Raw genomic sequence first — 48,913 nt, 5'->3', positions numbered from 1 at the left:
GGCCAGACCGATCTGGTCGATGAAGGTGATCGGACCACCCGACCACGGCGCGAAGCCCCAGCCGAGGATGGCGCCGAGGTCGCCTTCACGCGGATCGTCGATCACGCCTTCTGCCCAGCAGCGCGCCACTTCGACGGCCTGACGGTACAGCAGACGGGTCTTGATCTCTTCGATGGTGTCGAAAGCTTCGGCGGTCTCGTTGAAGCCTTCGGTCTTGGTGACCGGAGCCAGCTCCGACAGACCCGGCCAGATGACCTTCGGCTTCTGGTCGTAGTCGTAGAAGCCCTTGCCGTTCTTACGGCCATAGCGGCCGCCTTCGACCATCTTGGCAACGATGTCTTCGCCAGCCGACGGGACATAGGCATCGCCCAGATCCTCGCGGGTCTGTTTGGCGATCTTGTACGACAGGTCCAGAGCGACGTCGTCGTGCATTTCCAGCGGGCCACGCGGCATGCCGGTGGCGCGGCCGATGTTGTCGATGGCGACCGGCGAGAAGCCTTCTTCCAGCAGCGCCATGCCTTCCATCAGATAGGTGGAGAAGCAACGCGAGGTGTAGAAGCCGCGGCTGTCGTTGACCACGATCGGGGTCTTCTTGATCTTCAGGACATAGTCCAGAGCCTTGGCCAGAGCCTCGTCCGAGGTCTTTTCGGCCATGATGATCTCGACCAGCATCATCTTGTCGACAGGCGAGAAGAAGTGGATGCCGATGAAGTCTTCAGGGCGATCCGAAGCCTCGGCCAGACCGGTGATCGGCAGGGTCGAGGTGTTCGAGCCGAAGATCGCGCCCTTCTCGAGCTGGGCTTCGGCGTTCTTGGTGACGGTGGCCTTGATCTCGCGGTTTTCGAACACGGCCTCGATCACCAGATCCGAACCCTTGATCAGGTTGTAGTCGGTGGTCGGGGTGATCAGGGCGAGGATGCCGTCAGCCTTCTCCTGGGTCATGTGACCGCGCGAGACGCGCTTCTGGATCAGGTCAACAGCGTACTGTTTGCCCTTCTCGGCGGCTTCCTGATTGGTGTCGATCAGGATGGTCTCGATACCGGCCATGGCTTGGACATAGGCAATGCCTGCGCCCATCATGCCTGCGCCAATGACGGTGACCTTCTTCGGATCCGACTTCGGAATGCCAGCCGGACGAACCGCGCCCTTGTCCAGTTCCTGCTTGGACAGGAACAGCGAGCGGATCATGGCCTGAGCCTGCGGGGTCATCAGGGTCTTGATGAAGTAGCGGGTCTCGATACGCAGACCGGCATCCATCGGCACCTGAACGCCCTCATAAACGGCCTTCATCATGTTCAGAACGGCAGGGTAGTTGCCATAGGACTGCTTGCGCAGGATGGCGTTGCCCATGATGAACACCTGGCCGCCGGCGGGGTGGTAAGGACCGCCGCCCGGGATCTTGAACTTGGGTTCATCCCACGGCTGGACGGCCTTGCCGCCGTTCTTGATCCAGGCCTTGGCCGCTTCGACCGACTGGCCGATTTCGACGACTTCATGCACGACGCCAGCCGATTTGGCATCGTTCGGACGCCACGACTTGCCTTCGGCCATCTGCATCAGAGCGGTCTGCACGCCGATCAGACGGGTCAGACGCTGGGTGCCGCCGCCGCCCGGGAACAGGCCGACCTTGATTTCCGGCAGACCCAGCTGGATCTTCGGATTGTTCTCGACCACGCGATAGTGGCAGGCGAGGGNNGAACTCGAGGCCGCCGCCAAGGGCGAGGCCGTTGATGGCTGCCGCCACCGGCTTGCCGCAGGTTTCCAGCGCACGGAAGGCACCGTTCAGTGCCCAGCCAGCGTCGAAGGCCGATTGCAAGTCACCTGCGCCCGACAGCATGCCCGACGCCATGTCGCCGAGGTCAGCACCGGCGCAGAAGCCCGAGGTCTTGCCCGAGGTCAGGACCACGCCCTTGATGGCGTCGTCGGTTTTGATCTTCTCGACCAGTTCCGGGATCTCTTTGATCACAGCGCCGGTCAGGGTGTTCATCGAACGGTTGGGTACGTCGAAGGCAACAACGGCAATACCGTCGGCATCGATTTCGATCTTGAAGTTTTCCATAGTCATTCGCTCCTAGATCAGACGCGTTCGATCACAGTGGCGGTGCCCATGCCGCCGCCGATGCACAGGGTGGCCAGAGCCGTCGACTTGTCCGAGCGTTCCAGCTCGTCCAGCACGGTGCCGAGGATCATGGCACCGGTGGCACCCAGCGGGTGGCCCATGGCGATAGCGCCGCCGCAGACGTTGATCTTGTCGTGCGGGATGTCCAGCGCCTGCATGTAGCGCAGAACCACAGCGGCAAAGGCTTCGTTCAGTTCGTACAAGTCGATGTCAGCCACCGACATGCCCAGCTTGCCCAGCAGCTTGCGGGTCACCGGTTCCGGACCGGTCAGCATGATCGACGGTTCCGAACCGATCGAAGCGCCGCCGAGGATCTTGGCGCGCGGCTTGAGGCCCAGTTGCTCGCCCAGTTCCTTCGAACCGATCAGCACGCCAGCGGCACCGTCCACGATGCCCGACGAGTTGCCTGGAGTGTGGACGTGGTTCACGCCAGCCACTTCGGGGTAGCGCTGGTTGATGACGGCATCAAAGCCCATGCCGCCCATCATGGTGAAGGACGGGTTCAGACCGCCCAGGGTCTGCATGTCGGTGTTCGGACGGATGGTCTCGTCGCGGTCAAGGCGCACCAGACCCAGTTGGTCCTTCACGGCCACAACCGACTTGGCAAAGCGCTTCTCTTCCCACGAACGGGCGGCGCGCTTGTGCGATTCGACCGAATAGGCGTCCACGTCATCGCGGCTGATGCCGTATTTCGAGGCGATCATGTCTGCCGACACGCCCTGCGGCACGAAGTACGACGGGAAGGCGGCCGACGGATCGGTCGGCCATGCACCGCCATCCGAGCCCATGGGCACGCGGCTCATGGCTTCGACGCCGCCGCCGATGGCCAGACCGGCTTCGCCCGACTTCACCTTGGCAGCCGCCACGTTCACGGCCTCGAGGCCCGAGGCGCAGAAGCGGTTCAGCTGTACGCCAGCGGTCTCTTGCGAATAGCCAGCGGCCAGAACCGCCGTGCGGGCGATCACCGAGCCCTGCTCACCCACGGGCGAAACCACGCCCAGGATGACATCGTCTACCTTGGAGGTGTCGAGGTTGTTACGGTCGCGCAGGGCTTCCAGAACTTGCGAAGCCAGGCTCAGAGCCGTGATTTCGTGAAGGCTGCCGTCTTTCTTGCCCTTGCCGCGGGGGGTCCGCACGGCGTCGTAGATATAGGCCTCGGCCATCGTGGTGCGTCTCTCTTTTGTTTTCGTGTTCCCAGCCGTCTCGGAGAACAGATGGGGATACGGTTTTGATTCTGCGACCCGCGCTGCGGCGCGAAGCCGCGGGCGCAGGTGCGAGAAGCTACGCCTAGAAAACCGACGTTTACGTCAACGTCAAGTAACAAGGCGCGTGAGAGACATAAGATGGCGCGATTATAATGACAATAGTGTCAATACAATCGCGCCGTGGTTTTATGGACTAGGGTTGTCGGATTAGCGAGCCAGACGGATCAGCTTGCCATCGTCCTCGTCGGTGATGACCCAGACGGCACCATCGGCACCGACCTTCACATTGCGGATACGGGTGTTCAGGCCCGACAACAGGCGCTCTTCGCCGACCACGCGGTCATTCTCGATGACCACGCGCACCAGATGTTGGCCGGCCAGACCGGCGATCAGGGCATTGCCTTCCCACTCGGGGAACATGCTGCCCTGATAGAAGGTCATGCCGCCCGGTGCGATGACCGGATCCCAATAATAGACCGGCTGGACGGTACCCTCGGCAGTGGGGCTCATGTCAGGGATCGCGTCGCCGTTGTACTCGATGCCGTAACCCGCGATCGGCCAGCCATAGTTGTTGCCCGGCTTGATCAGGTTCAACTCGTCGCCGCCGCGCGTGCCGTGCTCGATGGTCCACACCGCGCCGGTGCCCGGTTGGATCGCGATGCCCTGCGGGTTGCGGTGGCCATAGGTGAAGTTCTGCGGCAGGGCGTCCTGACGACCGACGAAGGGGTTGTCCTCCGGTACCGAGCCATCGGCATTGATGCGGATCACCTTGCCGTGGTGCGTGGCCAGGTTCTGGGCTTCGGGGCGCTTGGGCTTGTCCGAACGCTCGCCCACGGTGATGTAGAGCTTGCCGTCCGGACCAAATGCCAGCGCCGAGCCATAGTGTTTGTCGCCATCATAGGTCTGGGCGACCTGGAAGATGACCTGCACATTCTCCAGACGGGTGTTATCGTCCGACAGGCGGCCACGTGCCACCGCCGTGCCGTTGCCGCCCTCGCGCGGTTGGGCAAACGACACATAGACCAGACGGTCCTGTGCAAACGTCGGGCTGAGCGTCACGTCGAGCAGACCGCCCTGACCCTTGGCGTCCACGGCGGGCACGCCTGTGATCGGCGCGCCGACCTGACCTTCCTTGGTGACCAGACGCAGGCGGCCCGGCTTTTCGGTCACCAACCAATTGCCATCGGGCAACAGGGCCAAACCCCACGGATGCTCCAGACCCGAGGCGATCACGCTGTGGGTCAGCTGGCCTTGGGTAGCCACGCCCGGCGCGCGGGTCTGGCCTTCATGGGCTGGCTTTTGGTCGGGGTTGTTCGGGGCGCGGGTCTCGACCGGCGCGCCGGATGCCACGGGAGCGGCTGATTGTCCGGTGGCTCCGCAGGCGGCCAGCAGTGTCATGGCCGACACTGCGCTCAGGGCGAGCAGTTTACGGGCGACAAGCTTCATGAATGTGCTCCAAGGCATAGGGAAATGTTCGGAACCCAACTTACGGCACGGCTCTGGGATTACGACAGTATTTTATGTCGCGGCGTTAAACTGCAAATTTTCCATGCATAACCGCTTGAACCGAAAGGCAGGCGGCGATATAGGCACCGCTCTCGCGTTGGCCGATTGTCTTCGACCGGCGTGAAGCCTTCGCGGCTCGGATGCCTCGCGCATCCAAGGTGTGGAATGGTTGGGTAGCTCAGATGGTTAGAGCGGTGGATTCATAACCCACAGGTCGGCGGTTCGATCCCGCCTCCAACCACCACCTTCTTTTACGAAAAGCATCGCTGCCAAATTTGTGATCCTGCGGGCTTCGGCTCGCGATTGTATGCTGCACGGCACAAACGCTAGGCTCTCCCGCAGTGGCGCGTGTGGAGAGTGGCGTGGTTGATCTTCCGTCTTGGATTCAGGCTTGGGGCAGCGTGGCGGGCGTGGCCGCGGCCGCTGCGGGTGTTTAGGCCGCCTTCGCGGTCGTCAAACACTCCCATCGATTGGAACGGGCTCGAGAGGATGCGGCTCTGGCGGCACGTCGCGAAGTGGTTCACTTGCTGCTCGGGCGTTGTAAATCGGCTTTGAAGCGCGCCAAAGGAAAGTCGAGCGCCCGCAGCAAGACGCCCTTCAATCTCGATAATGTCTCGGCCACGGAAGGCGAAATGGATGAATGTATCCATGCGCTCAGCACGGTGGACCTGATGGACCTGCCTGATGCCGATGCGGTCAAACGGCTGATGGGGGCGCGTTATTGGATGAATGTCGCACGCCGTCGCGTGACGCGCGTACGCTCCAAGCTGGAAGGGGGCGAGCTCCCCAAGGGGGACGAATTTGACATGCCGCTCCGAATGCTCAGCGATTATTGCCAGTTCGACAAAGAGCCCGACGTCTCCGCCCTGTTCGAGCGATAGAAACGATCAGACGCCGATCACGCCCAGATGTTCGAGCAGGATCTTCAGGCCGAGCGTGATCAAGGCGATGCCGCCGACCAGTTCGACGATCTTGCCGAGGCGCGAGCCGGCGAACTTGCCAACCAGCAGGCCCAGTGTGGCAAGGCTGAAGGTGGTAAAGCCTATGCAGGCGGCGATCAGCCAGATGTTGGCGTCCAGCAATGCCAGACCCACGCCCACGGCACCGGCATCGATGGAGGTGCCGACGGCGGTGGCGATCACGGCCAATAGGCCCGCCTTGCCGCTCTTGCGGGCGGCTTCCGCAGNNTTCAGACCGACGGTCCCCAGAAGGCCGAAGGCGATCCAGTGGTCTACCTGTTCGACAAAACCCGCCGCCGCGACGCCGAGGCCAAAGCCGATCAGCGGGGTCAAAGCCTCGATCACACCAAAGATCAGACCGGTCTTGAGGGCTTGCGACAGGGTGGGGCGATTTTGCGCGCCGCGCCCGATGGCGGCAGCAAACGCGTCCGCAGACATGCTGACGGAAAGAACGGCAATCGCGACTGGGGTCATGACAATTACGGGGCCGGACGCGTGACAGCACACTCCGGGTGCAGGCCGGCTCGGCCCCCGAAGACGTGCTGGTCTCGCTAGGCGGTAAAACCGCTGATCGCGCCATGCCCAAGGGCAAGTGTGTTGACGCGAACCCGACTGTGGATGCCGGAAGCTACTCCCCAACGGGCGTTCAACTAGACCTGTTCACGCAGGGGATCAAGACGGGGCGACCTCCCTCTAGGGCGACAGAAGGTCTCGCACATGTTATAGGGGCTTCAACTCTCCCCCTTTTGTCACAGGATTATTCCGCCGTGAGCATCACGCTGGACCTCTCGCGCAGTGTCGCTTCAAAGGCCCCCGTCAACCTGTCCGGTCTGACGCGCGAGGGCCTGCGTCAGGCGCTGATCGACGGCGGCATCTGCCCGCCGGAAAAAGCCAAGATGCGCGCCACCCAGGTGTGGCGCTGGATCCACCACTATGGTGTGACCGACTTCGCCCTCATGAGCGATGTGGCCAAGGACACGCGCGCCAAGCTGGCCGAGACCTTTGTGCTGGATCGCCCCGAGATCATCGAGCGCCAGATTTCCAAGGACGGCACCCGTAAATGGCTGATCCGCATGGGACCGGGCATTGAGGTCGAGACGGTCTACATCCCCGATGTGGGTCGCGCCGGTGCACTGTGCGTGTCATCGCAGGTCGGCTGTACGCTGAACTGCACCTTCTGCCACACCGGCACGCAAAAGCTGGTGCGCAACCTGACGGCTGCCGAGATTGTGGCGCAGGTTCAGGTGGCCCGTGACGATCTGGAAGAATGGCCGTCGCCCAAGGAAGACCGCCGCCTGTCCAACATCGTCTTCATGGGCATGGGCGAGCCGCTCTATAACCTCGACAACGTTTCGGACGCGATCGACATCATTTCGGATGGCGAAGGCATCGCCATCTCGCGCCGCCGCATCACGGTTTCGACCTCGGGCGTCGTGCCCAAGATTCCGGAGCTGGGCGAGCGCACGGGTACCATGCTGGCCATCAGCCTGCACGCCACCAATGATCCGCTGCGCGACCAACTGGTGCCGCTGAACAAGAAATACCCGCTTGAACAGCTGATGGCGGCCATTCGCGCTTATCCGGGTCTGGGTAACTCCAAGCGCGTGACGTTCGAATACGTGATGCTGAAGGGCGTCAACGACAGCCCTGACGAGGCGCGCGCCCTGTGCAAACTGATTTCGGGCATTCCGGCCAAGATCAACCTGATCCCGTTCAACCCGTGGCCGGGCACCGACTATCAGTGCTCGGACTGGAAGGCGATCGAGACCTTTGCGGCCATTCTGAACCGTGCCGGATACGCTTCGCCGATCCGTACCCCGCGTGGTCGCGATATCCTTGCCGCGTGCGGCCAGCTGAAGTCGGAATCCGAGAAGAAGCGCGCCTCGGAACTGCGCAAGGAACAGCAGGAAGCCGACGCGGCCTGATTGCGGCCCAAGACTGGCACCGAGACCATCATTTGCCCCGCTATGGTGCCCGCCAAGGCCTGTAGCGGGGCTTTTGCGTTTAGGTGCGCCGATCGCGACCCGATGCAGGTAAGGATCGGTTTCAACTTTTGACGGGCAGGCCGACATAACGGCCCTTGCTCTTGGACTTAAGTACAGGCAAGCAATCGGTCAGGTTTCATCCGTCTCGCGGCTGGGGATCAACGCACCACATCATGGATACGTCGAACGTCGCAGGGGTTCTGTCGAGCCCGGAAGTGCAGGCCTTTGCCAGCGGCTTTCCCGTGATGATGCTGCACCTGCTGGTGACCTTCGCCCTGCTGGGCATGGCCGCGACTGTCTATGCTTTGCTGACGCCGTGGCGCGAAATCCGTCTTATCCGTCAAGGCAATGCCGCAGCGGCCATCGGCTTTGCCGCAGTGCTGATCAGTCTGGCCATTCCGCTGGCGGTTTCGCTGTCGGTTTCCTCTTCTATCCGCGACATCACCATCTGGGGCGTGGCGACGGTGGTGCTGCAACTGCTGGTCTTCCGCGTGGTTGATCTTCTGCTTAGCGGCCTGCCGCAGCGCATTGAACGCGGCGAAGTTTCGGCGGCGGTGGTGCTGGCCGGAGCCAAGCTGGCCAGTGCCCTGATCGTCGCTGCGGCCCTGACGGGCTGAGGCCGCGATGCGGCTGCCCCTTCCGGACTGGGTGATCTACGCCGCAGTGGTGGGCGTGCTGGTTGTGGCCTCGCTCAATCGGGGTGAGCGGGCCGATGCCCCTCAGCTGGCCGAAGACGATGATATCGGCGGGGAGCTACTGGGCCCAGTCACGCCGTTCGACCCCACGGTGGTCGTGGATGCGCCCGAGGGCGATGTTCAGCCCCAGATGGGCACAGCCTTTTCTGTGGCCAGCGACGGGCGATGGATTACCGCGCGCCACGTGGTCGAGGGGTGTCGTCAGCCTGCCTTGGTGATCGATAAGAACCGCGCCCTGGCTGCCGATGTGCGTCTGGCCGCGCGCGCGGACGTAGCCCTTTTGCTGACCGATGGCGGCCCGCCGGCCTTGCCGGTGGCCAAGGACGAGGCCCTGTATAAGGGACAGCGCGCCTATCACCCGGGCTATCCGCAGGGCAAGCCGGGGGCGGTGGCGTCGCGTCTGATCGGTCGCGAGACGCTCCGCCTCAAAGGGCGCGGATCCTATGAGGAGCCGGTGCTGGCGTGGGCTGAGTCAGGCCGCACCAAGGGGCTTCAAGGCACGCTGTCGGGCCTGTCAGGGGCACCGGTGCTGGATCGTCAGGGGCGTGTGCTGGGTGTGACCATCGCCGAGGCTCCGCGTCGGGGCCGTATCTACACCACGGCACCGGACAGTTTCATCGCCGCCGTGGGTACAGAGCTTGGCAATGAAGGCGAGATCTTGGGGCAGGCCGTGACCACCCGCAACTATGGGGCCGTGTCCGACCAGTTGCGCCGCGAGCTACGTGTTGCTCAGGTGGTGTGTCTGGCCGTCTAATAGAAAAGGGCGCAAGACCGATCGGTCCCGCGCCCTTTATCCTTAGCGCAGGGTGTCGCTGTCGAAGTTGATGGCCGAAGCGTCAATCACTTCGACATTGGGGTATTTCGCCCTCAGATCATCGATGAACAGCGAGGCATCGCCCGCCACCACGACATTGGCACGGTCAGCAGGCAGCTTGTCGGCAAAGGCGGCGCGCACCTGTTCCGGCGTCACGGCCTTGACGCGGTCGGCATAGCGGGCCAGCTCTTCGAGCGGCAGGTCATAGGCAGCCAGCTCGGCGACCAGTGCCCCAAGCCCGCCGACGCTTTCCAGTGAACGGCCAAAACCGCCGATCATGATGGCGCGGCGCGGACCCAGTTCGGTTTCCGCAGGCGCGGTCGCTGCCATCTTGCCTATCTCGGCCAGCAGCAGTTCAACCACTTCGTCGGCGGTTTCGTTCTTGGTCTGGGTCGAGGCCGAGAACAGGCCGCTCTGGGCCATGGCCCCCACGCCCGAGCGCGCCCCGTAGGACAGGCCGCGATTGATGCGGATTTCCTGATTGAGGCGCGAGGTATAGCTACCGCCCAGCAGAGTGTTGCCCAGCGTCAGAGGGACATAGGCCTCATCGGTGCGGGAAATGCTGCGCGAGGAGACGGTCACGGCGGCCTGACCGGCACCGGGCAGGTTGACCACGACCACGCGCGGGGCTGCCGTTTGGGCAGACACGGACGGCGCGGCGGCAGAGGGCGGTGTGGTGGCACGCCAGTCGCCAAATGCCTTCTGTGCCAGTTCGCGGGCCTGTTCAGGGGAAATGTCGCCCGAGAAGGTCAGGATGGCCTGATCGGGGCGGATATAGGTCGCGTGGAAGTCGGACAGGTCCTTGGCGCTCAGCGCGGTGACGCTGCGCTCGGTGGTCAGGCGACCATAGGCGGTGTCACCGAAGTTTATCCGCGTGGTGGCCATGGACGACAGTGCACCCGGTTGGCTGAGCGCAACGCGCAGGCTGTCCAGCGTTTGCAGGCGTTGGCGTTCCAGCTCCTCGGCGGCAAAGGCAGGCTGGCGCACAATCTGGCTCAACAGCGCCATGGTCTGATCGAAGACGTTGGCCGGGCTGCTGGCGTAGACGTTAAACTGGTCACGTCCTGCACCGGCACCGATATTGGCCCCCAGTTGCTCGATCTGGGTCGCGATCTGCGGCGCGCTGAGGCTGGTAGTGCCTTGGGTCAGCATGTCAGCCGTCATCGACGCCACACCGGCCTTGCCCTGCGGATCATAGGCCGAACCCGCTTTGAACGTCAGGCGGGCCGACACCAGCGGCAACTGGCTGTTCCGGGCGACCAGAACGCGCAAGCCGTTATCCAGTCGGAAGTCGGCAATGTGTGGCGTTGCGGGGCTGACTTCCGGTCCCGGTTGCGGGATCGGGGTGCGCTCGGCTTCCGGCTTGGTCACCGAAGGCGTGCCCATGGGTGCCAGATCGGCCACCTTGACGGGGCCTTCCATATTCACCTTTTGCGGCGTGGTTGGATTGGCCTCGTCCGAGGCCTTGTAGCGGATGGTGATCTGGCTTTGCGGGGTCAGATACTGGCGTGCCACGCGCTGGATATCGGCGATGGTTACCTTCTGGATTTCGGCGACCTCGTTGTCGGCACTGGCGGCGCTGCCGGTGCGGATCAGCGACCAACCCAGCACATTGGCGCGGCCTTGCGCGCCCTCGCGTTCGGACAGCGCCAAGGCGATGAGCTCGTTCTTGGCTTCGGCCAGTTCGGCCTCGGTCACAGGCTCGTCACGCAGGCGGGCAATCTCGCGCTCAAGCAGAGCCTTGCCTTCATCCAGAGTGCGGCCCGATGCCATCATGGCATAGGCCGTCAGGGTGCCCGCCTCCTTGTTCATTTCGGGCGACGACGAGGCATTGTTGGCCGCTTGTGCCTCATACACCAGAGCGCGGTGCAAGCGGCTGCTCTCGCCGGTCGACAAAATGCCGTCCAGCACCGACAGGGCGGCGGCATCGGGATGGTTCGCAGGCACGGTGTGCCAGCCGATCACCACCGTTTCCAGCGGCACATTCGGGGCATAGAAGGTGTGGTCTTCCGGCGCGGTGACCGCTGGTTCGGTCACCGGACGCAAGGGAATGGCCGTCTCCGGATTCTTCAGCGGGCCAAAATACTGGTCCACCCAGCGATCCAGCTGGGCCTGATCGAAATTACCGTCCACGATCAGGAAGGCATTGTCCGGACGATAGTAGGTGCGGTGGAAACGCAGCACGTCTTCCAGCGAGGAGGCTTCCAGCTCTTCGATCGAGCCGATCACGCCACGGCGATAGGGATGTTCCTTGTAGAAGGTGGCCGGAACAAACAGGCTGAACAGGCGACCATAGGGGTTGGCCAGCACGCCCTGACGGTATTCCTCCTTCACCACATCGCGCTCTGAGACGAAATTGGCCTCGTCGACCACCAGCGTGCCCATACGGTCCGCCTCTGCAAACAGGATGCGCTCCAGATGGTTGGCGGGCACCACCTCGTGATAGGCGGTCACATCGTCGGAGGTGAAGGCGTTGTTATAGCCGCCCACGTCTTCGGTCAGACGGTCAAACGTTTCGTTGGGCACATTCTCGGTGGCTTTGAACATCAGGTGTTCAAATAGGTGGGCAAAGCCCGAACGGCCCGAGGGGTCGTCCTTGCCGCCGACGCGATACCAGACCTGCACCGCCACATTGGCCGTGCCGCTATCCTGACGGCTATAGACCTCCATGCCGTTGGCCAGCACGCGTCGCTGATAGCCCAGTGGGGGGACCGTCACGCCCTGAGCGGGGGGGGTGGCTGCGGTCATGGCTGGCGGCGGAGCCGCCAGCGCGGGNNGCAGCGGAAATCAGGGCCAGAGCCGAAACGGCGCTGCAGAAAAGGTGACGGGTTCTCATGAACCTCTCCTTGGGGAGAACAAGCAATGGGGGAGACCTTAGAGGTTTCCCGCAACCCGTGGCACCTTACTCCTTTGTAATATTTCGCCTCACGCGTGTGGGGTGTCGTTAAATACGCGCACCACAATCCGGCCGTCCGTATCCAGCCAGGCCCGCTTCATGCCCTGGCTGTTAAAGGGATCGGCGATGCGGCCCTCGCGATCCAGCGCGATCAGACCGCCGTCTCCGCCCATCTGGCCGATAAGGCCGATAGTGGCCTGAGCGGCGTCGTCCAGAGAGTGGCCAGCGGCCACGCTCAGCGCTGTGCGAGCGGCCGCCGCGATGCGGATGAAATACTCGCCCTGACCGGTGCAGGAGACGGCGGCGTGTCCGTCGGCCCATGTGCCCGCAGCAGGGATGGGGGTATCGCCGACGCGTCCCGGCATCTTGCCGAATACACCGGCCGTCGAGGTGGCGGCGGCGAGACGGCCCCGGGTATCCAGTACGCACGCGCCGACGGTGCCGTGGCTGAGCGTGCCGGGCGGGTGGTTGTCCTCACCCTTGCCGGCGCGGGTGAACCAGCTGTCAGGGTCATCGACACGTTCAAGCTCTTGCTGGGCGGCAAAGCGCGCAGCCCCCTGACCGGCCAGCATGACGTGCGGCGTGTGGTCCATCACGGCACGCGCCGCACGGATCGGGTTCTTGAAGCCCTGAAGGGCGGCCACGGCACCGGCCTTCTGGGTGGCACCGTCCATCAGGCTGGCATCCAGTTCGTATTCGCCGTCCAGATTGGGCGAGGCTCCGCGACCGGCGACATAAAGGCCGCTGTCTTCCAGCATCACCACGGTCTCGACCGCCACATCCAGTGCCGAGGCTCCGGCCTCAAGCCGTGCCTGCATCGCCTCGACGACCTGACGCATGTGTACGACCTCCTGGTCATAGTTGCGCTCGCGGCGGGCACCTGCGCCACCGTGCAGGATCAAGGCGGGACGGACCATGGAAACTCCTAAAACCGTGTTCGCCCTCTAGGCAGAGAGCCGTCACGTGCATTAGCGTTGCTAAAGTGTCGGCTCAGGACCGACGGGGGATAGGAAAGAGAAGTATCGATGCGCGCAGTTTTGTCCAAGGCCCCGGGTGGACCGGAAACCCTTTCCATCGAAGAAGTGATGGACCCCACGCCCGGCAAGGGCGAGGTGGTGATCGAGGCGAAGGCTATCGGCATCAACTTCCCTGACTCCCTGATTATCGAGGACAAATACCAGTTCAAGCCCGAGCGCCCCTTCTCGCCGGGGGGCGAGGTCGCCGGAATCGTCGATGCCGTGGGCGAGGGGGTGAAGGGCGTGCGCCGTGGGGATCGCGTCATCGCCGTGCCGGGCTGGGGTGGCCTGTCCGAGCGTCTGGCTGTGCGCGCCGACCAGTTGATCCCCATTCCTGACGGGATGGATTTCGAGACGGCTGCCGCCTTCGTCATGACCTATGGCACCAGTTATTATGCGCTGAAGGACCGAGCCAATCTGCAACCGGGCGAGACCCTGCTGGTGCTGGGTGCCGCAGGCGGCGTGGGGGCCGCAGCGGTCGAGCTGGGCAAGGCCATGGGCGCGCGCGTGGTCGCTGCGGCCTCGACCAATGACAAGGTCGAGTTTGCGCTGGAGCTGGGAGCGGACAACGGCCTGATCTATCCGTCCGGCCCCATGGACAAGGCGGCCCAGAAAGAACTGGCCGGAGAGTTCAAACTGGCCACGGGCCGCGACGGGGCCGATGTGGTCTATGACGCGGTAGGCGGCGACTATGCCGAGCCGGCGCTGCGGGCCATGGACTGGAACGGGCGCTATCTGGTTGTAGGCTTTCCGGCCGGTATTCCGTCCCTGCCACTGAACCTGACGCTGTTGAAGTCGGTGTCGGTGGTGGGTGTGTTCTGGGGCGCGGCCGTGGCACGCGATCCTAAGGGCCACGCCGCCAATATGGCCGACCTGATGCAACTGTATAAAGACAGCAAAATCCGTCCGCGCATCAGCAAGACCTTCCCGCTGGAAAAGGCGGCAGACGCTATCCGTGCCTTGGGCGAGCGTCAGGCCATGGGCAAGATCGTGGTGGTGACCGAGGATTAATCCCCGGTCTCGTCCTCGCGCATGCGGGTCAGGGTTTCCTTGGCCTTCTGGTGGTGCTTGTCCTTGATGTTGGCTCCGAAGGTGGCCAGCACAGCGGCAATCACTGCCGCATCGTCGCTAAAGCCCACCACGGCCAAGACATCGGGAACGGCATCCACCGGCATGACGAAATAGGCCAGCGCGCCTAGCAGAACGGCCTTGGCGCGAAAGGGCGTCTCAGGGTCCTGGGTTGCATACCAAGCGGCCAGCGCCTGATTGGCGAACGGAATGCGCGAGGCGACCCGACGCATTTTAGGCCAGAAGTCGCGTTTCACACGCATTTCATTCGTTTTATGCACCACGGGAACGAGCGCCTTTTGCGGATTGATGGCATCTTCCGGCGATACCGGTTTGGTTTTGACGGACATGACCGCTAAATCCCTCCCGCAAGCTCTGGGTTCAGATTTTTATATAGGAACGGTTTCCATGAAACTCGATGGTTCGATTGCAGCAGTTGTCACCGGCGGGGCTTCGGGCCTTGGTGAAGGCACTGCGCGTGCGTTGGCCGCCAAGGGCGTAAAGGTCGCTCTGTTCGACCTGAACGAGGAAAAGGGCGAGGCTATCGCCAAGGAAATCGGCGGCATTTTTTGCAAGGTGGACGTGACCTCGGACGAGAGGGTTGACGCAGGTTTTGAAAAGGCCCGCGCCGCGCACGGCCAAGAGCGTCTGACCGTCAACTGCGCCGGTATCGCCACCGGCCAGAAGACCGTGTCGCGCAAGAAAGACACCGGCGAGATCTGCGCCCACGACATGGCACAGTTCGAGCGCACCGTGACGATCAACCTGTTCGGCACCTTCCGCGTCCTGTCCAAGTCCGCAGCAGGCATGGTGACGCTGGACCCGATGGAAGACGGCGAGCGCGGCCTGATCATCAACACCGCCTCGGTCGCGGCTCAGGATGGCCAGATCGGTCAGGCTGCCTATTCGGCTTCCAAGGGCGGCGTCTACGCCATGACCCTGCCGGTCGCGCGTGACCTGATGAACGAAGGCGTGCGCGTCAACACCATCCTGCCGGGCATTATGTGGACCCCGATGATGGCCGGCATGGACCAGAAGGTTCAGGATGCACTGGCCGCCATGATCCCGTTCCCGAAACGCCTTGGCACTCCGCAGGACTATGCCAATCTGGCCCTGCATCTGGCCGAGAACGTCTACATCAACGGTGAATGCATCCGTCTGGACGGTGCCATCCGTCTGGCTCCGCGTTAATCGGCAAAGAAAATTCCGCGATCTCAAAAAAACGGTTGCGGAGTGAAGGGGAGGGGGCTAAACGCCTCCTCCTCGACGCCGGACGGCACAGCCGTCCTGACGGATGCGGGCGTAGCTCAGGGGTAGAGCATCACCTTGCCAAGGTGAGGGTCGGGCGTTCGAATCGCCTCGCCCGCTCCAGTCGAGACACCCACGAAACGGGGTCTGGCCACAGGTCAGGCCCCGTTCGCGTATCTGCCCCCCCTAATCCAGCCCTTGGCCTCAAGCCATGCCCTGTGACGCTCGCTTGTCGGGTGGTGCTCGTTTTTGCGACGCTTCTTCCGCGTCGGGAGCAAATGTCGCTCAAGCTTTGTGATAACGACGATTCTGTTTCGTCAAACTCTCATCAAGTCGTTGCAGCCCCCAATTAGTCAGCGCCCTGAACACCGGAACGCCAAACGGCCTTCCGCATGGGGATGCTGCAAACATGAAACTGCAACTGCTCGTAGGCGTGGCTGTCACGCCGCTGGTCTTGGGTATGGCTGTGCTGCCGCAGGTGGCTGTGGCCGACAGCACGGTGCTGGCCGCGGCGGCGGTTCCGGCAGGCGACGGCGTTTATGGCCGTGTGGTCGATGCCAGCGGCTCGCCGCTTCCCGGTGTGGAAATCACTGCCCAGGGCCGCCGCGCGGTTTCCAACACCCAGGGCGAGTTCCACATGACCGGCCTGTCTGGCCGCGTCGAACTGAACGCCCGCTACATCGGCCTGCCCTCGGCCAGCCAGACGGTCGATATCGTGGCGGGTCAAATGACCTCTGTGGTGCTGACGCTGGGTGGCGATAGCACCACCACGGTCGCCGACGTCGTGGTCAACGGTGTGATTACCGAAGGTGTGGCCCGCGCCCTAAACCAACAGCGCAACGCCGATGGTACCGTCAACGTGCTGTCTGCGGATGCCATTGGCCGCTATCCCGATCCGAACGTGGCTGAAAGCCTGCAACGCGTGGCCGGTATCGCCATCCAGCGCGATCAGGGCGAAGGCCGCTACATCAACGTGCGGGGCGCACCGGCATCCTTCACCGCCGTGTCGGTGGATGGCGTCACGGTGCCTTCGGTCGATCCGGGCACGCGCGCGGTCGATCTGGACACCCTGCCGTCGGACATCGTGTCGAACGTCGAGGTCTCCAAGACCCTGCTGCCGTCGCAAGACGCCGACAGCATCGCCGGTGCCGTCAACATCAAGACCCGCTCGCCGTTTGACCAGCGCCGACTGGCCCTGAGCGGCTATGGCGGTGCCAGCTATAACGACTATGGCGGCGAGGACATCCGCGGTGGCTTCACGGCCTCTAACGTGTTTGGTGAAGGCCAGAACTGGGGCGCGCTGCTGTCCTACAGCTATTCCCAGACCAACCGTCGCCCCGACAACGTCGAAAGCGGCTGGACCAAGATGGAAACCCTTGAAGGCGATGAAATCTTCGCCCTCGAGGAAAGCCTGTTCAAGGACTATGACACCGAGCGCACCCGTCAGGCGGTGACCGGCGGTCTGGAGTTCCGTCCCAACGACGCCACCCGCGCCTGGGTTCGCGGCTCGTTCGCCAAGTTCGAGGACGACGAATACCGTAACCAGCTGCTGCTGACCTATGACGAAGGCGATATGGTTGCGGGCTCGAACAGCCGCAAAGCCACTTTCGACAACGTTACGGTCGAGCGCCAACTGCGTCACCGCACGCAGGTGAACGAAATCACCACCCTGACCACGGGTGCCGAGCATATCTTCGGCAATGGCGCAGTGCTGGACGGCAGCCTGTCGTGGGCTTCGACCGAACAGACCTATCCGAACCGCAACGAGCTGCTGTTCCGCTCCGAGGCCGACCCGACCGTCACCTATGACTTCAGCGGCGACCATTACGAGCCGACCTATTCGATCTTCACCTCGCAAGAGCATCTGGACCGCAGCCAGTATGAATTCCGCGAGACGGTGTTTCGTTCGAACACGACCAAGCAGGAAGAGTTTGCGGCTCAACTGAATTTTGAGCTGCCCAGCACGATCGCCAATCAGGAAGTGACGTGGAAGTTCGGTGGCAAGTTCCGCAGCCGCGATATCGCCGCTGACGAAGAACGCTTCCGTACCCGCGACAAAGCCCATGCGCCGACCCAATCCTATGGCGATCTGCTGACGGACAGGGAATCCGTCAACTACGACTACCTGCTGGGGCACAAGTTCAATAACGGTCTGGTCGATGAGTATCTGGCTGGCGCGCGCGGCGTGGCCGAACGCCGCATGCCGGACTCCATTCTCGCCGACTACGAGGCTCAGGAAGACATCCTGTCAGCCTATGCCCAGGCCCGTATGGACATCGGTGCCACCACCATCATCGCGGGTCTGCGCGTCGAGAACACCAAGTTTGACGGCACTGCCAACACCTTCCGTCTGGACATCGACGATGAAGGCGAAGAGAGCGAAATCTTCGGCACGGCCTCTGTCAGCCGCGACGATACCGAGCTCTTCCCGAACCTGACTATCCGCCACGCCTTCTCGGACAATCTGATCGGTCGCGCGGCCCTGACGCGTTCGATCAACCGCCCCGAGTTCTCCGAACTGGTCCCGCGCCGCGAGGAAGAAACCGAAGGCTCCAAGGCCAAGTTCAGTATCGGCAATCCGGAGCTTGAAGCCACGCTGTCCAATAATCTGGACTTCGGTCTGGAATACTATTTCAGCGACTTTGGCGTCCTGTCGGCCAACGCCTTCTACAAGGACCTGGAAAACTACCGCTACACTCTCGTTTACGAGGCTCCGGCGACGGTCAATGGCGTGCTCTATCCGGACGCCGAGTTCGAAACCCCCATCAACGCGCCTGAAGGCCATCTGGCCGGCTTCGAGATCAACTGGCAGCAGAAGTTCAGCTTCCTGCCGGGCTGGGCCTCGCACTTCGGTATCTTCGCCAACTACACCTATACCGATGCCGAGATCACGACGGCACAGGCCTATGAGGGCCGTAACAAGTTCCAGCTGCCGGGCCAGTCGGAAAACAACTACAACGTGGCCCTCTTCTACGAGCATGCCGGTCTGTCGGCGCGCCTGAGCTACACCAAGCGCAGCGACTATCTGGAAGAGATCAATGCCGAAGACGCCGACTTCGACCTGTTTGTCGAAGGCCGCGAACAACTGGACTTCACCGCCAGCTATGACTTCGGCAACGGCATCGAGGTCTTTGGCGAGGCCAAGAACCTGACGGACTCGGCGGGCACCAAATACTACGGCGTCCGCGAGCGTACCTACGAGTACGAAAAGTTCGGCTACAACGTCTTTATGGGCGTGCGCTTTAAATACTGATCTCCCCGATCCCCTTGACCCTTTGCGGGCCGGAGCCATCGCTCCGGCCCTTTTTTCTCGCCCCGGCGCGGATGCAAAGGGCTGAATCTGCCACCACAGTGCCACACCGACGCTTTGCATTAGTCAAATCGTGTCGCCATATGGACTGTACCGGTTGACCCAAAGTCAGGGTCTGCCTAAGCCCCCTTTCGAAAGCGCCTGATTGTGTGTGGCGCACTAATGCTCAGAGGATCTCATGGCCGAAGCCGCAGCGCCCTACGACGTCGTCATCATCGGGGCTGGCCCCGGTGGCTATAATGCCGCGATCCGTGCAGGCCAGCTGGGCCTCAAGGCGGCCATCGTCGAAAAACTGCCGACGCTGGGCGGCACCTGCCTGAACGTCGGCTGTATGCCGACCAAGGCCCTGCTGCACTCGTCGGAACTGTTCGAGGCCGCCAACACCGAGTTTGCCAACATCGGCATCGAAGTGAAGCCCAAGCTGAACCTCGGCCAGATGCACAAGTCTAAGGACGACAGCGTCGAAGCCCTGACCAAGGGCATCGAGTTCCTGATGAAAAAGAACAAGGTCACCGTGGTTCGCGGCACCGGCAAGATCCTCGCCAAGGGTCAGGTCGAGGTCGAGGGCGCTGACGGTGCCAAACAGGTTCTGGAAACCAAGAACATCGTCATCGCCACCGGCTCCGAGCCGACCCCGCTGCCGGGCGTCGACTTCGAAGAAGGCAAGGTGATCGACTCGACCGGTGCTTTGTTCCTGCCGAAGGTTCCCAAGCACATGATCGTCATCGGTGCGGGCGTGATCGGTCTGGAACTGGGCTCGGTCTGGCGTCGTCTGGGTGCCGAAGTCACCGTCGTGGAATACCTCGACAAGGTGGGCGCAGGCATGGACGGCGAAGTTGCCACCGCCTTCCAGCGCGGCCTGAACAAGCAAGGCCTGAAGTTCAAGATGTCGACCAAGGTCACCGGCGCCAAGTCCACCAAGGACGGCGTTGAACTGACCGTCGAGCCCGCCGCTGGCGGTGCTGCCGAAACCATCAAGGGTGATGTGGTTCTGGTGGCCATCGGCCGTCGCCCGTACACCAAGGGCCTCGGCCTCGAGAACGTCGGCGTCACGCCGGACCAGCGCGGCTTCATCGCCAATGACCACTTCAAGGTTGCCGATGGCATCTGGGTCATCGGTGACGTGACCCACGGCCCGATGCTGGCCCACAAGGCCGAAGAAGACGCGGTCGCCGCCATCGAACTGATGGTCGGCAAGGCTGGTCACGTTGACTATGCGCTGGTGCCGTCGGTCATCTACACCGCACCGGAAGTGGCTTGGGTCGGCAAGACCGAAGAGGCTCTGAAGGCCGAAGGCGTCGAGTACAAGAAGGGCAAATTCCCGTTCGCTGCCAACAGCCGCGCCAAGATCAACCACGAGACCGAAGGCTTCGTGAAGGTCCTCGCCGATGCCAAGACCGACAAGGTTCTGGGTGTTCACATCTTCGGCCCGCAAGCCGGCGAGATGATCGGTGAAGCCTGCATGACCATGGCCTTCGGTGGCGCGTCGGAAGACATCGCCCGCACCTGCCACCCGCACCCGACCCGTTCGGAAGCCGTTCGCCAAGCCGCCATGGGCGTCGAAGGCTGGACGATGCAAGCTTGATTTTAGGTGCCCCTACCGCCCTTCGGGCGACTTTAGGGGCGTTGACTGTCTAGCCTTGAGAAGGGCGCGTTTCGTAAGGGGCGCGCCCTTTTCTTTATGATCGTTGGTTCAAATAAGAACGGCGCGTTCCTTGCGGGACGCGCCGTTTTTCCTGGGACTGAGGGTGTTGTCAGGCCGCGATGACGGTGCGGTTGCGGCCCGAGTTTTTGGCCTGATACAGGGCCGTGTCGGCAGTCTCGATCAACTGGTTATAGTCGGGATGGTTGTCATAGGCGGCCAATCCCAGAGATGCCGTGACACGCAGATTGCCACCGGCGGGCAGGCGCATGTCGCGGCTAGCCAGTTGCTGGCGGATACGCTCGGCCACGACCTCGGCGTCGTGAATGGCCGTCTCGACCAGCACAATCAGGAACTCCTCGCCGCCATAGCGGAAAACAAAGTCGCTGAGGCGCACGTTGTCGGCAATGACTTCGGCCACCTGTTTCAGGACCAGATCGCCCGCCGCGTGGCCGTGGGTGTCGTTGATCGACTTGAAGTGGTCCACGTCCAGCATCATGAGGCTCAGCGGCGTCCCGATGCTGTTGGCCAGCGTGATTTCGCGGCTCAGGATCGTTGGCAGGAAGCGACGGTTCAGGGCGCGGGTCAGGGGATCGCGACCGTTCTCCAGACCGGCTACGCTCTGGAACAGGTCGGTGATCAGGAATTTCACCTCTTGAACCGCCGACTGCAACTCGGCCAGAGGCACGTTCATCGCCTCGGTTTGCTTGGCGTTGTGCGCGGCCGATACGCGCGGGAGAATGTCGGTGTCGACCCGCGAGATCAGTGCCTCGATGGCGGTCAAACTGGCATTGCCGTCGAAGATCAAGCCTGCGCGGTGGGTGAGCCAAAGTCCGAACGGCGAGGAGGACAAGGTGCTGGGATTGGCCGTACCGCCCTGGAACATCAGGAAAAGTACGCCCTGCAGCCATTCAAACAGCGCGGCGATCTGACCGTCGCGTTCATGGGCAATGTCCTGCCCCAAGGCGAACAGACGGTAGGATTCATCCACTTGGGCGCGGCGCACCGAACCTTGCATGTACGCCTCGCTCATGACGGCGATGGCTTCGTCGATCAGGAAATCCATGCGCATGATGGCATGGGCCACATGGGCGCGGTCCAGTGCGCTGTCCAGCACCAGTTCGCCCAGACGCGCCTTCAGAACCGAAGCGCCGTGCATGACCAGGCGCAGCGGCACCTTGATGCGCGCATGCACCTCGCCAATCTTGCGCTGCTGCTGGCGGAAGGCTTCGTCACCGTCCTCGCCCTGACGGAACAGGTCGATGACCCAACGGACGAGAGAGGCCTTCAGCCGTTCTTCGACCATGCTGGAGCTCAAAAAGGCCAGAGCCTCTTCTTCGGTTAGCAACACTTCATAGAAGCGGTCTGCTAGATCCGTCGCGTGGCGTTCGGATATTTCGCTCAGCAGTTGCTCTACGGGGTTCGACAGAGCGGGAACGACGCAGGACATAGAAAACTCGATACAGGTTCGCCAAACGGGCGAGAAATGGTAGGCGCGGCCTTATAGCAAGGCTTTCAGCCGCGGCCTGCACCAATCGGCATCAAAAATGTAAAAAGCTTTGTTCGCGTCAGACGTGCGTCATTCCGGCAGCGGAATGAACTCCAGCGTGTCGTCGACGGGCAGGGTCATGCGGCCTGCCTTCCAGTCCGCCTTGGCCTGATCCATGCGCTCCTGTGAGGAAGAGACGAAATTCCACCAGATCAGGCGCTCTCCCACCGGCTCGCCGCCCAGCGACATGACGGTAGATGGCTCCAGCGCCGTGATGACGGGATCGGCATGGGCCGAAAACACCACCATCTGGCCGGTATGATAGCGCTGATGGTCGATCTCGACCGAACCGGCCGCCACATAGATGGAACGCTCGGCATAGCCACCGGCCTGACCCGGCCCCGGCGGCGGGGTAAACCGACCGCCTGTCGGCAGTTCATAATGCAAATAGTAGAGCGGGCTTTCCACCGGCGTTCCGGCACGCTCTCCGAACGCCTCACCGGCAACCAGACGTGTGAACACGCCATTGGACTGATCTGACGGCTGGGCCTCTTCGCCCAGATGGGTAAAGGAGGGCGCGATCTCTTCCTTCTCGACCGGCAGGGCCACCCAGGCCTGCATGCCGTGCATTGGCCCGCCCTGCGACTTTTTCAGAGGATCGGTGCGCTCGGAGTGAACAATGCCCGAGCCAGCCGTCATCCAGTTCACCTCGCCCGGACGGATCGGCTGGGTATAGCCGAGGCTGTCGCGGTGCATGATCTCGCCCTCGAACAGATAGGTCAGGGTCGAAAGGCCAATGTGGGGGTGCGGGCGCACATTGATGGCGTCGCTGCCTGCGGCGAACTCTGCGGGGCCCATCTGGTCCAGAAAGATAAACGGACCCACCATGCGCTTTTGGGCGTGGGGCAGGATGCGCGACACTTCAAACCCGCCAAGATCACGGCGGCGGCCTTCGATAATCCGTTCAATCATGGGGGGCTCCGGCTTTCGAATGAGGGAATATAGGTACGAAAAACGCCGCCCGTATCAGGGGCGGCGCCATCATACCCGACTTCTGACCCGAAGGTTAGGACACGTGCGGCGTCACAATGTTCAGCGGCAGGGTGGTCACATTCTTCACGCCGCGCGTGACGATATGGCTGGCGCAGTCGGACACGATGCCCAGCGTCAGTAGTTTGTCGCGCAGGAAGACGTCGAAGGCATGCATGTCGGATGTGACAATTCGCAGCACATAGTCTTCACGGCCCGTGATGGTGGCGCACTGCACCACTTCCGGCCATTGCGCGACGGCGGCTTCGAAGATGTCGAGGTTTTCGCGCGAGGGCAGCGACAGCTTCACAATCGCGTAAACCTCGAAGTCCAGACCCAGAAGACCGGCATCGAGCAGTGTTACGCGCTTGCGTATCAGGCCGCTATCCTCCAGTCTCTTGATCCGGCGCCAGCAGGGCGAGGCCGAAAGGCCCACGCGATCAGCGACTTCGGCGACCGACAGTCCAGCGTCCTGTTGCAGGATGTCGAGGATGCGGGCGTCGATAGGATCAAGTTCGTCGGCCAAAGGCGTTCTCCAAAATGCGTTTCGACGCAATAAAATACCCTGTTTGATACTTTTGCAAGGGTATATTTGGGAAAGCCAACAGCGTAATGCCATGCTATGCCTCGTGCCACGAGGAAACGCGTACGGATTAACCGGACGGGACGCATGATGAAGAATACGCCCCCCCTTTCACTTCGAGTGCCGGAGCCTACGGGCCGGCCCGGTGACAAACCTGATTTTTCGCATCTGCAGCTGGACGCCGCGGGCGTGGTCGAACGACCCGCCGTCAGCACGGCACCTGCCGAAATGCGCGATATGGCCTATCGCCTTATTCGCGTGCTGGATGACGACGGCGTCGCCCAAGGACCGTGGGATCCCAAGCTGGATGCAGACACCCTGCGCCGGGGCCTGAAGGCCATGATCCTGACGCGCGCCTTCGACGACCGGATGCACCGCGCCCACCGTCAGGGCAAAACCAGCTTCTATATGAAGTGTACCGGCGAGGAAGCGATCGCGGTGGCGCAGGGTATGGTCCTGAGCCGCGAGGACATGGGCTTTCCGACCTATCGCCAGCAAGGCCTTCTGATCACGCGCGGCTATCCGCTGGCGTCGATGATGAACCAGATCTATTCGAACGCTGCCGACCCGATCAAAGGCCGCCAGCTGCCGATCATGTATTCGGCCAAGGACTATGGTTTCTTCACCATCTCCGGCAACCTTGGCACCCAGTATGTGCAGGCTGTCGGCTGGGCGATGGCCAGTGCCTATAAGGGCGACAACAAGATCGCTGCCGCGTGGATCGGTGACGGCTCGACCGCCGAGAGCGACTTCCACTCGGCTCTGACTTTCGCTGCCGTCTATCGCGCGCCAGTCATCCTGAACATCGTCAACAACCAGTGGGCCATTTCGTCCTTCCAGGGAATTGCCGGCGGTATGGAGACGACCTTTGCCTCGAAGGGTATCGGCTATGGTCTGCCGACCCTGAGGGTTGACGGTAACGACTTCCTCGCGGTTTGGGCGGCTACGGCGTGGGCCGAAGAGCGCGCCCGTACCAATCAGGGCGCGACCCTGATCGAGATCTTCACCTATCGCGGCGCCCCGCACTCGACCTCGGATGACCCCAGCCGTTACCGCCCGGGCGACGAGCACGAGAAGTGGCCACTGGGCGATCCGATCGAGCGCTTGAAGCAGCACCTGATCAAGATCGGTGAATGGTCGGATGAGCAGCAGACCGCCGCCGAGGCCGAAGCCGTCGATCAGGTGCGTGCCGCCGCCAAGGAATCCGAGGCCATCGGCACGCTGGGCCAGTCGCGCCCGAGCGTGAAGGAAATGTTCGAAGAAGTGTTTGCCGAGCCGGACTGGCGTCTGGTCGAGCAGCGCCGCGAAGTGGGAGTCTGATCACATGGCCGAAATCAACGACAAGATTGAAGCCGATATGGTCGACCAAAAGGACGCGCCCGCGTCCGTGGCCCCTGCGTCTGGCGTTGCGCCCATGAATATGATCCAGGCCCTGAACTCGGCGCTGGACGTGAAAATGGCGGAAGACGCCAACGTCCTGTCCTATGGCGAAGACGCAGGCTATTTTGGCGGCGTGTTCCGCGTGACGGACCACCTGCAGAAGAAACACGGCCTGACCCGCAGCTTCGATGCCCCGATCTCGGAAACCGGCATCGTCGGTACGGCCATCGGCATGGCCACCTTCGGTCTGCGTCCGGTCGTGGAAATCCAGTTCGCGGATTACATCTATCCGGCGTACGACCAGATCGTCTCGGAAGCGGCCAAGATGCGTTACCGCTCCGGTGGCCAGTTCACTTGCCCGATGGTGATCCGCTCGCCCTACGGCGGCGGTATCTTCGGCGGCCAGACCCACTCGCAATCGCCGGAAAGCCTGTTCACCCACATTTCGGGGCTGAAGGTCGTCATTCCGTCGAACCCCTATGACGCCAAGGGCTTGCTGATCTCGGCCATCGAGGACGAGGATCCGGTGATCTTCTTCGAGCCCAAGCGCCTGTACAACGGCCCGTTCGACGGTTGGCACGAGAAGCCCGTATCGCCGTGGAAGGCGCAGGAGCTGGCTCAGGTTCCGGCTGAAAAATACAATGTGCCGATCGGCAAGGCCCGCGTGATGCGCGAAGGCAATGACGTGACCATTCTGGCCTATGGCACCATGGTCTGGGTCGCTCTGGCCGGTGCTGAAAATGCCGGTATCGATGCCGAGGTGATCGACCTGCGCACCCTCGTGCCGCTGGATATCGAAACCATCGAGGCCAGCGTCAAGAAGACCGGCCGCTGCGTCATCGTACATGAAGCGCCGAAAACTTCGGGCTTTGGCGGTGAGCTGAGCGCACTGGTTCAAGAGCGTTGCTTCTATCACCTTGAAGCCCCTGTCGCCCGCGTTACGGGTTGGGATACGCCTTATCCGCACGCCTTCGAGTGGGAGTATTTCCCGGGGCCCCAACGGGTCGCTGACGCGCTTAAAAGCGTCATGATGGGAGGCCGCTAAGATGGGTCGTTTCGTATTCAAACTGCCGGACGTCGGTGAAGGCACTGCCGAGGCCGAACTGGTGCAATGGCACGTGGCTGTCGGTGATGTTGTCACCGAGGACCAGATCGTCGCCGAGGTCATGACCGATAAGGCGACCGTGGAAATCACCTCGCCGGTCGATGGCAAGGTCACCAAGCTGCACGGCGAAGCGGGCGAAATGCTGCCGGTTCGTGGCGCACTGGTCGAGTTCGAGGTCGCTGGCGAAGGCAATACCGAAGCCGAGGAAGCTGCGCCTACGGCTCCGGTGGCCGAAGCCGCTCCGGTCGCCGTTGAGGCACCAAAAGTCGAAGTCGCCTCCGAAGCTCCCGCTGCCGCCGTCGCGGCCGCAGGGAACTATGTTTTCAAGCTGCCGGACGTTGGTGAAGGCACGGCCGAGGCCGAACTGGTTGGCTGGCACGTCAAGGTTGGCGATATGGTCGAGGAAGACCAGATCGTTGCCGAGGTCATGACCGACAAGGCCACGGTTGAACTGACCTCGCCGGTTGCTGGCAAGGTGGTGCAACTGCACGGCGAGGCAGGCCAAGCCCTGCCGGTCGGTGGTCCGCTGGTCAGCTTCGACGTTGAAGGCAAGGGCAATGTTTCGGCGGCTTCGGCTGCCGCGCCTGTCGCTGCGGCGGCTCCCGCTCCGGCCAAGGTCGAGGCTCCGAAGGCGGCTCTGGCTCCTAAGGCTGCACCGAAAGCCGATGCCAAGCCGGTTCCGACCGTGACGGGCCGCAAGCCGGGTGAGCGTCCTCTAGCCTCTCCGGCAGTGCGCCAGCGTGCGCGTGATCTGGGTATCGATCTGGTCTTCGTGCCGGGCTCGGGCCCTGCTGGCCGCATCGAACATGGCGACCTCGATGCCTTCGTGGCTCGCGGTGGCGTGGTTGCCCCTGTCGCCGGTGGCGCGGTCGCTTCGCCCTATGCCAGGGCCGAAGGCACGACCGAGGTCAAGATCATCGGCCTGCGCCGCAAGATCGCGGAAAAAATGGCCGAGAGCGTGCGTCGTATCCCCCACATCACCTATGTGGAAGAGATCGACATGACGGCTCTGGAAGAGCTGCGTGGTCATCTGAACGCCCAGAACAAGGGCACCGACAAGCCCAAGCTCAACGTCCTGCCCTTCATTGCCCGCGCTATCATCGTGGCCCTGAAGGACCAGCCCAACATCAATGCCACCTATGACGACGAGGCGGGTATCCTGACCCAGCACGCCGCCGTGCATCTGGGCATTGCCGCCCAGACGCCGAACGGCCTGATGGTGCCGGTGGTCCGCCACGCCGAGGCGCGCGATGCCTATGACACCGCCCTTGAAATCGCCCGCGTGTCGGGTGCGGCCAAGGACGGTTCGGCCAAGCGCGAGGAACTGTCGGGTTCGACCATCACCATCACCTCGCTGGGTACGCTGGGCGGTGTGGTGCACACCCCGATCATCAACCATCCGGAAGTGGCCATCATCGGCCCGAACAAGATCGCCGAGCGCGTGGTGGTCAAAGACGGCCAGATGGTCGTGCGCAAGATGATGAACCTGTCCTCCAGCTTCGATCACCGCATCGTCGACGGCCACGACGCGGCTGTCTTCGTTCAGAAGATCAAGAACCTGCTGGAAAATCCGGCAACCCTCTGGATGTAAGCCGATGCAGAACCTGAAAACCAAAGTCCTGATCATTGGCGCGGGCACGGGCGGCTATGTGGCCGGTATCCGTTGCGGGCAGCTGGGTCTGGAAACCGTGCTGGTGGATGCGTCCGCTGGTCTGGGCGGTACCTGCCTGAACGTGGGCTGCATCCCGTCCAAGGCCATCATCCATGCGGCGGGCAAGTATGAGACTGTTGCCAAGGCGGCATCCGATGCAGGCACGCTCGGGATCACCGCGTCTGCGCCTGCCATCGACCTGAAGAAGACGGTCGAGTGGAAGGACGGCATCGTCAAGAAGCTGAACGGCGGCGTTTCGGCCCTGCTGAAGAAGGCCAAGGTCAAGGTCATCAAGGGCTGGGCCACCTTCTCGGATGCCAAGACCTGCATCGTGGCGACCGAGGATGGCGACATCCGCATCACCGCCGAGCACGTCATTCTGGCGACGGGTTCAGAGCCTGTTGAACTGCCGTTCCTGCCGTTCGGTGGCGACGTCATCTCCTCGACCGAGGCTCTGAGCCTGCCGGAAGTGCCCAAGAAGCTGGTCGTCGTCGGCGGCGGCTATATCGGTCTGGAACTCGGTATCGCCTTCCGCAAGCTGGGCGCAGAAGTCGCCATCGTGGAAATGGCTGACCGCATCCTGCCGCTGTACGATAAGGCCCTGACCGATCCGGTTGCCAAATGGCTGGAGCGTCACGGCGTCGAGCTTTACCTCGGCGCGCGCGCCGGTGGTTTCGGAGACGGCAAGCTGAACGTTACGGACAAGGACGGCAATCCGCTGCAACTGGCCGCCGACAAGGTGCTGGTGACTGTGGGGCGCCGCGCCCGCACCAAGGGCTGGGGTCTGGAAAACATGGGCGTGGCCATGGACGGCCCGTTCGTGAAGATCGATGACCGCTGCGCGACCTCGATGAAGAACGTCTGGGCCATCGGTGACCTGACGGGCGAACCGATGCTGGCGCACAAGGGCTCGGCTCAGGGCGAGGTCGTGGCAGAGATCATTGCGGGCCACAACAAGCGCTTTGATCCGACCACCATCGCCGCCGTCTGCTTTACCGAGCCGGAAATCGTTTCGGCTGGCTTGGGCGTCTCTGACGTCGAAGGCCGTGACGATGTCATTCAGGCCGTCTTCCCGTTCGCTGCCATCGGCCGCGCTCTGGCCATCGAGGCAGGCGAGGACGGCGGCTTCGTGCGCGTGATCGCCGACAAGAATGATCACCGCCTGCTGGGTATTCAGGCCGTCGGCCAGCACGTCAGCGAACTGTCCAACAGCTTTGCCCAGATGCTGGAAATGGGCGCTGTGCTGGAAGACGTCGCCGGCACCATCCACGTCCACCCCACGCTCGGCGAAGCCTTCCACGAGGCGTCCCTTCGCGCTCTGGGTCACGCCATTCACATCTAAGAGTGAGAGAGGGCCTTACGGCCCTCTCGCCCCTATGCTCGCCTCGCGGAGGCTCGCGACTTGAGGGGCAGGGCCGCCGTTGGCGGCGAAGTGCTCGGTCGATGTAGGGGCTAACAAAAAGCCGCCGGGGTTTCCCTCGGCGGCTTTTCTGTAGTTGGGCTTTAGCGGGCCTTAGACGTTGTGTTCGACACCGTCGCGGGCGCGTTTCAGGTCCGGTGCCAAAGCCTCGTCGGTCAGCATGGCGATGGCTTCTTCGATCGTGACGATCGTTTGGGCCTGCGAGCCGAGACGGCGGATGGCGACCTTGCCTTCTTCGGCTTCCTTGCGGCCGACGACGGCAATAACCGGCACCTTGTTCACCGAGTGCTCGCGGATCTTGTAGTTGATCTTCTCGTTGCGCAGGTCGATCTCGGTACGCAGGCCAGCAGCCTTGAACTTGGCGAGAACTTCCTCGGCATAGCCGTCGGCGTCAGAGGTGATGGTGGTCACCACGGCCTGCGTCGGGGCCAGCCACAGCGGGAAGGCACCGGCGTAGTTCTCGATCATGATGCCGATGAAGCGCTCGAACGAGCCGAGGATCGCACGGTGCAGCATGACCGGACGGTGCTTTTGGCCGTCTTCGGCGATGTAGGTCGCATCCAGACGCTCCGGCAGGACATAGTCCAGCTGGATGGTGCCGCAGGTCCATTCACGGCCGATGGCGTCCTTGACGATGAAGTCCAGCTTCGGCGCATAGAAGGCACCGTCGCCTTCGGTCACGACCGGCTCGGTGCCAGCGGCGCGGGCGGCTTCGGCCATCTGGGCCTCAGCCTTGTCCCAAAACTCGTCGGTGCCTGCGCGCAGTTCCGGACGGGTGCCGAGCGAGATGTACTTCGTTTCCATGCCGAGGTCGGCGTGGACCGAGCGGGCCAGCTTGATGAAGTTGGCCGTCTCTTCGACGATCTGGTCTTCACGGCAGAAGATGTGGGCGTCGTCCTGCGTGAAGCCGCGCACGCGCATCAGGCCGTGCAGCGAACCCGACGGCTCATAGCGGTGGCAGGCGCCGAACTCGGCCATACGCAGCGGCAGTTCGCGGTACGAACGCTGGCCCTGATCGAAGATCTGCACGTGGCCCGGGCAGTTCATCGGCTTCAGCGATAGGGTTTCGCCCTCGACCGTCTCGCAGACGAACATGTTGGCGCGGTATTTGTCCCAGTGGCCCGAGGCTTCCCAGAATTTGCGATCCAGAACCTGCGGGGTCTTGACCTCGACATAGCCTGCGGCGTCCAGACGGCGGCGCATATAGGCTTCCAGCACGCGCCACAGCACCCAGCCCTTCGGGTGCCAGAAGACCATGCCGCGGCCCTCTTCCTGCATGTGGAAGAGTTCCATCGACTTGCCCAACTTGCGGTGGTCGCGCTTCTCGGCTTCCTCGATGCGCTGCAGATAGGCGTCGAGGTCTTCCTTGGTCGCCCATGCGGTGCCGTAGATGCGCTGCAGCTGGGCCTTGTTGCTATCACCGCGCCAATAGGCACCGGCCAGCTTGGTCAGCTTGAACGCCTTGCCGACGAACTTCACGGTCGGGAAGTGCGGCCCACGGCACAGGTCCAGCCATTCACCCTGACGGTAGATGGTGATGGTCTCGGTTTCCGGCAGGTCGCGGATCAGCTCGGCCTTATAGGCTTCGCCAATGCTCTCGAAATATTTGATGGCTTCGTCGCGGTCCCAGACCTCGCGTTCCAGCTTGGCACCGCGATCGATGATCTCGGCCATCTTCTTCTCGATCTTCGGGAAGTCGTCGGTCGAGAAGGGCTCGTCGCGGGCGAAGTCGTAATAGAAGCCGTCCTCGATGGCCGGACCGATGGTGACCTGGGTGCCCGGGAACAACTCTTGAACCGCTTGGGCCAGCACGTGGGCACAGTCGTGGCGGATGGTGAACAGGGCCTCGGGATCGTCGCGCATCAACAGGCGGAAGTCGCCGTCGCCCTCGATCACGCGGTGCAGGTCGCGCTGCTCGCCGTTCCACACGACAAGAGCGGCCTTTTTGGCCAGAGACGGAGAAATGGCAGCAGCGACGTCAAAGCCCGTCGAGCCAGCGGGATATTGGCGGACGGCGCCGTCGGGAAAGGTCAGGTTGATCATCTGTCAGACTTTTTTGGCAGGTCGGGCTTCTTGGGCGGAACAGGGTCGTAGCCCGACCCTCCGAAGGGATGGCATTTACAGAGACGGCGGACAGTCAGCCAGCCCCCACGGATCGGTCCATGCTCAATCATGGCGTCGCGTCCATAGTCCGAACAGGTCGGCAGGAAGCGGCATTGCTGGCCGATCAGGGGAGACAGCGTGACCTTATAGCCCCTGTGGGCCATTCGCACGCCGCGTTCATAGAGAGACATGTGTCCCTTCGCCGGGGGCTGATGAGGATGGGTTGCGGCCTTATCCCCTTTACGGGCAGGGGTTTCAACCGCGCATGTCCTCACGCCGCACCGGCGATGTTAGTTCGTGTGTCTGTGTGGTGTTTCAGCGCCGCGCGCACGGCTTCCAGCAAGGCTTCGATGGCCACCATCGACGACGCATGGCGGGCCGGATAGTCGGCCACCTGTTTGAGGATGCGCAGGCCTTCAAAACGACCTTCCGGGCCATCGCCGCCGGATTTCAGCATGGCGAACATGGCATCGCGCGCCTCGGCGATTTCGGCCTCTGATGCGCCAATGGCATTTTCGCCGACCACGCCCGCACCGGCCTGACCCAGCGCGCAGGCTTTGACCTCCTGGGCGAACTGGGTCACGCGGCCCTCATCGTCCAGCACCACATCGACCAGAGCGCGCGAGCCGCACAGTTTGGCGACGCGCTCGCCCGAGCCTTGCGGCGCAGGCAGTCGCCCTGCGTGCGGCAGGTTGGCCGCCAGCGATAGGATACGTGCGCTGTAAAGGTCGTCGATCACGAGGCGATAGATAGGCCTTTCGCGCCGGAAAATGAAGGCTCAGCGCGGATCGTTCTGAACGGAATTCCAGGTGCGGGCCGTCGACGCGGGCGCTGCGCTGTCAGACGGCGTGACAGAGGCGGCCCCCGGTGCCGTGCGGGCGGCCAGCCATTGCAGGTTCTGGTCGGCCTGTTCAGGCGGCAACTGGCGGCGCAAAATGGCCTCCGCCTCGGTCATCCGGCCTTGCAGACCCAGAGCCAGCGCAAGGTTCTGATGCACTTTCAGCGAGGCCGTAGGCTGGGCCGCGGCACGGCGCAGCAGGCTTTCGGCCTGTGCCAGATCACCCGCACCCAGATAGGCCATGGCCGAGTTGGTCAGCACATCGGGATTGTCGGGCGAAAGGGTCAGAGCCTGTGTCCATGCGGCCTGTGCATCGGCAGGTCGGCGCACCTGCTGATAGGCCACGCCCAGCAGCGACAGCGGACGCCAGTCGCGCGGGCGGGCATCGCGGGCGCGCTCCAGCGCGGCAATGCCATAGAAGGCCTGACCACGGGCAATATGGGCGCGGCCCAACTCCAGCATGGCCTCATAGTTGTCTGGCTGGGCGGTCAACACATTGTCGGCGGCAGAGGCGGCCTGATCGTACTGTCCCAGTTCGCGCAGGGCCTGCGCCATCTTCACCCCTGCCTCGGGGTCCAGCGGGTTGAGATTGTGTTCGTTCGACCAAAAGATGGAGCGCGCCAGCGGATCGGCCCGCTCATAGGCGGCGCGGGTGGCGGCATCGGCTGGCACGGGTGCAGCCACGGCGGGCGCGGCCTCTGGCGACTGCGCCAAAGCGACAGCGGGGGCCAATAGGGCCAAACTCAAGGTTGCGGCGGCGAGAGCAAAGCGCGACATGGAGACAAGACCCGGAACGACGAAGCTTCACGTTTGCGCCGTTGGGCCTAAAGTCTGGTTAATGCCCATTAAGGGCGAAAGGTGAGACATGCCCGCCACCCTATCCGAACGCCTTTTGACGTCATCTTCCAACGCCCGTCCTGTGCGACTGGTTCAGACCGGTCAAACACTCGAGGGGCGCGTGGCCGAATGGGCCGCGGCCAACGCTTTCAAGGGCAAGGCGGGACAGCTGTTGTTGGTCCCCGATGAAGCCGGTCGCGTAACCGAAGCCCTGTTCGGCGTCGGTGAGGCCTTTGATCCGCTGTCGGTGCGTGGTCTGGCCCCGCGCCTGCCGTCGGGCGACTGGGTGCTGGAAGACGTTAGCGGGCCCGAGGGCGAACTGGCCGCCGTAGCCTTCCTTTTGGGCACCTATCGCTTTGATCGCTATAAGGCGCGCCCCGATGCGACCGAGGCGCGGCTGGTGGCTCCCGAAGGCATCGATGCCGACGCTGTGAAGCGTATTGCTGCTGCCTGTGCCCTGACCCGCGAAATGGTCGATACGCCCGCGCAGGACATGGGCCCGCTGCAATTGGAAACGATCGCCCGCGAGATTGCCGAGGAGAATGGCGCGACCCTGACGGTCACGCTCGGCGATCAACTGCTGGAGCAGAACTATCCGGCCGTGCACGCCGTGGGCCGCGCGGCCACGCCGCACCGTGCGCCGCGCGTGTTGGAAATCGGCTGGAACCTTGATCAGACCGATCTGCCGCTGGTGGCGCTGGTGGGTAAGGGCGTGGTGTTCGACACCGGCGGTCTGGACCTTAAGGGCGCAGCGGGCATGCGCAATATGAAGAAAGATATGGGCGGCTCGGCCCATGCCCTGTCGCTGGGCCGTCTGGTCATGCAGGCGGGCTTGAAGGTGCGTCTGGTGGTGCTGGTGGCGGCGGTCGAAAATGCCGTCTCTGGCGATGCCTTCCGCCCCGGCGATATCCTTAGCAGCCGTAAGGGTCTGACCATCGAGATCGGTAATACTGATGCCGAGGGACGTCTGATTTTGGCCGATGTGCTGGCCCGCGCGGGCGAGCATGAGCCGGTGCTGACGGTGGACTTTGCTACCCTCACAGGGGCGGCGCGCATCGCCTTGGGGCCGGAACTGCCGCCGCTCTATACCGAGGATGACGAACTGGCGCAGGGCGTGCTGGGTTCGGCCAAGGCGGTCGGTGATCCGCTGTGGCGCATGCCCTTGTGGGCCGGATACAAGCCCTCGCTTGAAAGCGAGATTGCCGATGTGCGCAATGACTCGGCAGCGTGGGCGCAGGCCGGATCGGTCACGGCGGCCCTGTTCCTGCAAAAGTTCGCACCGCAGACAGGCGCATGGGCGCACATGGACGTGTTTGCGTGGAATCCGCGCAATCGCCCCGGCTATCCCGAGGGCGGTGAGGCCCAGACCCTGCGCGCCTGGTTCCACTATCTGAGCCAACGTTTCGGCTGAATAAAATGCGGCGATTCTGAAAATGGATCGCCGCGTTAACATCCCCTTGGGGAACGGCCCGTAAAACTGCCGTTTCGATTTTCAATGTCGGCCCGCGAGTGCGCGTTTGACCCAAGGTTCTGATCTTATTCCGCCCGGAGAGTTGCTGGTGCAGGCTGACATCGCCGAACAGGCGCTCGAGGGTCTGGTGCCGGTATCTCAATACCGCGGGCTGGAAGCTGCGCACGCTGTGGTGCCCTCGGCGGACGTCTCGTCCGAGGATGGTGCCTGCGCGGGCCAGATCCTGTTTGGCGAAGCCTTCGACATCCTGTTCCGCCGTGGTGGCCGTGCCTATGGCCGCGTGCGTCGTGACGGCGTGATCGGCTGGGTGGCCGAAGAGGCGCTGAAGTCGGGCGCACTGCGTCCGGCCTATCGTGTGGCCTCGCTGGATGCCGAACTGCCGTTCAATGCTCTGGTTCAGGGCGACGAGGGCGTCGAGGCCGACCAACTGGCCCCGATCGGATCATTTGAAGCCAACCCTGCCGATGTGGCTGAACGCTTTGTCGGCCTGCCGGTCGTCGAAGGGCAGCGCAGTTCACACGCCGTGGATGCCGTGGGCCTGATCCAGCAGGCACTGTTTGCCTGTGGTCTGGCGGCACCGCGACATGTTGCGGAACTGGCCAAGCTGGGCCGTACTGTCTCTGTCAAACAGGCCCGCCGTGGCGATCTGGTGATCTGGCAGGGCGAACAGTCGTCCCATGTCGCCATTATGGTGGATGCCAGCCACCTGGTGCACGCCAGCGACCAGACCCGCTCGGTCCAGCGTGAACAGCTGGCCGATGTGGCGGCTGGTCTTTCCACGCAAGGCTTGGGCGCGCCGACGGTGCGCCGCGTCCTGATCTAACGACTTTCGGCTTCGAGTATGAAAAAGGGCGGCTATCCGTTGGGATAGCCGCCCTTCTCATATTCGTTTCCGGGTCGCCTTAGGCGGCCGGAGCCTCAGCCGGATTGGTGGTTTCCGTGGTCGCGGTGTCGGCAACGCCGGCCTCGACCTCGGTGCCGTCCACAGCCGCTTCGGTTGCCACTTCGCCTTCAGCAGGCTCGGCACCCGGCTGACGGGCGGGGTCCGGTGCCGGAATGGCGAAACCGGCCGAGCCGTTGCTGCGCAGCCACGCGATCAGGTTGATGCGGGTCTGTTCGTCACGGATACCGGCGAAGGACATCTTGGTGCCCGGGACATAGCGACCCGGAGCCGTCAGGAATTTGTCCATTTCGTCATAGCCCCAGGTCGGAGCCTCGGCCTTGTGCTTGGCCATGGCGTCCGAATAGGCAAAGCCAGCGGCGTGCATCACCGGGCCACCCATGACGGCGTAAAGGTTCGGACCAATGCCGTTGGCACCGCCCGAGTTCGCCGTGTGGCAGGCCTGGCAGCGGGCAAAGGCTGCTTCACCGGCAGCCAGATCCGCCGTCGGCAGGACCGTACCCCAATCAATCGGCAGGACTGCTTCGGCACCGCCAGCAGCCTCTTCCGGCACGTCCACGAAATAGCCCATCTTTTCCGGCGCCTTGGTGTTGTACACCGCGCTCGAAACCTGTTGGACTACCAGGATCGCAAAGGCGGTGCCCAAGCACGCGCCCATAATCTTGTTCCACTTCAGATCGCCGCTCATGCGCGTCGTCGCATCCCGTATCTAGATGAGCCCCCCGCCCGCGTTGCGGCGTCAGGCGTACTTTTCTTGCGTTGGCGTCTCTTACACGGTAGCGCGACCTTATCAACCTGTCCGACGCATCGTCGGCCCAATCTGGACTGTAATTCGGCCATGAATCCGTTGATTTTGATCCCAGCACGCCTCGCGGCGACGCGTTTGCCCAACAAACCGCTGGCCGACATCATGGGCAAGCCGATGATTGTACGGGCCTATGAACAGGCCAAAATGTCCGGTTATCGCGTTGCGGTTGCGGCGGGCGATCCTGAAATCGTCGAAGTGGTCACCGCTGCGGGAGGCGAGGCAGTGCTGACCGATCCGGCCCTGCCCAGCGGTTCTGACCGAATCCGTGTGGCAGCTGACCTGCTCGATCCGTCGGGCGAGCACGATACCCTGATCAATGTGCAGGGCGACATGCCGTTTGCCTCGCCAAAGCTGGCCCAGCTTTGCGTCGAGCTGATGCAAGAACAGCCGTCATGCGATATTGCCACGCTGGTGGGTTTGGCCACGCCCGAAGAATACGCCAACCCCGATGTGGTGAAGGCGGTGCTGGCGCTGGATGCGTCGGGCCAGAAGGGCCGCGCCTTGTATTTCACCCGCTCGCATCTGTATGGCGAAGGCCCGACGTGGCACCACGTGGGCATCTATGGCTATCGCCGCGAGGCGCTGAACCGTTTCTGCGCCGCAGAGCCGTCGCCGCTGGAAAAGCGCGAAAAGCTGGAACAGCTGCGCGCGCTGGAAATGGGTATGCAGATCTGGGCCGCTGCCATCGACGCCGCGCCCATCTCTGTCGACAATGCCGAAGACCTAGAGGCCGCTCGCGCCTATGCGGCCAGTCTCTGACGCTTAGGCTTCGCCCGCATAGGCCCATGCCGTGATCAGCCGGTTGGCGATGGCATAGGGCGGCGGGGCGAAGATATCCGGATGGGTACCTTCCAGCACGGCCCGTGCCTCGGCGCGGGTCAGCCAGATAACCGCTTCCAGTTCGGTCTGGTCGGGGCGGGCGTTGTCATCGGCCACCTCCGCGATCAGACCGATCATCAGCTGGGCCGGAAAGGGCCACGGCTGGCTGGAATGATAGGAGACGCCTGTGACGGTCAGGCCTGCTTCTTCTTTCACCTCGCGGGCGCAGGCCTCCTCGACTGATTCGCCGGGCTCCATGAAACCGGCCAACGCAGAGTGGCGACAGGCGGGCCATTGCGGCTGACGCCCCAGCAAGCAGCGCGGTTCATCGCCGCCATTATAGACCGGCAGCATGATGGTGACCGGATCGACGCGCGGGAAGTGTTCGGTGCCGCAGGCCTTGCACACACGGCGCCAGCCGCCCGACGCCTGCTCGGTCGCCTTGCCGCAAGCCGAGCAGAAGCCGTGGCGACGCCGCCAGTCAAAAAGGCCCTTGGCCTCGCCCGACATGGCAGCCTCGGTCGCCGGCAGGGCCACGGCGGCCTCGCGCATCTCGATAAAGCGGCCCAGACCCGCCACCGGCCCGTGGGTTGGATCAATCGAGCCTTCAAACTCCACCGCATAGACCGGCGCGTCTTTCCATAGGCCGAGGAACAGATCGCGGTCGCGCACCAGATCCAGCGCGTGGGCGAGCGACAGCCAGACCAGCCGCTCGCCATCCTGATGCGGCTCGACCAGAGGGCGGCCCTCCCACATCACCATGGCCATGGCGTCAGCGTGTTCGCGCTGTGCGGCCATCCAGGCCTGATCGTTGCGCAGGTCGCCTGCGCGGTCGAGCGGATTGCCGGAAAAGGCGTTCTGAGAAACCATGGATCACATATAGGCCTTGCCCGCTCAGGAGGGGAGAGGGCTTAAAGGGGCTTGATTTGCGGGCCATTGCCCGCCATATCCCCTCTCGGAGATCGCGGGCGAAGGCTTCGCCAATCTGGTCAGGGCCGGAAGGCAGCAGCCACAACGAATTCCCCTTCGGGTCGCGGTCTCCACCCTTTGAAATCTCAAAGCCTTACGCCAGCGTCCGTTTCACGGGCGCTTTTTTCATGCCTTACAGGTGCCGACGAACGGAACCCTCGTCCTGTCGGTTCGCTATCCCTGTTCCCTTGAGGAACTGCAAAAGGACAGCGTCATGAGCGTTCTCGGTAAGATTTTCGGTGGCATCTTCAAAAAGAAGGAACAGGGCAATGAAGCCCCTGTGGTGACCGCCCCTACGGGCTCGACCGCCACGGTCGATACGGGCGCTCCGGCTCCCAGCACGCCGGTGGCCGGCACCCCCGCCCATCAGCAGGAATCTGTCGATGTGGCAGGCATTCTTGATTTCATGAACGAGCAGCGCAGCCAAAAGCTGAACTGGCGCACCTCCATCGTCGATCTGATGAAGCTGGTCGGCCTTGAAAGCTCTCTTGAAGAGCGCAAGCAACTGGCCGACGAGCTGGGCTATACGGGCGACAAGTCCGACAGCGCTTCGATGAATATCTGGCTGCACCAGCAGGTCATCCAGAAGATTCGCGACAACGGCGGCCAACTGCCGACCGACCTGTAAGATTCCTCACTCAGTCATGCGCGAAGGGGGTGCGAAAATCGCCGCCTTCGCGCTATGACTTGAGACATGAGCGACACCGATCACAATCTGGATGGCCCCCCGTGGGACGTGGATGCCCCCGAAGAGGAGCTGCAGGAGCGTGATCCCAATACCGAAGACATGTTCGGGGCCCCTGCTGCGCCCGAGCCTGCGCCAGAATCCAAGCCTGCGCCGACACCCGTAGCGGCTGCCCCTGTTGCCAGGGCCGAACCGGAAGCCCCCGCCGAGGACGGCGAGGCCTATACGGTGCTGGCGCGCAAATACCGCCCGCGCACCTTTGAGGACCTGATTGGCCAGGAGGCCATGGTCCGCACCCTGACCAACGCCTTTGCCACGGGCCGTATCGCCCACGCCTTCATGCTGACCGGCGTGCGCGGGGTGGGCAAGACCACGACCGCCCGTCTGTTGGCGCGCGCGCTTAACAATGAAACCGACACCATCGACCGTCCGTCGCTTGAACTGACCGCCCACGGTCGCCACGACAAGGCGATCATGTCCGGCCAGCATATGGACGTGATCGAAATGGACGCCGCCTCCAACACGGGCGTCGGCGATATCCGCGAACTGATCGAGAGCGTGCGCTATGCGCCCGTCGAGGCCCGCTATAAGGTCTATGTGCTCGACGAGGTGCACATGCTGTCGACGGCGGCGTTCAACGCCCTGCTGAAGACGCTGGAAGAGCCGCCGCCGCACGCCAAATTCATCTTCGCCACGACCGAAATCCGCAAGGTGCCGGTGACCATCCTGTCCCGCTGCCAGCGTTTCGACCTGCGCCGTGTGGAGCCGGACATTCTGTCGGGTCACCTTGGCCGTGTGGCCGAGCGCGAAGGTATGAAGATCGAGCAGGAGGCTATCGCCCTGATCGCCCGCGCGGCCGAAGGCTCGGTGCGTGACGGCCTGTCGCTGCTGGATCAGGCCTTGGTGCAGGGCCAGCGCGGCGAGATCGTGCAGGCCGAGACGGTGCGCGACATGCTGGGTCTGGCCGACCGCACCCAGACCATCGCCCTGTTTGAATCCATCATGGCGGGCCGCACCGCCGAGGCGCTGGAAAACTTCCGCACCCTTTACGGTTATGGCGCCGATCCGGTGCAGGTGACCAATGACCTGCTGGAACACTGCCACGCGGCGTCTGTCTCCAAGATGCTGGGCCCGAACGCCACGCGTCTGCCCAATGATCAGGCCCAGAAGCTGGCCGCACTGGGCGCGGCCATTTCGGCCGGTACCCTGTCGCGCACATGGTCCATGCTGCTGAAGGCGCTGGACGAGGTGCGCCGTGCGCCCAATCCGGCCGATGCCGTGGAAATGGCCATTGTGCGTCTGGCTTATGCCGCTGATCTGCCCGGCCCCGAAGAGGCGCTGAAGGCGATCCAGAGCGGCCAGACACCGGGCGGCGGCGCAGGTCCACGCGGCAGCGGCGGTGGTGGAGGCGGTGCCGGTGGTGCTACCTCGGCCATGCTGCAACCGCATCCGGTTCAGGCCCCGCAACTGCCCAATCCGCAGACCTTTGAACAGGTCGTGGCCCTGATTGGCGAAAAGCGCGAAATCACCCTGCAAATGGACGTCGAGCGCTTTGTGCGTCCGGTCAGCTTCAAGCCCGGTGCCATCACCTATGAGCCGGTCGAGGGATCGCCCCACGATCTGGCGCGCCGTTTGGCGTCGCGCCTGAAGGAATGGACGGGCCGCACGTGGCTGATCGCGGCCAATGGTCAGGGCGGCGGCGAAACCCTGATTGAAAAGGAAAAGAAGGCCCGCGCGGCCCAGCGTCAGGCCGTCGAGACCGACCCGTTCGTCGTCTCGATGTTGCAAGCCTTCCCGGGAGCCGAGATCAAGGAAATCCGTATCCTTGCGCCTACGGTGCAGACGCCGGTGATCCCTGACGATCAGGACGCGCAGGACGAAGACTGAACCACAAAAAAGGCCGCCCCGATCCGGAGCGGCCTTTTCGATTGGAGATACCGTCGGATCAAACGATCCGGACAGCCTCTTCAAAGCTGAGGCGCGGAGAGCGACCGAACAGGTTTTCATCCGTGCCGTAGCCGAGGTTGATGACCATATTCACCTCGACGTCGCCTTCGGGGAAGAACTCCTGCTTGAGACCGGCAAAATCGATGCCCGTCATCGGGCCGACATCCAGACCCAGCGCGCGGGCGGCCGAGATCAGATAGCCAGCCTGTAGCGAGGAGTTCTTGAGCGCAGCTTCGCGGCGGCTCTCGCGTTCCGGGAACCAGTCCTTGGCACCCGGGGCGTGCGGGAACAGCTTGTGCATGGTTTCGTGGAAGTTGACGTCATAGGCGATGATCACCGCGACGGGGGCCTGACGGGTCTTGGCCTGGTTGCCCTCGGCCATCAACGGGATCAGTCGCTCCTTACCCGCGTCCGAGGTCACGAACACGAAACGCGCCGGCGTGGTATTGGCCTGCGTCGGGCCGAACTTGGTCAGCTCATACAGCTGTCGAATGATGTCTTCCGAAACCGGACGGTCGCTCCACGCGTTGCGGGTGCGCGCTTCGGTGAACAGTTGGGCCAGAACCTGGTCGGTGACCGGTTGGCTACGATCATACGAATTATCATAGGCCACGGCGGCCTCCATCAGCTAATTAAAACAACTGCTGTTGCAAATAACGCGTTCGGCGCAGGGCGCAAGGGGTGGCGCAAAGATTTTTGCAAACCTCTGCATCGCTGTAGGGACTGGAGACGCGCCCCGGAACACCCTATCTAGAGGCTATGAAAGACCTTAACGCACTGATGCAACAGGCACAGGCCATGCAGCAAAAGCTGCAAGAGGCCCAAGCCAAGATGGCCGAATCCACCGCCGAGGGTACCTCGGGCGGCGGACTGGTGACCGTGACCCTCAAAGGCCCCGGCGAAGTGACCGGCGTGAAAATCGACGACAGCCTGATGGCACCGGGCGAAGGTGAAATCCTGTCCGATCTGATCGTTGCCGCCCACGCCGACGCCAAGCGCAAGCTGGACGAGATCAACAACGCCCTTATGCGCGACGCCGCAGGTCCGATGGCCGGAATGAATATTCCGGGCATGCCGAAGCTGTTCTGATGGCCGCGACCGCCGGGCCGGAAATCGAGCGCCTCATCTCCCTGCTGGCCAAGCTGCCGGGGATGGGGCCGCGCTCGGCCCGGCGCGCGGCGCTGGCCTTGCTGAAGCGGCGCGAGCAACTGCTGGTGCCGCTGGCCGAGGCCATGGCCGAGACGGCCGCCAAGGTCGTCAACTGCTCGGTCTGCTCTGCGCCCGATACGCGCGATCCCTGCGCCATCTGCGCCGACAGCGCGCGCGACAATGGACTGATCTGCGTGGTCGAAGAGGCGGGTGCCCTGTGGGCCATGGAGCGCTCGGGCGCGTTTCGCGGCAAATACCATGTGCTGGGCGGATTGCTGTCCGCGCTGGATGGCGTGGGGCCGGACCAGATTCGTGTTGGAGAGCTGATTGGCCGCGCCAAGGCGGGCGATGTCCGCGAGGTGGTGCTGGCTCTGCCCGCCACGGTCGATGGGCAAACGACCGCGCACTATTTGTCTGAAAAACTGGCTGCAGCCGGTGTCGAGGTGACATCGCTGGCACGCGGGGTTCCGGTGGGCGGCGAACTGGACTGGCTGGATGACGGCACCATTGCTCAGGCGCTGAGAGCGCGTCGTCCGGCCTGAGGAATGGCGTGATGCGTCCGCTTCTGACGCACAGTGGGGGCCATATGGCCGAACGGGTTTAGAGGTCGGTCTATGATGCTGGAAATTCTTTTGATTGTGGCGGCGGTGCTGGCGGCGGCGTCGGCTGTGCTGGCCTTCCTCGGCTTTTCGGCAGCCAAGCGCGCCGAGGCGGCGGCGTCGTCCGATGATCTGGCCGATATGGTCGAGGCGGCCCTGCGCCGCGAACTGGGCCAGTTGCGTCTGGAGTTCGACGCCAAGGCCGCCACCCAGCGTCAGGAGTTGTCGCAATCCCTGGCCGCCAGCGCGACCCAGCTGGGCCAGCAGCTCTCGGCCCTGACCACTAGCTTTGACACCCGTCTGACCGCCTTTGCTGAAATCCAGCAAAAGACCGGCACCGATCTGGCCGATGGCCAGCACAAGCGCCTGACCGAGACCAATCAAGGTCTGCAAAAACTGATCGAGACCCTTCAGGTCCAGCAGAAGGAAGGCCGTGAGGCCATGGCTGTGGAGCTGGAAAAGGTCCGCACCACGGTCGGCCAGAACCTCGAAACCCTGCGCAAGGACAATGAGGAAAAGCTGGAGAAGATGCGCGCCACAGTGGAGGAAAAGCTGCAAGGCACCCTCGAACAGCGCCTCGGCGAAAGCTTCAAACAGGTCTCGGATCGCTTGGAGGCCGTGCATAAGGGCCTTGGCGAAATGCAGAGCCTCGCCTCTGGTGTGGGCGACCTGAAACGCGTGCTGACCAATGTAAAAACGCGCGGCGGTTGGGGCGAAATGCAGCTGGGGGCCATCCTCGAAGAGATGCTGGCACCCGAGCAATATGTCTCCAACACCCAGATCGATCCGGCCTCGGGCCAGCGCGTCGAGTTTGCCGTGCGTATGCCGGGGCAGGGCGATGGCGAGCCCATCCTGCTGCCGATCGATGCCAAATTCCCGCATGAGGACTATGACCGCCTGCTGACCGCACAGGATCTGGGCGACATGGTGCAGATCGATGCGGCGGCCAAACAGCTGGAGCGCGCCGTGCGCCTTCAGGCGAAGACGATCTCGGACAGCTATATCAAGCCGCCGTATTCCACTGACTTTGCCATCATGTATCTGCCGACCGAGGGCCTGTATGCCGAGGTCGCGCGCCGCCCCGGCCTTATCCGCGAAATCCAGAGCCAGCACCGTGTGATGGTGGCAGGCCCGTCAAACCTCGCGGCCTTCCTCAACTCGCTCCAGATGGGCTTCCGCACCCTCGCCATCCAGAAACGCTCTAGCGAGGTCTGGCAGGTTCTGGGCGCGGCCAAGGCCGAGTTCCAGAAGTATGGCGACGTCTGGGACAAGCTGGGCAAGCAACTCGACACTGCCCGCAAGACGGTGGACGAGGCGGGCAAGCGCACGCGCGCCGTCGAGCGCCGTCTGCGCGGGGTCGAGGTGCTGGATGCGCCGGTCGCCGCCACCTTGCTCGATGCGCCCGATCTCGAGGACATGCCCGAGGTCTAGACGGTCTGCGCCAATCAAGCGTGACAATGACAAGTGTACTTGACAGGCTCCAGTGAGGCTCTGTAAAGTGTGCTTGTCATCACTTGAGAGGCCATATGTTCAGTCGTCTTTTCGCCAGTCCCAAAGGGCGCATCATCAGTGCGATCGTTTTCTTCGGCCTAGCCATGCTGGCAGGCGGAGTTGTGGGCTTTCTGGATGGCTACGCCAGCGCCAGCGGCCAGCCGACCTTCCTGGAAAGCGACAACGTCATCTGGATTGTGGGCCTCGGTGCAGTGGTGCTCGCCGTAGCCAGCTTCGCCTATGGCACATTCTGGATGAAATCGATCGACGAGGCGGCCCAGGAAGCCCACAAATGGTCCTGGTATTGGGGCGGCTCGGTGGGGCTCTCCCTCGGCATGGTGGCCTTCGTTCTGTCCCTGGCACCTGTGACCGCGCAATGGACGATCCCTACTTTAAATGGCCGGACCGATCCGGTGGCCTATGCCGCGACGGGCGCATTCGGCCTCATGCTGTTGCTGACCGCGGGTTACGGCATTGCCTGGGCATGGTGGTGGTTCAGCCGCCGATAGGAAGCCACAACCGTGAACAATCGTCTCAAAGTCCTGCGTGCTGAACGTGACTGGTCACAGGCCCATCTGGCCCAGTTGCTGAGCGTCTCACGCCAAACCATCAATGCGCTCGAGACGGGCAAATACGACCCGTCCCTGCCGCTCGCCTTCAAAATCGCGCGCCTGTTCGAACTGAAGATCGAAGACATCTTCATCGACGAAACCGCCTGATCTCTGCCCCCCACAGAAAACCCGAGGAAACGCCCATGTTGAAATCGACCCGTCGCCTGCTCGCCTCTGCCGCCTCAGTGGCGACGCTGTTTGTGGCTCCGGCCGCCTTCGCTGAACAGTCCGCTCCTGCCGCTCCTGCTGCCCCCGCCGTAGCGGCTGTACCGCAGGCTCAGGGCCAAGGCCCGGCCATGTGGGTTATCCGCGACGAAGACTCCACGATCTATCTGTTCGGTAGCTTCCACCTGCTGCGCCCCGATACGCCATGGGGGCAGGCCCATGTTGACACGGCCTTCGCCTCTGCCGACGAGATCTGGTTCGAACTGACCGACATCGACGACACGGCGCAGGCGGCCCGGTTGATGCAGACCCACGGCCTGTCGCCCGAGCGTCCTTTGTCGTCACTGCTGAACGCCGACGAACAGGCCTCTCTTGATCGTGCGGCCAAGGCTATCGGCGCTACCGCCCAGGCCTTGGACCCGCTTCGTCCGTGGTTAGCGTCGATGCAACTGGTACTGGCCCAGATGGTCATCGGCGGCTTTGACCCCAATGCGGGCGTGGAAAAAGTTCTGATGGCCCGCGCAGAGGCTCTCGGAAAGCCGATGAAGGGCTTCGAGATCATGGCCGAGCAGATCGAGATCATGGCGGGTATGTCCGAAGACGGTCAGGTCGCCATGCTGCGTGAAACGCTGAAGGAACTCGATAAGGGGCCTTTGGAAATGGAACAACTGCTGACCGCCTGGGCCACCGGCGATGTCGCCACCATCGAGGCCGAAATGGTCGACGAAATGAAGATCCAGTCGCCCGAGGCCTATGATCTGATGCTGACCCGTCGCAATGCCAACTGGACCAACCAGATCAAGCAGATCCTCTCCGGTTCCGGCACCAGCTTTATCGCTGTGGGTGCCGCCCACCTGATCGGGAAGGACAGCGTGCAATCCATGCTGGCCGCCGACGGCATCACCGCCGAGCGCGTCAGCCAGTAAGGCGCACTGGCTGCTCGTAAAATTAGAGGCCCGACGATGGCGTCGGGCCTTTTCTTTGTCTCGCCCCCTGCTATGTTCACCTCACCTTTCGGGCGGGTATAGTTCAGAGGTAGAACGTCAGCTTCCCAAGCTGAATGTCAGGGGTTCGATTCCCCTTACCCGCTCCAACGTCTCCCTTTAGTCATGACCTTCGTCCAGCGGTTGGTGGGTGAAGCCGCGCGTGCCGCTGATGGGTTTGGCGTCGCGGACGATTTCGACCTCGGCCTCGGCATAGGCCACCAGCAGATGGGTCAGGTCCTGCAGCGCGCTTTCGTGGATGCGTTCATAGCCGTGGCTGGCGTCGATGCCGAAGGTGACGAGTGCGGTGCGGATGTCGGCCCCCGCCTCCAAAGCGGACGCGGAGTCAGAGCGGTAATAACGGAACACGTCCTTCTGGTGCTTGATGTCATAGGTGCGGGCCAGTTGCACCAGTTTGCGTGACAGGTGCCAATCGAACGGACCGGTTTGATCGGCCATGGCGATGGTCACGCCGAACTCGGACGAGTTCTGGCCCGGGGCCGTGGTGCCATTATCGACGGTGACCATGGCGGCCACATCGGGCAGCAGAACAGAGGACGCGCCCAGCCCCACTTCCTCGGCGATGGTGAACAGGAACCACGTGTCCACGGTGGGGGTGCGATCTTCCCGCACCATGGTTTCGAGTGTCGCCAAAAGCGTGGCCACGCCGGCCTTGTCGTCCAGATGGCGCGAAACGATGAAACCGGTGTCTGTGACCTCCGGCTGAGGGTCGATAGCGATGATGTCGCCCACGTCGATGCCCAGAGCCAGCGTGTCTTCGCGGCTATGGGTCACGGCGTCGATACGCAGTTCGACCTGCTGCCAGTTAACCGGCTGGCTATCCACTTCCTCGTTGAAGGTATGGCCCGACGCCTTGAGCGGCAGGATAGTACCGCGCCATGCGCCGCTTTCGGCAAAGATGGTGGCGCGGGCACCCTCGGCAAAACGCGATGACCAATTGCCGATGGGCACCAGTTCGAGGCGTCCATTGGCCTTCACCTGTTTGGCCTGTGCGCCCAGCGTGTCGATGTGGGCGACGATGGCGCGCGCGGGCAGGGACTTCTTGCCTCTCAGTCGGGCCCGCACCGCGCCTCGACGGGTCAGTTCATAGTCCACGCCCAGCCGTTCCAGTTCGCGGCACAGCCACCAGACGGCCTCATCGGTATATCCGGTCGGGCTGGGGATGTTCAGCAGTTCGATCAGACGGTCTTTAAGGTAATCGAGGTCGATAACAGGGCGTAACAAGGCGGATCCTCTTAGGCGTCTGTGCGGGGAAGAAGGCGAGCCGAGGCCGGCATGGACAGCGGGAACAACAGGTCGATAAAGCTCTCGGCCGTCGGGCGCGGTTCGTGGTTGGCCAGACCGGGCCGCTCATTGGCCTCGATGAAGGCGTATTGGGGCTCCGTCGGCGACTTCACCATCAGGTCGATGCCCGTGACGGGAATGTCGATGGCGCGGGCGGCGGCGATGGCGGCCTGTATCAGGGCGGGGTGCACCTCGTCCGTGACATCGTGGATCGTGCCACCCAGATGCAGATTGGCCGCCTTTCGTACCACGATGATCTCACCCTCAGGGGCCACATCGTCGAGGTTGAAACCCGCCTCGGAGACGGTGCGCTCTGTCTCGGCATCAATGGGAATGGTGGACTCACCGCCGGTGGCCGCGGCGCGGCGACGGCTTTGGTATTCGATCAGGCTGCGCACGGTGGAACGACCATCGCCGATGACCTGCGGCGGGCGGCGCACGGCAGCGGCCACAACCTTGTAGTCGATGACGACCAGCCTCAGGTCTTCGCCCTCCACCTGTTCTTCGATCAGCACCTCGGCACAGATGGCGCGGGCGGTTTCAATGGCTGCGCGAATGGCATCCATCGAGCGCAGGCCAACAGCCACGCCCTTGCCCTGTTCGCCGCGCGCGGGTTTGACGACCAACTGGCCATAGGTTTGCAGAGCGGAGGCAATGGCGTCTTCGTCTTCGGCATCGATGCGGGCGGGCACGCGCACTCCGGCAGCCTCGACGATCCGGCGGGTCATGCGCTTGTCGTCACAGATGCTGAGCGCGACAGCAGACGTCAGCTCCGACAGGCTCTCGCGGCAGCGGATCGAGCGGCCGCCCCACGTCAGCCGGAACAGGCCGCCCTCGGCGTCTATGATGTCCGCATGAATGCCCCGACGGCGGGCCTCGTCGACGATAATACGGGCATAGGGATTGAGGTCGTGCGCATCGGTGGGGCCGACGAACAGGGCCTCGTTGATCGGGTTTTTGCGCTTCACGCCAAAGAAGGGCAGGCGTCGAAAGCCCAGCTTTTCATAAAGGGCGATGGCCTGCCGGTTATCGTGCATCACCGACAGGTCCATATAGCTCAGGCCCTGCGTGGCGAAATGCTCGGCCAGACGCCGCACCAGCGCCTCGCCAATGCCCGGCTGGGTCGCCTGCGGATCGACGGCCAGACACCACAGTGACGACCCGCATTCCGGATCATCAAAGGCGCGGTGGTGGTTCACCCCTGTCACCGTGCCGATCACCGCTCCGGTCACGGAATCCTCGGCCACGAAATAGGTCAGGGTACGATCGTCGCGGTGGTCCCACAGAAAGATGGGGTCCACCGGCACCATCTTGCGCTTGGCATAGATGTCATTGATGGCCTGGGTGTCGGCCTCATTGGTCAGGCGACGCACGACAAAGCCGCGCGGCTGGCGGCGTCCGGCCTTATAGGTGGACAGGTCCAGCCGATAGGTGTGCGACGGGTCCAGAAACAGTTCCTGCGGTGCCGAGGCCAGCAGCACATGTGGGTTGCGCACATAGAAGGCGATGTCGCGCCGGTCCGGTCCTTCGGCTCTCAACGCCTCGACCAGCGGCGTGCTGGTCCGAAACGTCTGTGCGAACAGTAACCGGCCCCAGCCACAGTCCACCACGGCATTGGGCACAGGGCCGTCGCCGGCCTGCACCGGCGGTTTCAGCCCCTCGTGGCGCAGCCTTTTCAGCCGGTGTGCCTTGGCGTGCTCTGCTCGGGTGTCAGAGGCCATGTTGCTGCATCCACATTTCCAGAACGGCCACCTGCCATAGCTCGGAGCCGCGCAAGGGGGTGATGTGGCCGGTCGGATCGTCGAACAGGCGGTCCAGATAGTCGGGATTGAAAAGACCGCGCTCGCGGGCGGCCTGATTGGTCAGGGTCTCGCGCACCATGTCGAGATACGGCCCCTGAATGTATTTCAGGGCCGGTACGGGGAAATAGCCCTTCTTGCGGTCGATCACCTCTGACGGGATGACCAGACGGGCCGCTTCCTTCAGCACACCCTTGCCGCCTTGGGCCAGCTTATGCTCGGGCGGGATGCGGCCTGCCAGCTCGACCAGATCGTGATCGAGGAAGGGCACGCGGGCCTCCAGACCCCACGCCATGGTCATGTTGTCGACGCG

42 protein-coding genes, 3 tRNA genes, 1 other RNA gene, 1 pseudogene and 1 riboswitch are annotated in these 48,913 nt (G+C 63.1%); of the genes and pseudogenes, 27 read left to right on the top strand and 20 right to left on the bottom strand.

Features of this window, described 5'->3' with window-relative positions:
* From B3B04_RS13125 to B3B04_RS13115, 3 genes and pseudogenes are all read right to left on the bottom strand, one after another.
* Window positions 1–2,059, bottom strand: a pseudogene (locus B3B04_RS13125) (3-hydroxyacyl-CoA dehydrogenase NAD-binding domain-containing protein); the annotation flags it as partial.
* 17 nt (window positions 2,060–2,076) lie between these two features.
* Window positions 2,077–3,282: an acetyl-CoA C-acetyltransferase gene (locus tag B3B04_RS13120; protein WP_292043518.1), complete on the bottom strand. Its 1,206-nt coding sequence runs from the start codon at window positions 3,280–3,282 to the stop codon at window positions 2,077–2,079.
* A gap of 249 nt (window positions 3,283–3,531) precedes the next feature.
* Entirely contained in the window at window positions 3,532–4,770 is a 1,239-nt protein-coding gene (locus B3B04_RS13115; RefSeq protein ID WP_292043517.1) for a PQQ-dependent sugar dehydrogenase, read from the bottom strand.
* A gap of 227 nt (window positions 4,771–4,997) precedes the next feature.
* On the opposite strand from B3B04_RS13115, the gene B3B04_RS13110 reads away from it, so the two are divergent.
* Both B3B04_RS13110 and B3B04_RS13105 read left to right on the top strand, forming a co-directional pair.
* Window positions 4,998–5,074: transfer RNA gene (locus B3B04_RS13110), tRNA-Met, on the top strand.
* A 307-nt stretch (window positions 5,075–5,381) separates the two neighbouring features.
* Window positions 5,382–5,711 (top strand): hypothetical protein, encoded by a 330-nt coding sequence (locus B3B04_RS13105; RefSeq protein ID WP_292043516.1) that lies wholly within the window; start codon window positions 5,382–5,384, stop codon window positions 5,709–5,711.
* Window positions 5,712–5,717: 6 nt separating this feature from the next.
* On the opposite strand, the gene B3B04_RS13100 is transcribed toward B3B04_RS13105, so the two are convergent.
* Window positions 5,718–6,227: a manganese efflux pump MntP family protein gene (locus B3B04_RS13100; RefSeq protein ID WP_422653065.1), complete on the bottom strand. Its 510-nt coding sequence runs from the start codon at window positions 6,225–6,227 to the stop codon at window positions 5,718–5,720.
* A gap of 36 nt (window positions 6,228–6,263) precedes the next feature.
* A riboswitch (yybP-ykoY riboswitch) is annotated at window positions 6,264–6,432 on the bottom strand.
* A gap of 124 nt (window positions 6,433–6,556) precedes the next feature.
* Here B3B04_RS13100 and rlmN point away from each other — a divergent pair.
* The 3 genes from rlmN to B3B04_RS13085 all read left to right on the top strand — a co-directional run bounded on the left by rlmN (window position 6,557) and on the right by B3B04_RS13085 (window position 9,223).
* Window positions 6,557–7,714 carry a 23S rRNA (adenine(2503)-C(2))-methyltransferase RlmN gene (rlmN, locus tag B3B04_RS13095; RefSeq protein ID WP_292043514.1) on the top strand — a complete coding sequence of 386 codons (1,158 nt, stop codon included), beginning with the start codon at window positions 6,557–6,559 and terminating at the stop codon, window positions 7,712–7,714.
* A 233-nt stretch (window positions 7,715–7,947) separates the two neighbouring features.
* Window positions 7,948–8,391 (top strand): DUF350 domain-containing protein, encoded by a 444-nt coding sequence (locus tag B3B04_RS13090; RefSeq protein ID WP_292043513.1) that lies wholly within the window; start codon window positions 7,948–7,950, stop codon window positions 8,389–8,391.
* Between the two features lie 7 nt (window positions 8,392–8,398).
* Complete coding sequence (locus B3B04_RS13085; protein ID WP_292043512.1) at window positions 8,399–9,223, top strand: S1 family peptidase; 825 nt, start codon at window positions 8,399–8,401, stop codon at window positions 9,221–9,223.
* Between the two features lie 42 nt (window positions 9,224–9,265).
* Here B3B04_RS13085 and B3B04_RS13080 read toward each other — a convergent pair whose 3' ends face one another.
* On the bottom strand, window positions 9,266–12,031 hold the full coding sequence (locus tag B3B04_RS13080; protein WP_292043511.1) for a M16 family metallopeptidase: 2,766 nt from the start codon (window positions 12,029–12,031) through the stop codon (window positions 9,266–9,268).
* A 177-nt stretch (window positions 12,032–12,208) separates the two neighbouring features.
* Window positions 12,209–13,096, bottom strand: coding sequence for an isoaspartyl peptidase/L-asparaginase family protein (locus B3B04_RS13075; RefSeq protein WP_292043509.1), 888 nt, complete (start codon window positions 13,094–13,096; stop codon window positions 12,209–12,211).
* 108 nt (window positions 13,097–13,204) lie between these two features.
* Here B3B04_RS13075 and B3B04_RS13070 point away from each other — a divergent pair, with 108 nt between their 5' ends.
* Window positions 13,205–14,206, top strand: coding sequence for an NADPH:quinone oxidoreductase family protein (locus B3B04_RS13070; protein WP_292043508.1), 1,002 nt, complete (start codon window positions 13,205–13,207; stop codon window positions 14,204–14,206).
* On the opposite strand, the gene B3B04_RS13065 is transcribed toward B3B04_RS13070, so the two are convergent.
* Complete coding sequence (locus B3B04_RS13065) at window positions 14,203–14,613, bottom strand: YkvA family protein (protein ID WP_292043507.1); 411 nt, start codon at window positions 14,611–14,613, stop codon at window positions 14,203–14,205. The two genes, B3B04_RS13070 and B3B04_RS13065, sit on opposite strands and share 4 nt — an antisense overlap.
* Window positions 14,614–14,671: 58 nt before the next feature.
* Between B3B04_RS13065 and B3B04_RS13060 the strand changes: the two genes are divergently transcribed.
* From B3B04_RS13060 to lpdA (B3B04_RS13045), 4 genes are all read left to right on the top strand, one after another.
* Complete coding sequence (locus B3B04_RS13060) at window positions 14,672–15,454, top strand: SDR family oxidoreductase (protein WP_292043506.1); 783 nt, start codon at window positions 14,672–14,674, stop codon at window positions 15,452–15,454.
* A 105-nt stretch (window positions 15,455–15,559) separates the two neighbouring features.
* Window positions 15,560–15,634 (top strand) — tRNA-Gly (locus tag B3B04_RS13055).
* Between the two features lie 286 nt (window positions 15,635–15,920).
* Window positions 15,921–18,764, top strand: a complete 2,844-nt coding sequence (locus tag B3B04_RS13050; RefSeq protein WP_292043504.1) for a TonB-dependent receptor — start codon at window positions 15,921–15,923, stop codon at window positions 18,762–18,764.
* A gap of 235 nt (window positions 18,765–18,999) precedes the next feature.
* Window positions 19,000–20,406, top strand: coding sequence for a dihydrolipoyl dehydrogenase (lpdA, locus tag B3B04_RS13045; protein ID WP_292043503.1), 1,407 nt, complete (start codon window positions 19,000–19,002; stop codon window positions 20,404–20,406).
* A 169-nt stretch (window positions 20,407–20,575) separates the two neighbouring features.
* Here lpdA (B3B04_RS13045) and B3B04_RS13040 read toward each other — a convergent pair whose 3' ends face one another.
* From B3B04_RS13040 to B3B04_RS13030, 3 genes are all read right to left on the bottom strand, one after another.
* Complete coding sequence (locus B3B04_RS13040; protein WP_292043502.1) at window positions 20,576–21,913, bottom strand: GGDEF domain-containing protein; 1,338 nt, start codon at window positions 21,911–21,913, stop codon at window positions 20,576–20,578.
* A gap of 129 nt (window positions 21,914–22,042) precedes the next feature.
* On the bottom strand, window positions 22,043–22,924 hold the full coding sequence (locus tag B3B04_RS13035; RefSeq protein ID WP_292043501.1) for a pirin family protein: 882 nt from the start codon (window positions 22,922–22,924) through the stop codon (window positions 22,043–22,045).
* Between the two features lie 94 nt (window positions 22,925–23,018).
* The gene (locus tag B3B04_RS13030) at window positions 23,019–23,507 is read right to left on the bottom strand and encodes an Lrp/AsnC family transcriptional regulator (protein ID WP_292043500.1); all 489 of its coding nucleotides are present in this window, start codon (window positions 23,505–23,507) and stop codon (window positions 23,019–23,021) included.
* A gap of 96 nt (window positions 23,508–23,603) precedes the next feature.
* Here B3B04_RS13030 and B3B04_RS13025 point away from each other — a divergent pair, with 96 nt between their 5' ends.
* Genes B3B04_RS13025 through lpdA (B3B04_RS13010) form a run of 4 tightly spaced genes read left to right on the top strand, consistent with a single transcriptional unit; the run spans window position 23,604 to window position 29,042 of the window.
* On the top strand, window positions 23,604–24,884 hold the full coding sequence (locus B3B04_RS13025; RefSeq protein ID WP_349679372.1) for a 3-methyl-2-oxobutanoate dehydrogenase (2-methylpropanoyl-transferring) subunit alpha: 1,281 nt from the start codon (window positions 23,604–23,606) through the stop codon (window positions 24,882–24,884).
* 37 nt (window positions 24,885–24,921) lie between these two features.
* Window positions 24,922–25,989 (top strand): alpha-ketoacid dehydrogenase subunit beta, encoded by a 1,068-nt coding sequence (locus B3B04_RS13020; RefSeq protein ID WP_349679373.1) that lies wholly within the window; start codon window positions 24,922–24,924, stop codon window positions 25,987–25,989.
* A gap of 1 nt (window position 25,990) precedes the next feature.
* A complete protein-coding gene (locus B3B04_RS13015; protein ID WP_292043496.1) occupies window positions 25,991–27,640 on the top strand; it encodes a 2-oxo acid dehydrogenase subunit E2 in 1,650 nt (549 codons plus the stop codon).
* 4 nt (window positions 27,641–27,644) lie between these two features.
* A complete protein-coding gene (lpdA, locus tag B3B04_RS13010) occupies window positions 27,645–29,042 on the top strand; it encodes a dihydrolipoyl dehydrogenase (protein WP_292043494.1) in 1,398 nt (465 codons plus the stop codon).
* Between the two features lie 171 nt (window positions 29,043–29,213).
* On the opposite strand, the gene thrS is transcribed toward lpdA (B3B04_RS13010), so the two are convergent.
* The 4 genes from thrS to B3B04_RS12990 all read right to left on the bottom strand — a co-directional run bounded on the left by thrS (window position 29,214) and on the right by B3B04_RS12990 (window position 32,838).
* Window positions 29,214–31,163 (bottom strand): threonine--tRNA ligase, encoded by a 1,950-nt coding sequence (thrS, locus tag B3B04_RS13005; RefSeq protein WP_292043493.1) that lies wholly within the window; start codon window positions 31,161–31,163, stop codon window positions 29,214–29,216.
* Window positions 31,160–31,414: a membrane protein insertion efficiency factor YidD gene (yidD, locus tag B3B04_RS13000; protein WP_292043492.1), complete on the bottom strand. Its 255-nt coding sequence runs from the start codon at window positions 31,412–31,414 to the stop codon at window positions 31,160–31,162. Before yidD ends, thrS begins: the two co-directional genes overlap by 4 nt.
* 80 nt (window positions 31,415–31,494) lie before the next feature.
* Window positions 31,495–31,962 (bottom strand): iron-sulfur cluster assembly scaffold protein, encoded by a 468-nt coding sequence (locus B3B04_RS12995; protein ID WP_292043490.1) that lies wholly within the window; start codon window positions 31,960–31,962, stop codon window positions 31,495–31,497.
* Window positions 31,963–32,001: 39 nt separating this feature from the next.
* Window positions 32,002–32,838 carry a tetratricopeptide repeat protein gene (locus tag B3B04_RS12990; RefSeq protein WP_292043489.1) on the bottom strand — a complete coding sequence of 279 codons (837 nt, stop codon included), beginning with the start codon at window positions 32,836–32,838 and terminating at the stop codon, window positions 32,002–32,004.
* 88 nt (window positions 32,839–32,926) lie between these two features.
* Between B3B04_RS12990 and B3B04_RS12985 the strand changes: the two genes are divergently transcribed.
* Both B3B04_RS12985 and B3B04_RS12980 read left to right on the top strand, forming a co-directional pair.
* Window positions 32,927–34,309: a leucyl aminopeptidase family protein gene (locus B3B04_RS12985; RefSeq protein ID WP_292043488.1), complete on the top strand. Its 1,383-nt coding sequence runs from the start codon at window positions 32,927–32,929 to the stop codon at window positions 34,307–34,309.
* Between the two features lie 106 nt (window positions 34,310–34,415).
* Window positions 34,416–35,192: a C40 family peptidase gene (locus B3B04_RS12980; RefSeq protein WP_292043486.1), complete on the top strand. Its 777-nt coding sequence runs from the start codon at window positions 34,416–34,418 to the stop codon at window positions 35,190–35,192.
* A 79-nt stretch (window positions 35,193–35,271) separates the two neighbouring features.
* Here B3B04_RS12980 and B3B04_RS12975 read toward each other — a convergent pair whose 3' ends face one another.
* The gene (locus B3B04_RS12975) at window positions 35,272–35,958 is read right to left on the bottom strand and encodes a c-type cytochrome (RefSeq protein ID WP_292043484.1); all 687 of its coding nucleotides are present in this window, start codon (window positions 35,956–35,958) and stop codon (window positions 35,272–35,274) included.
* Between the two features lie 150 nt (window positions 35,959–36,108).
* On the opposite strand from B3B04_RS12975, the gene B3B04_RS12970 reads away from it, so the two are divergent.
* Entirely contained in the window at window positions 36,109–36,837 is a 729-nt protein-coding gene (locus B3B04_RS12970; RefSeq protein ID WP_292043483.1) for a 3-deoxy-manno-octulosonate cytidylyltransferase, read from the top strand.
* 3 nt (window positions 36,838–36,840) lie between these two features.
* Here the strand turns inward: B3B04_RS12970 and nudC are convergent, their stop codons facing one another.
* Window positions 36,841–37,767: an NAD(+) diphosphatase gene (gene nudC / locus B3B04_RS12965; protein ID WP_292043481.1), complete on the bottom strand. Its 927-nt coding sequence runs from the start codon at window positions 37,765–37,767 to the stop codon at window positions 36,841–36,843.
* Window positions 37,768–37,851: 84 nt separating this feature from the next.
* On the opposite strand from nudC, the gene ffs reads away from it, so the two are divergent.
* The 3 genes from ffs to B3B04_RS12950 all read left to right on the top strand — a co-directional run bounded on the left by ffs (window position 37,852) and on the right by B3B04_RS12950 (window position 40,438).
* An RNA gene (ffs, locus tag B3B04_RS12960) (signal recognition particle sRNA small type) lies at window positions 37,852–37,945 on the top strand.
* A gap of 135 nt (window positions 37,946–38,080) precedes the next feature.
* Window positions 38,081–38,494 (top strand): DUF3597 domain-containing protein, encoded by a 414-nt coding sequence (locus tag B3B04_RS12955; RefSeq protein WP_292043480.1) that lies wholly within the window; start codon window positions 38,081–38,083, stop codon window positions 38,492–38,494.
* Window positions 38,495–38,560: 66 nt separating this feature from the next.
* Complete coding sequence (locus B3B04_RS12950; RefSeq protein ID WP_292043478.1) at window positions 38,561–40,438, top strand: DNA polymerase III subunit gamma/tau; 1,878 nt, start codon at window positions 38,561–38,563, stop codon at window positions 40,436–40,438.
* 58 nt (window positions 40,439–40,496) lie between these two features.
* On the opposite strand, the gene B3B04_RS12945 is transcribed toward B3B04_RS12950, so the two are convergent.
* On the bottom strand, window positions 40,497–41,123 hold the full coding sequence (locus tag B3B04_RS12945; RefSeq protein ID WP_409516048.1) for a malonic semialdehyde reductase: 627 nt from the start codon (window positions 41,121–41,123) through the stop codon (window positions 40,497–40,499).
* A gap of 134 nt (window positions 41,124–41,257) precedes the next feature.
* Between B3B04_RS12945 and B3B04_RS12940 the strand changes: the two genes are divergently transcribed.
* From B3B04_RS12940 to B3B04_RS12910, 7 genes are all read left to right on the top strand, one after another.
* Window positions 41,258–41,587: a YbaB/EbfC family nucleoid-associated protein gene (locus B3B04_RS12940; protein ID WP_292043476.1), complete on the top strand. Its 330-nt coding sequence runs from the start codon at window positions 41,258–41,260 to the stop codon at window positions 41,585–41,587.
* Window positions 41,587–42,189, top strand: coding sequence for a recombination mediator RecR (gene recR / locus B3B04_RS12935; RefSeq protein ID WP_292043473.1), 603 nt, complete (start codon window positions 41,587–41,589; stop codon window positions 42,187–42,189). The genes B3B04_RS12940 and recR overlap by 1 nt, the downstream gene beginning before the upstream one ends.
* 72 nt (window positions 42,190–42,261) lie before the next feature.
* Window positions 42,262–43,677, top strand: coding sequence for a DNA recombination protein RmuC (gene rmuC / locus B3B04_RS12930; protein ID WP_292043472.1), 1,416 nt, complete (start codon window positions 42,262–42,264; stop codon window positions 43,675–43,677).
* A 95-nt stretch (window positions 43,678–43,772) separates the two neighbouring features.
* Window positions 43,773–44,246, top strand: a complete 474-nt coding sequence (locus B3B04_RS12925) for a hypothetical protein (protein ID WP_292043471.1) — start codon at window positions 43,773–43,775, stop codon at window positions 44,244–44,246.
* Between the two features lie 12 nt (window positions 44,247–44,258).
* Window positions 44,259–44,456, top strand: a complete 198-nt coding sequence (locus B3B04_RS12920; RefSeq protein WP_292043470.1) for a helix-turn-helix transcriptional regulator — start codon at window positions 44,259–44,261, stop codon at window positions 44,454–44,456.
* Between the two features lie 35 nt (window positions 44,457–44,491).
* Complete coding sequence (locus B3B04_RS12915) at window positions 44,492–45,439, top strand: TraB/GumN family protein (protein WP_292043469.1); 948 nt, start codon at window positions 44,492–44,494, stop codon at window positions 45,437–45,439.
* Between the two features lie 92 nt (window positions 45,440–45,531).
* A tRNA-Gly gene (locus B3B04_RS12910) sits at window positions 45,532–45,606 on the top strand.
* A gap of 10 nt (window positions 45,607–45,616) precedes the next feature.
* On the opposite strand, the gene B3B04_RS12905 is transcribed toward B3B04_RS12910, so the two are convergent.
* The 3 genes from B3B04_RS12905 to B3B04_RS12895 form a co-directional block, all read right to left on the bottom strand.
* Window positions 45,617–46,741, bottom strand: a complete 1,125-nt coding sequence (locus tag B3B04_RS12905; RefSeq protein WP_292043468.1) for an osmoprotectant NAGGN system M42 family peptidase — start codon at window positions 46,739–46,741, stop codon at window positions 45,617–45,619.
* An 11-nt stretch (window positions 46,742–46,752) separates the two neighbouring features.
* On the bottom strand, window positions 46,753–48,522 hold the full coding sequence (gene ngg, locus B3B04_RS12900; RefSeq protein ID WP_292043467.1) for an N-acetylglutaminylglutamine synthetase: 1,770 nt from the start codon (window positions 48,520–48,522) through the stop codon (window positions 46,753–46,755).
* Window positions 48,512–48,913: asparagine synthase-related protein (locus B3B04_RS12895; protein ID WP_292043466.1), on the bottom strand; the 402-nt coding region annotated here is incomplete at its 5' end. The genes ngg and B3B04_RS12895, both read right to left, overlap by 11 nt.

It is taken from the genome of Brevundimonas sp. UBA5713 (genome assembly GCF_002419815.1).
GTDB lineage: Bacteria > Pseudomonadota > Alphaproteobacteria > Caulobacterales > Caulobacteraceae > Brevundimonas.
The sequence above is the reverse complement of the archived record's forward strand: the minus strand, read 5'-3'. Positions and strand labels throughout refer to the sequence as shown.

Excerpts from the sequence above, each read along its gene's own strand:
- B3B04_RS13015 (WP_292043496.1), top strand. The coding sequence starts at position 25,991 with ATGGGTCGTTTCGTATTCAAACTGCCGGACGTCGGTGAAGGCACTGCC.
- B3B04_RS12990 (WP_292043489.1), bottom strand. The coding sequence starts at position 32,838 with ATGTCGCGCTTTGCTCTCGCCGCCGCAACCTTGAGTTTGGCCCTATTG.
- B3B04_RS12985 (WP_292043488.1), top strand. The coding sequence starts at position 32,927 with ATGCCCGCCACCCTATCCGAACGCCTTTTGACGTCATCTTCCAACGCC.
- B3B04_RS12945 (WP_409516048.1), bottom strand. The coding sequence starts at position 41,123 with ATGGAGGCCGCCGTGGCCTATGATAATTCGTATGATCGTAGCCAACCG.
- B3B04_RS13090 (WP_292043513.1), top strand. The coding sequence starts at position 7,948 with ATGGATACGTCGAACGTCGCAGGGGTTCTGTCGAGCCCGGAAGTGCAG.
- lpdA (WP_292043494.1), top strand. The coding sequence starts at position 27,645 with ATGCAGAACCTGAAAACCAAAGTCCTGATCATTGGCGCGGGCACGGGC.
- thrS (WP_292043493.1), bottom strand. The coding sequence starts at position 31,163 with ATGATCAACCTGACCTTTCCCGACGGCGCCGTCCGCCAATATCCCGCT.
- B3B04_RS12925 (WP_292043471.1), top strand. The coding sequence starts at position 43,773 with ATGTTCAGTCGTCTTTTCGCCAGTCCCAAAGGGCGCATCATCAGTGCG.
- B3B04_RS13060 (WP_292043506.1), top strand. The coding sequence starts at position 14,672 with ATGAAACTCGATGGTTCGATTGCAGCAGTTGTCACCGGCGGGGCTTCG.
- yidD (WP_292043492.1), bottom strand. The coding sequence starts at position 31,414 with ATGTCTCTCTATGAACGCGGCGTGCGAATGGCCCACAGGGGCTATAAG.
- B3B04_RS12970 (WP_292043483.1), top strand. The coding sequence starts at position 36,109 with ATGAATCCGTTGATTTTGATCCCAGCACGCCTCGCGGCGACGCGTTTG.
- recR (WP_292043473.1), top strand. The coding sequence starts at position 41,587 with ATGGCCGCGACCGCCGGGCCGGAAATCGAGCGCCTCATCTCCCTGCTG.
- B3B04_RS13050 (WP_292043504.1), top strand. The coding sequence starts at position 15,921 with ATGAAACTGCAACTGCTCGTAGGCGTGGCTGTCACGCCGCTGGTCTTG.
- B3B04_RS12975 (WP_292043484.1), bottom strand. The coding sequence starts at position 35,958 with ATGAGCGGCGATCTGAAGTGGAACAAGATTATGGGCGCGTGCTTGGGC.
- B3B04_RS13115 (WP_292043517.1), bottom strand. The coding sequence starts at position 4,770 with ATGAAGCTTGTCGCCCGTAAACTGCTCGCCCTGAGCGCAGTGTCGGCC.
- B3B04_RS13025 (WP_349679372.1), top strand. The coding sequence starts at position 23,604 with ATGCCTCGTGCCACGAGGAAACGCGTACGGATTAACCGGACGGGACGC.
- B3B04_RS13065 (WP_292043507.1), bottom strand. The coding sequence starts at position 14,613 with ATGTCCGTCAAAACCAAACCGGTATCGCCGGAAGATGCCATCAATCCG.
- B3B04_RS12950 (WP_292043478.1), top strand. The coding sequence starts at position 38,561 with ATGAGCGACACCGATCACAATCTGGATGGCCCCCCGTGGGACGTGGAT.
- B3B04_RS13040 (WP_292043502.1), bottom strand. The coding sequence starts at position 21,913 with ATGTCCTGCGTCGTTCCCGCTCTGTCGAACCCCGTAGAGCAACTGCTG.
- B3B04_RS12915 (WP_292043469.1), top strand. The coding sequence starts at position 44,492 with ATGTTGAAATCGACCCGTCGCCTGCTCGCCTCTGCCGCCTCAGTGGCG.
- B3B04_RS13070 (WP_292043508.1), top strand. The coding sequence starts at position 13,205 with ATGCGCGCAGTTTTGTCCAAGGCCCCGGGTGGACCGGAAACCCTTTCC.
- B3B04_RS12940 (WP_292043476.1), top strand. The coding sequence starts at position 41,258 with ATGAAAGACCTTAACGCACTGATGCAACAGGCACAGGCCATGCAGCAA.
- B3B04_RS13085 (WP_292043512.1), top strand. The coding sequence starts at position 8,399 with ATGCGGCTGCCCCTTCCGGACTGGGTGATCTACGCCGCAGTGGTGGGC.
- B3B04_RS13075 (WP_292043509.1), bottom strand. The coding sequence starts at position 13,096 with ATGGTCCGTCCCGCCTTGATCCTGCACGGTGGCGCAGGTGCCCGCCGC.
- B3B04_RS13120 (WP_292043518.1), bottom strand. The coding sequence starts at position 3,282 with ATGGCCGAGGCCTATATCTACGACGCCGTGCGGACCCCCCGCGGCAAG.
- B3B04_RS13020 (WP_349679373.1), top strand. The coding sequence starts at position 24,922 with ATGGTCGACCAAAAGGACGCGCCCGCGTCCGTGGCCCCTGCGTCTGGC.
- ngg (WP_292043467.1), bottom strand. The coding sequence starts at position 48,522 with ATGGCCTCTGACACCCGAGCAGAGCACGCCAAGGCACACCGGCTGAAA.
- B3B04_RS13080 (WP_292043511.1), bottom strand. The coding sequence starts at position 12,031 with ATGACCGCAGCCACCCCCCCCGCTCAGGGCGTGACGGTCCCCCCACTG.
- B3B04_RS13035 (WP_292043501.1), bottom strand. The coding sequence starts at position 22,924 with ATGATTGAACGGATTATCGAAGGCCGCCGCCGTGATCTTGGCGGGTTT.
- lpdA (WP_292043503.1), top strand. The coding sequence starts at position 19,000 with ATGGCCGAAGCCGCAGCGCCCTACGACGTCGTCATCATCGGGGCTGGC.
- nudC (WP_292043481.1), bottom strand. The coding sequence starts at position 37,767 with ATGGTTTCTCAGAACGCCTTTTCCGGCAATCCGCTCGACCGCGCAGGC.
- B3B04_RS12955 (WP_292043480.1), top strand. The coding sequence starts at position 38,081 with ATGAGCGTTCTCGGTAAGATTTTCGGTGGCATCTTCAAAAAGAAGGAA.
- rmuC (WP_292043472.1), top strand. The coding sequence starts at position 42,262 with ATGATGCTGGAAATTCTTTTGATTGTGGCGGCGGTGCTGGCGGCGGCG.